Origin of the sequence: Shinella sp. (genome assembly GCF_052438155.1) — a bacterium.
GTDB lineage: Bacteria > Pseudomonadota > Alphaproteobacteria > Rhizobiales > Rhizobiaceae > Shinella.
The window spans coordinates 74,583-130,057 of the sequence record NZ_JBQVPI010000015.1; the positions used below are offsets into that span (position 1 = coordinate 74,583).

56 protein-coding genes, 2 tRNA genes, 5 pseudogenes and 1 other annotated feature are annotated in these 55,475 nt (G+C 60.2%); of the genes and pseudogenes, 29 read left to right on the forward strand and 34 right to left on the reverse strand.

Annotation, left to right across the window (positions count from 1 at the left end; translation table 11 throughout):
• Positions 1 to 318: 318 nt before the first annotated feature.
• Positions 319 to 1,638 (reverse strand): YcbK family protein, encoded by a 1,320-nt coding sequence (locus ACT6VE_RS23275; RefSeq protein WP_444800751.1) that lies wholly within the window; start codon positions 1,636 to 1,638, stop codon positions 319 to 321.
• Positions 1,639 to 1,970: 332 nt separating this feature from the next.
• Positions 1,971 to 2,411 carry a lactoylglutathione lyase gene (gene gloA, locus ACT6VE_RS23280; protein WP_444800752.1) on the reverse strand — a complete coding sequence of 147 codons (441 nt, stop codon included), beginning with the start codon at positions 2,409 to 2,411 and terminating at the stop codon, positions 1,971 to 1,973.
• A gap of 195 nt (positions 2,412 to 2,606) precedes the next feature.
• Between gloA and ACT6VE_RS23285 the strand changes: the two genes are divergently transcribed.
• From ACT6VE_RS23285 to ACT6VE_RS23305, 5 genes are all read left to right on the forward strand, one after another.
• Complete coding sequence (locus ACT6VE_RS23285; protein ID WP_444800753.1) at positions 2,607 to 3,185, forward strand: cold-shock protein; 579 nt, start codon at positions 2,607 to 2,609, stop codon at positions 3,183 to 3,185.
• Positions 3,185 to 3,682 carry a DUF192 domain-containing protein gene (locus tag ACT6VE_RS23290; protein ID WP_444800754.1) on the forward strand — a complete coding sequence of 166 codons (498 nt, stop codon included), beginning with the start codon at positions 3,185 to 3,187 and terminating at the stop codon, positions 3,680 to 3,682. The genes ACT6VE_RS23285 and ACT6VE_RS23290 overlap by 1 nt, the downstream gene beginning before the upstream one ends.
• A gap of 116 nt (positions 3,683 to 3,798) precedes the next feature.
• Positions 3,799 to 3,875: transfer RNA gene (locus ACT6VE_RS23295), tRNA-Pro, on the forward strand.
• A gap of 696 nt (positions 3,876 to 4,571) precedes the next feature.
• The gene (locus tag ACT6VE_RS23300; protein ID WP_444800755.1) at positions 4,572 to 5,459 is read left to right on the forward strand and encodes a RelA/SpoT domain-containing protein; all 888 of its coding nucleotides are present in this window, start codon (positions 4,572 to 4,574) and stop codon (positions 5,457 to 5,459) included.
• On the forward strand, positions 5,441 to 5,710 hold the full coding sequence (locus ACT6VE_RS23305) for a hypothetical protein (protein WP_444800756.1): 270 nt from the start codon (positions 5,441 to 5,443) through the stop codon (positions 5,708 to 5,710). The genes ACT6VE_RS23300 and ACT6VE_RS23305 overlap by 19 nt, the downstream gene beginning before the upstream one ends.
• Here the strand turns inward: ACT6VE_RS23305 and ACT6VE_RS23310 are convergent.
• From ACT6VE_RS23310 to ACT6VE_RS23320, 3 genes are read right to left on the reverse strand one after another with little or no spacing between them, the layout of a single operon-like run.
• The gene (locus ACT6VE_RS23310) at positions 5,668 to 6,066 is read right to left on the reverse strand and encodes an FAD:protein FMN transferase (protein WP_444800757.1); all 399 of its coding nucleotides are present in this window, start codon (positions 6,064 to 6,066) and stop codon (positions 5,668 to 5,670) included. The two genes, ACT6VE_RS23305 and ACT6VE_RS23310, sit on opposite strands and share 43 nt — an antisense overlap.
• Before the next feature lies 1 nt (position 6,067).
• Positions 6,068 to 7,057 (reverse strand): aldo/keto reductase, encoded by a 990-nt coding sequence (locus tag ACT6VE_RS23315; RefSeq protein WP_444800758.1) that lies wholly within the window; start codon positions 7,055 to 7,057, stop codon positions 6,068 to 6,070.
• Between the two features lie 16 nt (positions 7,058 to 7,073).
• On the reverse strand, positions 7,074 to 8,513 hold the full coding sequence (locus ACT6VE_RS23320; protein WP_444800759.1) for an MFS transporter: 1,440 nt from the start codon (positions 8,511 to 8,513) through the stop codon (positions 7,074 to 7,076).
• Positions 8,514 to 8,647: 134 nt separating this feature from the next.
• Between ACT6VE_RS23320 and ACT6VE_RS23325 the strand changes: the two genes are divergently transcribed.
• The 9 genes from ACT6VE_RS23325 to ACT6VE_RS23365 all read left to right on the forward strand — a co-directional run bounded on the left by ACT6VE_RS23325 (position 8,648) and on the right by ACT6VE_RS23365 (position 14,406).
• Positions 8,648 to 9,541, forward strand: coding sequence for a LysR family transcriptional regulator (locus ACT6VE_RS23325; RefSeq protein WP_444800760.1), 894 nt, complete (start codon positions 8,648 to 8,650; stop codon positions 9,539 to 9,541).
• A 120-nt stretch (positions 9,542 to 9,661) separates the two neighbouring features.
• Positions 9,662 to 10,741, forward strand: coding sequence for an alpha/beta hydrolase (locus tag ACT6VE_RS23330; protein WP_444800761.1), 1,080 nt, complete (start codon positions 9,662 to 9,664; stop codon positions 10,739 to 10,741).
• 154 nt (positions 10,742 to 10,895) lie between these two features.
• Positions 10,896 to 11,909 (forward strand): alpha/beta hydrolase, encoded by a 1,014-nt coding sequence (locus ACT6VE_RS23335; protein ID WP_444800762.1) that lies wholly within the window; start codon positions 10,896 to 10,898, stop codon positions 11,907 to 11,909.
• An 84-nt stretch (positions 11,910 to 11,993) separates the two neighbouring features.
• A complete protein-coding gene (locus ACT6VE_RS23340) occupies positions 11,994 to 12,404 on the forward strand; it encodes a carboxymuconolactone decarboxylase family protein (protein WP_444800763.1) in 411 nt (136 codons plus the stop codon).
• 3 nt (positions 12,405 to 12,407) lie between these two features.
• Complete coding sequence (locus ACT6VE_RS23345; RefSeq protein ID WP_444800764.1) at positions 12,408 to 12,899, forward strand: (R)-mandelonitrile lyase; 492 nt, start codon at positions 12,408 to 12,410, stop codon at positions 12,897 to 12,899.
• Positions 12,900 to 12,957: 58 nt separating this feature from the next.
• Positions 12,958 to 13,365: a cytochrome P460 family protein gene (locus ACT6VE_RS23350; RefSeq protein ID WP_444800823.1), complete on the forward strand. Its 408-nt coding sequence runs from the start codon at positions 12,958 to 12,960 to the stop codon at positions 13,363 to 13,365.
• A gap of 37 nt (positions 13,366 to 13,402) precedes the next feature.
• The gene (locus tag ACT6VE_RS23355) at positions 13,403 to 13,801 is read left to right on the forward strand and encodes a hypothetical protein (RefSeq protein ID WP_444800765.1); all 399 of its coding nucleotides are present in this window, start codon (positions 13,403 to 13,405) and stop codon (positions 13,799 to 13,801) included.
• Positions 13,798 to 14,115 carry a hypothetical protein gene (locus ACT6VE_RS23360; RefSeq protein WP_444800766.1) on the forward strand — a complete coding sequence of 106 codons (318 nt, stop codon included), beginning with the start codon at positions 13,798 to 13,800 and terminating at the stop codon, positions 14,113 to 14,115. The genes ACT6VE_RS23355 and ACT6VE_RS23360 overlap by 4 nt, the downstream gene beginning before the upstream one ends.
• Before the next feature lie 141 nt (positions 14,116 to 14,256).
• Positions 14,257 to 14,406 (forward strand): hypothetical protein, encoded by a 150-nt coding sequence (locus tag ACT6VE_RS23365; protein ID WP_444800767.1) that lies wholly within the window; start codon positions 14,257 to 14,259, stop codon positions 14,404 to 14,406.
• A gap of 581 nt (positions 14,407 to 14,987) precedes the next feature.
• On the opposite strand, the gene ACT6VE_RS23370 is transcribed toward ACT6VE_RS23365, so the two are convergent.
• From ACT6VE_RS23370 to ACT6VE_RS23405, 8 genes and pseudogenes are all read right to left on the reverse strand, one after another.
• On the reverse strand, positions 14,988 to 16,130 hold the full coding sequence (locus ACT6VE_RS23370; protein WP_444800768.1) for an aldo/keto reductase: 1,143 nt from the start codon (positions 16,128 to 16,130) through the stop codon (positions 14,988 to 14,990).
• Between the two features lie 37 nt (positions 16,131 to 16,167).
• Complete coding sequence (locus tag ACT6VE_RS23375) at positions 16,168 to 17,019, reverse strand: SDR family NAD(P)-dependent oxidoreductase (protein ID WP_444800769.1); 852 nt, start codon at positions 17,017 to 17,019, stop codon at positions 16,168 to 16,170.
• A 183-nt stretch (positions 17,020 to 17,202) separates the two neighbouring features.
• Positions 17,203 to 18,267 carry an alpha/beta hydrolase family protein gene (locus ACT6VE_RS23380; RefSeq protein WP_444800770.1) on the reverse strand — a complete coding sequence of 355 codons (1,065 nt, stop codon included), beginning with the start codon at positions 18,265 to 18,267 and terminating at the stop codon, positions 17,203 to 17,205.
• A gap of 80 nt (positions 18,268 to 18,347) precedes the next feature.
• A complete protein-coding gene (locus ACT6VE_RS23385) occupies positions 18,348 to 18,725 on the reverse strand; it encodes a DUF1330 domain-containing protein (RefSeq protein ID WP_444800771.1) in 378 nt (125 codons plus the stop codon).
• 271 nt (positions 18,726 to 18,996) lie between these two features.
• Positions 18,997 to 19,890 carry a LysR family transcriptional regulator gene (locus tag ACT6VE_RS23390; protein WP_444800772.1) on the reverse strand — a complete coding sequence of 298 codons (894 nt, stop codon included), beginning with the start codon at positions 19,888 to 19,890 and terminating at the stop codon, positions 18,997 to 18,999.
• A gap of 253 nt (positions 19,891 to 20,143) precedes the next feature.
• Positions 20,144 to 21,259: an alpha/beta hydrolase gene (locus tag ACT6VE_RS23395; RefSeq protein WP_444800773.1), complete on the reverse strand. Its 1,116-nt coding sequence runs from the start codon at positions 21,257 to 21,259 to the stop codon at positions 20,144 to 20,146.
• Positions 21,260 to 21,313: 54 nt separating this feature from the next.
• Entirely contained in the window at positions 21,314 to 21,787 is a 474-nt protein-coding gene (locus ACT6VE_RS23400; protein ID WP_444800774.1) for a cyclophilin-like fold protein, read from the reverse strand.
• Positions 21,690 to 22,939 (reverse strand): annotated as a pseudogene (locus ACT6VE_RS23405) (MFS transporter). The gene ACT6VE_RS23400 and the pseudogene ACT6VE_RS23405 overlap by 98 nt, the downstream one beginning before the upstream one ends.
• Before the next feature lie 188 nt (positions 22,940 to 23,127).
• On the opposite strand from ACT6VE_RS23405, the gene ACT6VE_RS23410 reads away from it, so the two are divergent.
• Positions 23,128 to 24,015: a LysR family transcriptional regulator gene (locus tag ACT6VE_RS23410; RefSeq protein ID WP_444800775.1), complete on the forward strand. Its 888-nt coding sequence runs from the start codon at positions 23,128 to 23,130 to the stop codon at positions 24,013 to 24,015.
• A 74-nt stretch (positions 24,016 to 24,089) separates the two neighbouring features.
• A pseudogene (locus ACT6VE_RS23415) lies at positions 24,090 to 24,394 on the forward strand (sulfite exporter TauE/SafE family protein); the annotation flags it as partial.
• A gap of 65 nt (positions 24,395 to 24,459) precedes the next feature.
• On the opposite strand, the gene ACT6VE_RS23420 reads toward ACT6VE_RS23415, so the two are convergent.
• Positions 24,460 to 25,650: a ZIP family metal transporter gene (locus ACT6VE_RS23420; protein WP_444800776.1), complete on the reverse strand. Its 1,191-nt coding sequence runs from the start codon at positions 25,648 to 25,650 to the stop codon at positions 24,460 to 24,462.
• A complete protein-coding gene (locus tag ACT6VE_RS23425) occupies positions 25,647 to 26,777 on the reverse strand; it encodes a multicopper oxidase domain-containing protein (RefSeq protein WP_444800777.1) in 1,131 nt (376 codons plus the stop codon). Before ACT6VE_RS23425 ends, ACT6VE_RS23420 begins: the two co-directional genes overlap by 4 nt.
• A gap of 195 nt (positions 26,778 to 26,972) precedes the next feature.
• Here ACT6VE_RS23425 and mntR point away from each other — a divergent pair, with 195 nt between their 5' ends.
• From mntR to ACT6VE_RS23455, 6 genes are all read left to right on the forward strand, one after another.
• A complete protein-coding gene (gene mntR, locus ACT6VE_RS23430) occupies positions 26,973 to 27,428 on the forward strand; it encodes a manganese-binding transcriptional regulator MntR (protein ID WP_444800778.1) in 456 nt (151 codons plus the stop codon).
• Between the two features lie 200 nt (positions 27,429 to 27,628).
• Positions 27,629 to 28,021, forward strand: a complete 393-nt coding sequence (locus ACT6VE_RS23435) for a hypothetical protein (RefSeq protein ID WP_444800779.1) — start codon at positions 27,629 to 27,631, stop codon at positions 28,019 to 28,021.
• A gap of 122 nt (positions 28,022 to 28,143) precedes the next feature.
• On the forward strand, positions 28,144 to 28,548 hold the full coding sequence (locus ACT6VE_RS23440) for a FixH family protein (RefSeq protein WP_444800780.1): 405 nt from the start codon (positions 28,144 to 28,146) through the stop codon (positions 28,546 to 28,548).
• Positions 28,545 to 29,975 carry an efflux RND transporter periplasmic adaptor subunit gene (locus ACT6VE_RS23445; protein ID WP_444800781.1) on the forward strand — a complete coding sequence of 477 codons (1,431 nt, stop codon included), beginning with the start codon at positions 28,545 to 28,547 and terminating at the stop codon, positions 29,973 to 29,975. Before ACT6VE_RS23440 ends, ACT6VE_RS23445 begins: the two co-directional genes overlap by 4 nt.
• Positions 29,972 to 33,133 carry an efflux RND transporter permease subunit gene (locus tag ACT6VE_RS23450; RefSeq protein WP_444800782.1) on the forward strand — a complete coding sequence of 1,054 codons (3,162 nt, stop codon included), beginning with the start codon at positions 29,972 to 29,974 and terminating at the stop codon, positions 33,131 to 33,133. Before ACT6VE_RS23445 ends, ACT6VE_RS23450 begins: the two co-directional genes overlap by 4 nt.
• 14 nt (positions 33,134 to 33,147) lie before the next feature.
• A complete protein-coding gene (locus ACT6VE_RS23455; RefSeq protein ID WP_444800783.1) occupies positions 33,148 to 33,591 on the forward strand; it encodes a DUF411 domain-containing protein in 444 nt (147 codons plus the stop codon).
• Between the two features lie 56 nt (positions 33,592 to 33,647).
• Here the strand turns inward: ACT6VE_RS23455 and ACT6VE_RS23460 are convergent.
• From ACT6VE_RS23460 to ACT6VE_RS23470, 3 genes and pseudogenes are all read right to left on the reverse strand, one after another.
• Positions 33,648 to 33,767 (reverse strand): annotated as a pseudogene (locus ACT6VE_RS23460) (arsenical resistance protein ArsH); the annotation flags it as partial.
• A 49-nt stretch (positions 33,768 to 33,816) separates the two neighbouring features.
• Positions 33,817 to 34,452: pseudogene (locus ACT6VE_RS23465) on the reverse strand (IS3 family transposase); the annotation flags it as partial.
• Positions 34,109 to 34,224, reverse strand: a sequence feature (AL1L pseudoknot). (Overlaps the previous pseudogene by 116 nt.)
• Positions 34,453 to 34,586: 134 nt before the next feature.
• The gene (locus tag ACT6VE_RS23470; RefSeq protein WP_444800784.1) at positions 34,587 to 34,748 is read right to left on the reverse strand and encodes a hypothetical protein; all 162 of its coding nucleotides are present in this window, start codon (positions 34,746 to 34,748) and stop codon (positions 34,587 to 34,589) included.
• A gap of 107 nt (positions 34,749 to 34,855) precedes the next feature.
• Here ACT6VE_RS23470 and ACT6VE_RS23475 point away from each other — a divergent pair.
• Positions 34,856 to 34,936 (forward strand) — tRNA-Met (locus ACT6VE_RS23475).
• Positions 34,937 to 35,197: 261 nt separating this feature from the next.
• On the opposite strand, the gene ACT6VE_RS23480 is transcribed toward ACT6VE_RS23475, so the two are convergent.
• From ACT6VE_RS23480 to ACT6VE_RS23490, 3 genes are all read right to left on the reverse strand, one after another.
• Positions 35,198 to 35,824, reverse strand: coding sequence for a hypothetical protein (locus ACT6VE_RS23480; protein ID WP_444800785.1), 627 nt, complete (start codon positions 35,822 to 35,824; stop codon positions 35,198 to 35,200).
• A 250-nt stretch (positions 35,825 to 36,074) separates the two neighbouring features.
• Entirely contained in the window at positions 36,075 to 36,305 is a 231-nt protein-coding gene (locus ACT6VE_RS23485; RefSeq protein ID WP_444800786.1) for a hypothetical protein, read from the reverse strand.
• A 169-nt stretch (positions 36,306 to 36,474) separates the two neighbouring features.
• Positions 36,475 to 36,726 carry a hypothetical protein gene (locus tag ACT6VE_RS23490; protein WP_444800787.1) on the reverse strand — a complete coding sequence of 84 codons (252 nt, stop codon included), beginning with the start codon at positions 36,724 to 36,726 and terminating at the stop codon, positions 36,475 to 36,477.
• A 666-nt stretch (positions 36,727 to 37,392) separates the two neighbouring features.
• Here ACT6VE_RS23490 and ACT6VE_RS23495 point away from each other — a divergent pair.
• Together ACT6VE_RS23495 and ACT6VE_RS23500 are read left to right on the forward strand one after the other, a co-directional pair.
• Complete coding sequence (locus ACT6VE_RS23495; protein WP_444800788.1) at positions 37,393 to 37,881, forward strand: eCIS core domain-containing protein; 489 nt, start codon at positions 37,393 to 37,395, stop codon at positions 37,879 to 37,881.
• 328 nt (positions 37,882 to 38,209) lie between these two features.
• Positions 38,210 to 38,629 (forward strand): hypothetical protein, encoded by a 420-nt coding sequence (locus ACT6VE_RS23500; protein ID WP_444800789.1) that lies wholly within the window; start codon positions 38,210 to 38,212, stop codon positions 38,627 to 38,629.
• A gap of 58 nt (positions 38,630 to 38,687) precedes the next feature.
• Here ACT6VE_RS23500 and ACT6VE_RS23505 read toward each other — a convergent pair.
• Positions 38,688 to 38,963, reverse strand: a pseudogene (locus ACT6VE_RS23505) (helix-turn-helix domain-containing protein); the annotation flags it as partial.
• 208 nt (positions 38,964 to 39,171) lie between these two features.
• On the opposite strand from ACT6VE_RS23505, the gene ACT6VE_RS23510 reads away from it, so the two are divergent.
• Positions 39,172 to 40,116, forward strand: coding sequence for a phosphoribosylaminoimidazolesuccinocarboxamide synthase (locus ACT6VE_RS23510; RefSeq protein WP_444800824.1), 945 nt, complete (start codon positions 39,172 to 39,174; stop codon positions 40,114 to 40,116).
• A 6-nt stretch (positions 40,117 to 40,122) separates the two neighbouring features.
• Here ACT6VE_RS23510 and ACT6VE_RS23515 read toward each other — a convergent pair whose 3' ends face one another.
• The 11 genes from ACT6VE_RS23515 to ACT6VE_RS23565 all read right to left on the reverse strand — a co-directional run bounded on the left by ACT6VE_RS23515 (position 40,123) and on the right by ACT6VE_RS23565 (position 49,833).
• On the reverse strand, positions 40,123 to 40,932 hold the full coding sequence (locus tag ACT6VE_RS23515) for an MBL fold metallo-hydrolase (RefSeq protein WP_444800790.1): 810 nt from the start codon (positions 40,930 to 40,932) through the stop codon (positions 40,123 to 40,125).
• Between the two features lie 2 nt (positions 40,933 to 40,934).
• A complete protein-coding gene (locus tag ACT6VE_RS23520) occupies positions 40,935 to 41,714 on the reverse strand; it encodes a TatD family hydrolase (RefSeq protein WP_444800791.1) in 780 nt (259 codons plus the stop codon).
• 7 nt (positions 41,715 to 41,721) lie between these two features.
• Positions 41,722 to 43,272, reverse strand: coding sequence for a methionine--tRNA ligase (metG, locus tag ACT6VE_RS23525; RefSeq protein ID WP_444800792.1), 1,551 nt, complete (start codon positions 43,270 to 43,272; stop codon positions 41,722 to 41,724).
• Positions 43,273 to 43,411: 139 nt separating this feature from the next.
• On the reverse strand, positions 43,412 to 43,876 hold the full coding sequence (locus ACT6VE_RS23530) for a hypothetical protein (protein WP_444800793.1): 465 nt from the start codon (positions 43,874 to 43,876) through the stop codon (positions 43,412 to 43,414).
• Positions 43,877 to 43,953: 77 nt separating this feature from the next.
• On the reverse strand, positions 43,954 to 44,985 hold the full coding sequence (locus tag ACT6VE_RS23535; RefSeq protein WP_444800794.1) for a DNA polymerase III subunit delta': 1,032 nt from the start codon (positions 44,983 to 44,985) through the stop codon (positions 43,954 to 43,956).
• The gene (tmk, locus tag ACT6VE_RS23540) at positions 44,982 to 45,665 is read right to left on the reverse strand and encodes a dTMP kinase (RefSeq protein WP_444800795.1); all 684 of its coding nucleotides are present in this window, start codon (positions 45,663 to 45,665) and stop codon (positions 44,982 to 44,984) included. The genes ACT6VE_RS23535 and tmk overlap by 4 nt, the downstream gene beginning before the upstream one ends.
• Before the next feature lie 120 nt (positions 45,666 to 45,785).
• Positions 45,786 to 46,949: a D-alanyl-D-alanine carboxypeptidase family protein gene (locus ACT6VE_RS23545; protein ID WP_444800796.1), complete on the reverse strand. Its 1,164-nt coding sequence runs from the start codon at positions 46,947 to 46,949 to the stop codon at positions 45,786 to 45,788.
• A 70-nt stretch (positions 46,950 to 47,019) separates the two neighbouring features.
• Positions 47,020 to 48,036, reverse strand: a complete 1,017-nt coding sequence (locus ACT6VE_RS23550; RefSeq protein ID WP_444800797.1) for a septal ring lytic transglycosylase RlpA family protein — start codon at positions 48,034 to 48,036, stop codon at positions 47,020 to 47,022.
• Between the two features lie 227 nt (positions 48,037 to 48,263).
• Complete coding sequence (locus ACT6VE_RS23555; protein ID WP_444800798.1) at positions 48,264 to 48,479, reverse strand: hypothetical protein; 216 nt, start codon at positions 48,477 to 48,479, stop codon at positions 48,264 to 48,266.
• 127 nt (positions 48,480 to 48,606) lie between these two features.
• Entirely contained in the window at positions 48,607 to 49,137 is a 531-nt protein-coding gene (locus ACT6VE_RS23560) for an RNA 2'-phosphotransferase (RefSeq protein WP_444800799.1), read from the reverse strand.
• A gap of 174 nt (positions 49,138 to 49,311) precedes the next feature.
• Positions 49,312 to 49,833 (reverse strand): single-stranded DNA-binding protein, encoded by a 522-nt coding sequence (locus ACT6VE_RS23565; RefSeq protein ID WP_444800800.1) that lies wholly within the window; start codon positions 49,831 to 49,833, stop codon positions 49,312 to 49,314.
• 288 nt (positions 49,834 to 50,121) lie between these two features.
• Between ACT6VE_RS23565 and uvrA the strand changes: the two genes are divergently transcribed.
• From uvrA to ACT6VE_RS23580, 3 genes are read left to right on the forward strand one after another with little or no spacing between them, the layout of a single operon-like run.
• A complete protein-coding gene (uvrA, locus tag ACT6VE_RS23570) occupies positions 50,122 to 53,040 on the forward strand; it encodes an excinuclease ABC subunit UvrA (protein WP_444800801.1) in 2,919 nt (972 codons plus the stop codon).
• A 6-nt stretch (positions 53,041 to 53,046) separates the two neighbouring features.
• Positions 53,047 to 53,670, forward strand: a complete 624-nt coding sequence (locus ACT6VE_RS23575; RefSeq protein WP_444800802.1) for a glutathione S-transferase family protein — start codon at positions 53,047 to 53,049, stop codon at positions 53,668 to 53,670.
• A gap of 37 nt (positions 53,671 to 53,707) precedes the next feature.
• The gene (locus tag ACT6VE_RS23580) at positions 53,708 to 54,520 is read left to right on the forward strand and encodes a DUF72 domain-containing protein (RefSeq protein WP_444800803.1); all 813 of its coding nucleotides are present in this window, start codon (positions 53,708 to 53,710) and stop codon (positions 54,518 to 54,520) included.
• Here the strand turns inward: ACT6VE_RS23580 and ACT6VE_RS23585 are convergent, their stop codons facing one another.
• Positions 54,521 to 55,420, reverse strand: a complete 900-nt coding sequence (locus ACT6VE_RS23585) for an EamA family transporter (protein ID WP_444800804.1) — start codon at positions 55,418 to 55,420, stop codon at positions 54,521 to 54,523.
• Positions 55,421 to 55,475: the final 55 nt, after the last annotated feature.

Below are 55,475 nucleotides of genomic sequence, written 5' to 3' on the forward strand. Positions count from 1 at the left end.
GGGAGTCGAACCCCTCTTTTCAGAATGAAAATCTGACGTCCTAACCGATAGACGAAGGGCGCGTGCGGTGGGCGTCTTATAGAAGGAGGTTTTGCCTTCCGCAAGCGGGAAAAAGCCGTTGTGACAAAAAAATGAAAAGCCGCCTCGAGTGTGATCTCGGGACGGCTTGGAATGCGTGAAAACACATGGATAGCAGGTGCTTAAAGCATGTCGCGTAAAAGTGTGCAGCGGTTTTGCGGCAACGACATGCGAAAAATCAAGGAGCTAAAGCGTCAGGAGCGAATCTGAAAGATCGCGATGCGTTTTAGGGTGCAAAATCTATTTGCGCCGACGGCAGCGCCAGTTCCAGTCACGTTCCGTACCGACGTCGATATGTACGGATTCGGTATGGCAATAGGTGCCGACGCCGCCGCGGCCGGGCATGGTGCGCAGATATTCCGCAAGTTCCCATTTGCTGACGCCGGCGATCTGGATATCCGCCGCCTCGCACCGTGTGTGCAGCGACTGCTTGGCACGGTTGCGCTTCAGGTCGCGCAGGCCGGAGGTGACGATGATCGGCTTGTCATAATGCTTCTCGATCGTCTTCAGCACCTGCAGCAGTTCCGGCTTGAAACAGCCGGTCTGTACCTTTTCGGTCTGCAGCCACAGGCCATTTGGCGCGAGGCGCGCAAGGCCGGCAAGCGAGGCCACTTCCTTGAACTGCGGTGCGTCATTCTCGACCTCTTCGGATTCCGAGTGATCCGTCGAGAACAGGGCATGGGCAGTGGTAACGCCCGGAAGCGTGCCGAGCGAGGCCTTCTGCGTGGCGTTCGCGCTGTCGCGGCTGATCACGCGGCGCGGCTGCACGGCAAAACGTTCGCCGTCGAACTGCTCCTTGGCTTCACGCTTGTTGGTGAAGAGGGAGGCGAGCGTCAAGGTTTTGCGCGGCTGAACCTTGGTCTGTGTCTCCGTTTCCGGCAGGGCGGCGACAGCGCCATCGTCCGCCGGTGTTGCAAGCGCGAGGTCTGCGGCATTGCCGGCCGCAGCTTCCGCGACGAGCGCCGTGCGTGCCGTCTTCGGGATCGGCACGGTTTCCGGCAGCACGACTTCGGCCTTTTCATCGCCAAGGGTGGCGACCGGCTGCTGTGTGGTCGAATCGACCGCCGGCATGTCTTCTACCGGCAATCGCCCGGACTGATCGGCAGTCTGCGCCGCACCCGAATTGGCATAGAGGCTGTTGACGGCGCCATTTGTGCCGGACGTTTGCGTCGCATAGGCGTTGCTTGTGGGGGTCGCCTGGTTGCCATTGGAATAGATGCTGACCTTGCCGGCGTTGAGCGACGTGGGCTGCATGACGAGGCCTGCCATGTCGCTGCCGGCTTCGCCCGTTGTCTGCTGCCCCGTCGTTCCGGCATCGGCCGTGACGGATGCATCCTGCGCTGCCCCGCCAGTTGCACCAGCGGTAACGACCGGCGTGGTGGTCTCTTCCGTGCTGCCTTCGGCGACGGAATCTTCGCTTTCCTGCGTGGCCTTGTTATCGGCGCGCATATCCGTGGAAGCCGCGGAAACGCAGCCCGAAAGCGTGGCAACCGAAACGGCCAGCAGCAATCCATACCGCAGCGCCTTCAGGCCTGGCCACTTTCCCTGCAAATCTTGCAAAGGCTTTCCCCCGCATTCGACGTTCGTGCCCTCGGTCTTGCCGCCGGTCGGGCCATGTCTTCAAACAGTCGCAACCGCAATCGAGAAAAGCCGGATGGCCAGGCTGCGGTTGCCGCGATGTTAGCGTTTCGGCCGAATGTGTAAAGGCCGACGCGCGTGAAGCCGTAAAACGCAGAACGGAATACATCCGGCTCGCAATCGGCCGAAGCACCCTCTCACTGGCGATTGACCGGAACGGCAAGAAAGTCCCGGTCAAATACGGCGAAACAATGGTCTCGTCATGCAGGTATATAGGACGCAAGCTTTGCCCGGAGCTTGCGTCCCGTTTTGGTTTACCAGGCGCCGGTATTGCCCATGGAGGCCCAGGGTTCTGCGGGCGCTAGATTTTCGCCCTTCTGCAGGATTTCGATGGAAACGCCATCCGGCGAGCGCACGAAGGCCATGTGACCGTCGCGCGGCGGGCGGTTGATGGTGACGCCGTTGTCCATCAGATTCTGGCAGATCGCATAGATATCGTCGACCTCGTAGGCGAGGTGGCCGAAATTGCGCCCGCCGGCATAGTCCTCGGTATCCCAGTTATAGGTGAGTTCGAGGCAGGGAGCGGCGTTTTCGCGCGCGGTATCGACATCCTCGGGAGCGGCCAGGAAGATCAGGGTAAACCGGCCCTTTTCATTCTCATAGCGGCGCACTTCCACGAGACCGAACAGGGTGCAGTAGAAATGCAGGGACTGATCGACGTCTTTCACGCGGACCATCGTATGGAGATAACGCATTGGAATATCCTTAGAATGTGGAATCGCTCGGAAGATTAGGGTTTTGTCAGCCTGAGGCAAGCCTCGCGGCCTACCAATACGACCGGCAAAACTTTCAAAGGGGCTTGCGCATTCGCATCGGGACAATGTTATTCTTGTTATCAAGAATCAGTTAACCGTAACTCATGTGACGCGTAAACGAGGGGCTGGTAGGTCATGGTGGACAGAATGTCTTCAAAGGAAATCACAGGCCGTGATGACCAGAGCAATGACGCTGTCGATCTGATCGAGATCACCGGTGTCATCAAGTGGTTCGACGTCGCCAAGGGGTTCGGTTTCATCGTTCCTGACAATGGCATGCAGGACGTGCTGGTGCACGTCACCTGCCTCCGTCGCGATGGCTATCAGACGGTTCTCGAAGGAACGCGCGTCGTGGCGCTGATCCATCAGCGTGATCGCGGCTATCAGGCCTTCCGCATCCTTTCCATGGACCAGTCGACAGCTGTGCATCCCTCGCAGATGCCGCCGGTAAGGACGCATGTGCAGGTCACGCCGTCGAGCGGACTGGAGCGCGTCCTGGTCAAGTGGTTCAACCGCACCAAAGGTTTTGGCTTTTTGACGCGCGGCGAGGGCACGGAAGACATTTTCATCCATATGGAGACGCTGCGCCGCTTCGGTCTTACCGAGCTACGCCCGGGGCAGGTCGTTCTCGTGCGCTTCGGCGATGGCGACAAGGGCCTGATGGCTGCCGAAATCCATCCAGACAATCCGGCTCCCGGTAACATGGCACACTGATGGCAGTTCCTGCGCGCGCTTCTGGTTTGGCGCGCCTGACGGGCGCCCTGCTGGCATTGTTTTTATGCCTACTTCCCGCGGCTTACGCGGCCGAGACCTTTGACAAGCAGCCCCTGGCGATTATCACCAAGGACGGCAAGAGCCATGCTTTTACGGTGGAACTTGCCGTGACGCCGCGCCAGCGCGAGCAGGGGTTGATGAATCGCCGGGACATGGCTGCGGACCACGGCATGCTCTTCGCTTTCGGCGAAACGCGGCAGGTCTTCATGTGGATGAAGAACACCTACCTGCCACTCGACATGCTGTTCCTCGCCAAGGACGGCAAGGTGCGCGCCATCAAGGAAAATGCCGAGCCGTTGTCCGAATCGATCATCGATTCGCAGGGACCGATCGATTACGTGCTGGAACTGAACGGCGGCACCGTGAAGCGCCTCGGAATTCACGCTGGCAGCCGCGTGCAGAGCGACCTCATCGAATCCCAGCGCAAGGCGAAGTAGGGCTTTCGCGAGACTCTTCCCCTGAGAAACAGTTTCCCTGTAATAACCGTGAGAAAGCTGCCTTTTGCTGTTGCGGCACAAGACAGATGCGTGTATCTCCCCATCGCCGGGACGGACGGAGTGTAGCGCAGTCTGGTAGCGCATCTGGTTTGGGACCAGAGGGTCGGGAGTTCGAATCTCTCCACTCCGACCATCGGCAAGCCCCGCGAGGCAAGGGTTAGAAGCAAACCCTAAAATAATCCAAAGAACTCACCGATACGGCAGACCGCCACCTGTTACGCGGTGATGGTATACGTGAAGACGCCCTCCATTGGGGGCCGTCAGTCAGATTGCGTCGCGCACTTCCACGGGTCATCGCGCCAGCCAGCAGGTAAGCGTTCATGGTATCGCCCCATGAACATGACGCCCTGACTATATCCGGGCCAGACGACGTGATCCGATTCCAGGTCGGCTCCGATACTGTGGCGGGTCTGCCGTCCACTCCGCTTTGATGATGCTGGACTGTTCCTTCACATCAGCCTCGTGAATGTAGCCGTCCCTGATTGGGATGCGGCGAAAAGCGTGACGGCGGATGCGTTGCGCTCGATCTACCTCCAAGGACAACGCCCCCTGCTTGTAGACCCTGCTCGGAAGAAGGTCAGCACGGGTCAGGAATGGCCTCGGCATCTCGATCATGGTCATGTCTCCCCAGTGCGCCCAATCGGCGCTCAAGGGATATTTTGACCTGGATATCTGGCGAGAAAATTTCGCCGGCAGAGAATGGCTTCAGTCAACGGGGGTGGGCGGAAGTCGAGTTATAAAGTGGTTGCGAATTCTACTATTGTCTGCGTGAACAAAATCCGATTCACGGTGACAGACGGTGTCAAGTTATCCGGTTTACGAATACAACATGCACGATGTCGCCAGGGCCGGACAACGTTTGAAAGACGTTATTCCTTGGGATGACTACGACGACGAGGTTCGTCGGGTCTTCTCCGTTGCGAATAGTTGGCGTGACAGTCATGTTCTGCCGATGAAGAGAATTCGTCTTTCTATTGCACACCGGATGCGCCACCTGAAACTTTCGGGTGACGTGGTCGCGCGGGCGAAGAGGATGTCTTCGATCCGTGGAAAGCTGAGAAGGCATCCAGGTAAGCTAGACCAGATGCAGGACCTCGGCGGATGTCGTGCGATTATGGACGACATTAACGGCGTCAACGCCTTGGTGGCCGAATGCCAGCGCATGCCGCACGAAGTCCGTACCCACAAGAACTACGTCGATAAGGCGAAACCTGACGGATACCGTAGCCACCACGTCATTTTCAGATTCGACGGCGATGCAGATCGGGCGATGTACCGTGGACGTCGGGTCGAGCTTCAAATCAGAACGAAGCTCCAGCATTCTTGGGCCACCGCCGTCGAGGTTGTGGGTCAGACCAGACTCGAGGAGTTGAAGTCGGGAAAGGGTAGCGCCGAGTGGCTCCGCTTCTTCCGCCTGATGTCAGACGAATTTTCGTTCGAGGAGGGCTGCGAGTTCGACCGTGTGGCGTCAGGGAGGCGACAGCGCCTCGACGAAATCCGGGACGGCAACAACACCATCAGGGCGATGGACGTACTGGAGAACCATCGCTCGACCACGCGATACATTGCCTCATACATCCTGTCGGGCGACGCAAGGGTATTTCTGATCCGCTACGACAACGTCAACCATACCGTTAGCGTTGAGGGTATTCCGATCCTTCAGTGGGCGCACTGGCATTGCAACACGAAGAGATGGCAATGGAGGAATCTGGATTAGGGGAGAACAGCGCCGTCCTTGTCGATGCGAAAGAGGCTGCATCGATCGTGTCTGCTTTCCCGAACTATTTCGGCGATGTTTCCCTCTTTCTAGGGAAACTGAAGGCGATATGCGGAAAGGCGCGTGAGAGCGAGTATCAGTTGCCTAAACAGGAGATCGTCCCTCCGAAGGCCTACGAAGTGCCGGACCTGAGCTGGTTCAAGCAACGTCATCGGCGGTGGACCGCGCCTGGAAAGCCAAAGACCAAGTAGAGAGGTCGTGTGGATGGGAAATGCTGAGTCAGCGAATAGTGTCGGTCGTATCCCAGGAGTTCGAGATCGCGGCCAACGAGCGGATCGACGACTCCATCGCTCGCCGCATGAAGTTGGTCGTAGAGGTCGAACATGGCGACCGCGTCAGGCGGAAAGCTGAAGGTTCCGCCGTCCACTGCCGCAGCGATCCTTGACACGATCGAGTCTTCGCGGAACCGCGAATAGACGCTGTCGAAGCATCCGACGAGATCGAGGATATGCCCCTCGGTCTCCGCGCTGAGCGGCGCAGGTGTGTCGATCTCCCAGGATGTGCCTATGGCATCGAACTCGAAACGGGATGTCAACACGCCGTCCATGTCAGAGGCCAGTCATCTTCAACGCCGCTTCAGGGAGCCGTTCGCCGACGACGTCGAATTTTGCGAGGATCGCGTCGATCTCCACGATGTCGCTCGGGGTCAGTTCGATGTCGGCGCTGCCGAGATTTTCCTCAAGGCGGTGCTGCTTCGTCGTGCCGGGAATCGGGACTATCCAGGGTTTCTGGGCCAGCAACCATGCCAGCGCGACCTGGGCGGGCGTCGACTGCTTGTTCTCGGCGATGACAGTGATCGCATCGACCAGCGCGAAGTTCGCCTTGCGTGCTTCCGGACTGAAGCGCGGAACTGCGTTGCGGAAATCCGTGGGGTCGAACGCGGTGTTCTCGTCGATCTTGCCCGTCAGAAAACCAGCGCCGAGCGGGCTGAACGGCACGAAGCCGATCCCGAGTTCTTCGAGCGCAGGCAGCAGTTCGATTTCAGGGCCGCGCCAGAACAGTGAATACTCGCTTTGGACCGCCGCAACGGGCTGGACAGCATGTGCCTTGCGGATCGTGCCGACACCCGCTTCGGAGAGGCCGAAATGCTTGACCTTACCCGCGGCGATCAGGTCCTTCACGGCACCCGCGACATCCTCGATCGGAACGGCCGGGTCGACGCGGTGCTGGTAGAAGAGGTCGATGCAGTCGGTTTTCAGCCGTTTGAGGGAGGCCTCCGCAACGGCTTTGATATGCTCCGGACGGCTGTTGGTGCCACCGCGGCGCTCGCCGGTTTCCAGGTCGATGTCGAAGCCGAACTTGGTGGCGATGACCACCTTGTCGCGGATCGGGGCCAGCGCCTCGCCGACAAGTTCCTCGTTGACGAAGGGGCCGTACGCTTCGGCGGTGTCGAACAGCGTGACGCCCCGGTCATGGGCGAAGCGCATCAGCTTGATCATATCGGCCTTGTCGGCCGCAGGCCCATAGGCCGAGCTCATGCCCATGCAGCCGAGGCCGAGGGCTGAGACTTCGAGCTTTCCGAGTTTTCTGGTTCTCATGGTCAGTTCTCCTTGATTACGCCGCGCCCTTCACAGGCACGGGTTCTTCGTGGTTTCTTTCCAGCCGCAGGGCGGCTGGCACGATGGTTACGAGGGCGATCATCAATGTCAGCAGCAGCATGACCGTTCCGGCGTCCAATGCATGGGAAACGCGATATGCGGTCAGGTCGGTTCCTGAGAGGCCGGCCGTGCCAACGGCTGCGACCGCAATCAGAACTCCGAGGCCGACCGAGCTTCCCATCTGGTGGGCCACGTTGACCGCACCGGAGGCGGCACCTGCGTCGCTCCGGGTGACCCGGACGACGCCGGACGACGTAAGAGGACTAAGGGTCAGTCCCTGGCTGATGCCGATCAAGAGCATGGGTAAAGCGACGGCGGTCCAGTAATCCGAGCCGACGCCCGCGCGGCTCAACCAGCCCATGGCGACGACGCCTGTGACCATTCCGACGATGAGGACCGTGTTGCGGCCGAAACGTCGGATGAGCCTGGGAACGAGGATCGCGATCGGGACATGCAACATCGTCGCGGGAACGAAGGCGAGGCCCGTCACGGCGGGACGGAAGCCCGCGACTTCCTGGAGGTACAGCGTCGTGAAGAAGAAGAAGCCGGCCATCGCGCCGAGGTAGAGAACTCTTGCCGCGTAGGCCCCGGACCGTTCGATGTCCGAGAACAAGCGTAGCGGAAGGATAGGTTGCTTCGCCCGACGTTCGATCTGCACGAAGGCAGCGAGGAGAATGACGGCGACGACCAGGGTGGCGATGGTGAGCTCGTCCCATCCGGCCTGCGCGGAGCGGATGAAGCCGTAGACCAGCGCACTCATGCCCAGCGTCGATGTGACTGCACCGGGAATGTCGAAGGTTCCGGGCTGTTTGTCCGTCTCGGGAATGTAGACCCGTGCTACAAGAGCCATCGCGATCCCGATGGGAAGGTTGATCAGAAAGCCGATGCGCCAGGAGAGCCAGTCCGCTAGAAGGCCGCCCACGATCAGGCCGAACGTGGCCGAGACGCCAGCCGCGGCGCTGTAGAGCGACACGGCGCGGACGCGTTCTTCGCCCTCGTCGAAGTTGGTCTGCAGCAGGGCCAGCGCCGATGGCGCGAGGATCGCTGAGCCTAGTCCTTGGATCGCACGCCAGGAAAGCATCCACGTGGAAGACTGCGAAGCCCCGATCGCAACGGAGGCAAACGTGAAGATCGCCATGCCGGCGATAAACATCCGGCGGCGGCCGAAGATATCGCCAGCGCGAGCGCCGAGAAGGAGGAAGCCCCCGAAGGTCAGCGTGTAGGCGCTCTGTACCCATGCCAGACCGGCATCCGTGAACCCGAGTTCGTGATGGATTTTTGGCAGTCCAGTCAACACGACCGAGATGTCGAGGACGATCATCACGTAGCTGATCAGAATGATCGCGAGGATCGCCGTCTTATGGACTGGAGCGGTCGTCTGGTGTTTTTCTGGCATTGCATCGTCCGATCTGCGCTTGGCGAGGCCGTCCTCCTCGGCATGGCCGCGGTTCCTATGTGGACAAGATATCCCTTGCCGACCATTTGGATTAGGGGCAGTAATCGAGATGAAGCTATAAGGGCGCCTAATGAATGAAGCAGGAGAATTTTAACGAGCTTGTCGCTTTCGTTATGGTGGCGCGTGAGGAAAGCTTTACGAAGGCGGCCGTTAAACTCGGCGTCTCGCAGTCAGCGCTCAGCCAGACTGTTCGCGGTCTTGAGGAGAGACTCGGACTTCGGCTTCTGACGAGGACGACGAGACGCGTCTCGCCGACGGCTGCGGGCGATCGTCTTCTGCAGACGGCCGGTCCAAGGTTCGAGGAAATCCAGGCGGAGTTGGCGGCACTCACCGAGATGCGGGACAAGCCAGCTGGGACAGTGCGTATCACGGCAGGCGAACACGCCGCGATCTCCGTTCTGGCCCCGGCGCTGGACAAGTTCCTTCCTGACAATCCCGACGTGAACGTGGAGATCACGGTCGACTACGGTCTGACGGATATCGTGGCGGAACGCTACGACGCGGGCGTGCGTCTAGGCGAGCAGGTCGCGAAGGATATGATCGCGGTCAAGATCGGCCCCGAGATGCGCATGGCTGTGGTGGGCGCACCGTCCTACTTTCGGCAGAACCTTTGGCCCGAGGTGCCCGAGGACCTCACCAGACACAACTGTATCCAGATTAGGATGCCTACTCACGGCAACATCTTTGCATGGGAGTTCGAGAAGGATGGTCATGAAATCAAGGTCAGGGTGGAGGGCCAGCTTGTGTTCAACAACATCGCCATGCGCCTTGATGCCGTCAAACGTGGTCTTGGCCTTGCTTACATGCCGGAGGACCAGGTCGCGGACTGCATCGCACGGGGGGAGTTGGTCCGGGTTCTCGAAGACTGGTGCGAGCCATTCCCTGGCTACCATCTTTACTACCCCAATCGCCGACACGCTTCGCCCGCGTTTGCGCTCGTACTCGATGCACTGCGATACCGCGGATGATGTTGTGATCAACTGAATGTGATTAATAAGGCACGCTAATATCTTCAATCAAGAATAGGTGGCTAATCAACTAGGTTGGGGCCGCGTACCCTTCTTCCAGCTTAACGTTGTGAGATTGATATGCACCGCGCCATCGTCAGAACTCTATCCGCCATCGCATTCTCGACAGTCATTGCAAGTGCGGCGTTCGCACAGACATCTTCGAAATCCGCGCCGCTCGTGATCCAGGAGCAAGGAAGCTTCGCCGTTGGCGGCGCTGTTTCCAAGACGGCGGGCACATACAACAACAACGCGCCGACGGCGGAAGGTCAATCGCTCCACGGGGACCACGCCTACGTCTCTTATCAGCTTCCTTCGAATCCGAAGCCCTTGCCGATCGTAATGCTTCACGGAGCCTACCAGTCGGCGCGGAGCTGGGAGACGACACCCGACGGCCGCGAGGGTTTCCAGAACATCTTCCTGCGCCGGGGGTTCTCCACATATCTCGTCGACCAGCCCCGCCGCGGCCGTGCGGGCAACAGCACCGTGGCGACGACGATCGAACCGACGCCATACGACCAGCTGTTCTTCGACCAGTTCCGTCTTGGCAAGTGGCCAGACTATTACGACAACGTCCAGTTCTCGCGTGACCCGGAGGCACTCGACCAGTTCTTCCGTTCCGTAACGCCCAATACGGGTCCCTACGACGCGACGGTTATCTCCGATGCCATGTCGGCGTTGTTCGATAAGACCGGGCCTAGCATTCTGTTCACCCATTCGCAGGCAGGCGGTCCAGGATGGCTGACGGCGATCAAGAACCCGAACGTCAAAGCCATCGTGGCGCTTGAACCGGGAAGCGGCTTCATCTTCCCTGAAGGCGAAGTCCCCGCCGACATGCCGAGCGCCGCCGGCACGCTCAAGGGCGAGGCGGTGCCGGTCGCCGATTTCGAGAAGCTGACTCGCCTGCCGATCGTGATCTATTACGGCGACAACTTCCCGGTTGAGCCGACGACGGAGCGCGGGCAGGACAACTGGCGGGTTCGTCTCGCGATGGCGAAGCTCTGGGTCGATGCCGTCAACAAGCACGGTGGCGACGCCACGCTCGTCCATCTCCCAGACGTCGGCATCAAGGGTGGCACTCACTTCCTGATGTCAGACCTGAACAATGTCGAGATCGCCGACCAGGTCTCCAAATTCCTTGCGGAAAAGAAGCTCGACTGACCCACCCGCGTGCTCGACGGGAAGACCGCTGTGCGCGGAATTCTAAAGATTGAGGAGCCTCAAAATGGCGAACGAAGTCATCAACAGGAGCCGACGCGAGTTCCTGGGAGCGTCCGCACTCGTCATCTCCGGTGCAATATTAGGAGTGCCAACCATGACGACCAAAGCCGTCGCCGCCGACTACAAGCAGAACCCGTTCACCCTCGTCTATGACGGTGCGATCACCAGGAACGAGCCGGGCAAGGTGAACATCCATTCGGTGAAATACAAGCTCAACGCCCTCGACATCGTTGCCAACGTCTATACCCCTGCCGACTACGATCCCGCGAGGAAATATCCCACGATCGTGCTGGCGCATCCGAACGGCGGCGTGAAGGAGCAGACAACGGGACTTTATGCCCAGCGTCTGGCAGAACGCGGCTTCATCACGATCACGGCTGACGCTGCCTATCAGGGCGGAAGTGGCGGCGAGCCGCGCAGCACCGACAAGCCGCAGTACCGTATCGAGGACATCCACGGAATGGCGGATTTCATCAGCGGTTTCCCGGGTGTCGACACAGCGCGTCTCGGTCTCTTTGGCATCTGCGGCGGCGGTGGCTATTCGCTGGCGACGGCCAAGACCGACAAACGCTTCAAGGCGGTAGCGACGCTCAGCCTGTTCAACTCCGGACGAGTCCGTCGCAACGGCTTCCAGGATAGCCAAGTGGACACGATCCAGCAGCGCCTGCAGCAGGCCTCCGCGGCCCGCGCCCAGGAAGCGTCCGGCGGCGAGGTCCTCTATTCCGGAGATGCCAATCTGACGGATGCACAGATCGATGCCCTTCCGTTCGATCTCTATCGGCAGGGTTACCGCTATTACTGGCGCACCCATGCGCATCCCGGATCGACCTTCAGATACACGACGAGCAGCCTGATGGACCTGATGCGCTGGGACGCGACGGACGAGCTCGCCTTGATCGATGTGCCGCTCCTGATGATCGCGGGCAGCGAAGCCGACACCCTCTACATGACCAAGGATGCCTTCCCCAAGGCCACCGGCACCAAGGACAAGGAACTCTTCAAGATCGAGGGTGCGAAGCACATCGAGACCTACTGGGTTCCCGAATATGTCGAGGCGGCTTTGTCCAGACTGAAGCCGTTCTTCGATCGTCACCTCGCTACCGCGTAACGCCCATATCCAAAGGGTGCGCATTGCGCCGCCAGTCAAAACCGTCGGCAGATCGCCACGGCCGAACACCAAGAGGAAACAAACTTGAAGAATCGCATGTCGGGAATGCTTTGCGCCGCCATCGTCTTTGGAGCCGGAGTGGAGGCCACCATGGCACAGGAACCAGCCTCAAATCTTGAATCCGCGAAGTCGCGGACCCAGCAACTGATGGGTGATATCGCGCCCAAGCTCGCGGAACTGACAGACGACGTCCTCTATACCGACGTCTGGGAACGGCCACAACTCTCCCAGCGCGACCGTAGCCTGGTAACCGTCAGCGCGCTCATCGCACTCAATCGACCCGATCAGCTCAGGTCGCATCTCGTCCGCGCCAAGAGCAATGGGCTGACCGAAGAACAGCTCGTGGAGACGATCACCCACATGGCCTTTTATTCGGGCTGGCCGAGCGCGGTGTCGGCGATTGCAATCGCCAAGGACGTTTTCGCGGAGAAGTAGGCCATGAAAATGAAGTCTCTCATCACCGCCGCCGTGGCTCTCGGTGCCACAACAGCTTTTGCCGAACCGGAGCGCGAAGTCTCCGTAACGCGGGCGAGTTCGCAGGTGGCAACAGCCGGCGCGCCGGAACACTTCACCGGTTCCGTCAAAGTGCAATCCCGTTTCCAGGCCTCATCGCCAGCCCGAGTAGGGGGAGGACTCGTGTCATTCGAGGCCGCCGCCCGCACGGCGTGGCATACCCACCCGCTGGGCCAGACGCTCATCGTCACGGAGGGATCGGGACTGGTCCAGCATTGGGAGGGCGACATTCAGGAGATCGGACCTAGCGACGTCGTCTGGATACCGCCGGGCGTCAAGCACTGGCATGGGGCTACGTCTGAAGACGGCATGTCGCACATCGCAGTCGCCGAATCCCTGGACGGCAAGACCGTTGAGTGGATGGAGCACGTGACCGACGAACAATACGGCCAGAATAGCGGAGGCGACGGTGAGTAATGTCCTGAGAACGCTCGGCGCTGCCGCCTTCGTCGCTGGCAGCGTCTTTCTGATAGGCATGCAGGTGCATGCGGAGCCGACACGAGCGACGATGCCCGACATCGACAAGCTCGTCCACTACACGACAGTCACGCGTGGAGACGTCACCGAACATATCATGACGACCCGCGAGGCTATCGAGGCGGTGAAAAGGGGCGATCCGATCCCGAACGGCACCCATGTCGCGCTCGTCGATTACCGCGACGGCAAGGTCTTCCGCTACTTCATCATGGAGAAGGGGGAAGGCTGGGGGCAGGACTACGACGAGACCCGTCGTACTGCCGACTGGCAGTTCCAATGGTTCAAGCCGGATGGAACTATAAACATGGACGAGAACACCGCGCGCTGTCAGCGGTGTCACACATCACGCGCAGACAGGGACTTCCTGTATACATTTAACGAAATGCGCCGGTTCGAATTCGAATGATGAGTTCGCTCGTGCTTAGTTCGGGAGTGTCGGAGTGATGGCCGTATTCCGACTTCGCATCGTTCTTGATTTCTTGGCAGTCGCGCTGATCATCGCGTGCCTGGCCTATTGGTGGCTCGACAATCTGTTCCATGAAGTTTTCGGCACGGCGCTGTTTGCTCTGGTGATCGGCCACAACGTCTTCAACAGGCGATGGTACGGCAACGTTCCAAAAGGCAGACGCGACGCTGTCCGGGTGTTCAACATCGTCACGATCATCTGCCTGGCGATTGCGATGCTCGTCATGCTCGCAACGAGTTTGCTGATCTCCCGAGACTGTTCGAATTCATGGCATTGGATGGCGCGTTTGCGGTCCGCGAAATCCACATGTTCGCTGGATTCTGGACGTTGTTCATCGTCGCGATCCATCTGGGGACACGCTGGGCCGTTGTTATGAACACGATCCGGTCAGCCTTGGGCCTTGCCTCGCCGAGTGCCCCGCGCACCATAGCCCTCAGGGCGGTAGCGTTTGCCATCGCGATCTGGGGTATGAAAAGCTCCTTGGAGATGGCCTTCTGGGCCAAACTGATGCTGGCCTACTCGCTCGATATGTGGGATTTCAACGAGAACACGCTTGGCTTTTTCATAAACTACGCGTCGATCGTCGGGTTGTACGCCACGCTCACGCATTACACTCTGAGTTTATTCGGCACGGTCAGAGCAAGAGGGATGGAAGACCGCCAGCGTCTGACGGAACGCTATGACCGCTAATGGCGTATTGCTGTCGTCTCCATCACGGCGGTACTCTTCGAAACGGCACAAAGCATCGTGGTCAAGGTGCGAGGGGAATACCTGAGAAGATCGCAGAGGCCGCTGCTCGCCTGACAGGCGCGCTCGCAGTTCGGGCAAATGATGGACGAGCTGGACATTGTCGTAGATGCCGAACCGGGACTGGATTTTCACCGTGAACTGGTTGGTCATGCCGACACCCTTTCCCTGATGTCCGCGAGGTCGCTCAGCACGCTGGCGGCGACGGACTGGCTGACTGCCAGGACGGCCTGAGCCTCGGCCCATGCCTTCATGCGCTCTTCGCGGGTGGCCAGGAGAACCTCCTGCCGACGGGCGGCCTTCACCCGATCGATAGTCTGCTGACCATCTTCGCGCGGACGGATGGAGACCTCCCGAATTTGTCTTTCTTTCCAGACATCAATCTCTTCCTCTGTTGGTGTCTCCTGTCATGTTGGGAGCGGATTCCGACCGGCACAAATCGGCCGACGAGAATCTTGCACTGAACCCTCCGGTTGTGTTCACAGCGCTCAGGGACAACGGGGGATGGAATGGCTGGGAATTCGACGAAGAACATCAGGGCCGCGGCATACGAAGAGCGACGGAGGTGGCAGAAGGAGTCCGACGAGTTCGTGAGCCCGGGGAAGCGCATCATTGTGGCGTGATTGGTGTCCGCCCTCGCTCCGAGCCCAAGCAGAAGAAGGATCGCGACGGTGACCGCGATGAGGGAGATTATGCGCGGAAAGAGCATGAGGAGCCATTCTCGGTGCATTGGTTTTCGGCCAAGCCCCGGCTAGAGGCCGGCAAGGTTCGGCTGGGCACCGCGTGGGGTGCCCATCATGACAAACGTCCTGCGGCTAGGCAGAGACGTCGACCAGTTCCATCTGCATCTTGTTCATGCGACCGCCATGTACCGTGATCTTGGAAAGGACCGCGTCGATCTCGATGAGGTCCGCAGGCGTTAGTTCCACGCGGAGCGCGCCAAGGTTCTCGTTGAGGTGATCGACGTTGCGCGTGCCCGGGATCGGAACGATGAATGGCTTCCGGGCAAGCAGCCATGCAAGTGCGATCTGCGACGGCGTCGCGCCCCTTGTCCCGGCGTACTCCTTCAGGAAGTCGATGATCGGCATGTTCGCTGCGAGGTTTTCGCGGCTGAACCGCTCGAAGGTCGTGCGGAGGTCGGTCTTCGGGTCCAGCTTCGTGGTGCCGTCCATCTTCCCGGTGAGGTATCCCATTCCCACGGGACCCCACGGAACGAAGCCGATGCCAAGTTCCTCGCAGGCAGCGAGCACGCCATTGGTTTCCGGGCTTCTTTCCAACATGGAATATTCGGTCTGCACGGCGGTGATTGCCTGAACAGCGTGCGCGAGCCGGATCGTCTTCGCGCTCGGTTCGGAGAGGCCGAAATGCAGGACCTTGCCTTCCTGGATCAGGTCCTTGACCGCACCTGCAACGTCTTCGATCGGCACGTTCGGATCGACGCGATGCTGGTAGAATAGATCGATACGATCCGTCTTGAGGCGCTGCAATGAGGCCTCGGCGACCCGCTTGATGCGTTCCGGCCGGCTGTTCAGCCCGATTGTGCCGTCGATGGCAAAACCGAATTTGGTCGCGATCCTCACCTGGTCGCGGATGGGCGCAAGTGCTTCGCCGACAAGTTCTTCACTGGTGTACGGACCGTAGACTTCGGCGGTGTCGAAGAAGGTTACTCCGCTGTCATGCGCCGTGCGCAGCGTCTTGACGCCTTGGGCGATGTCCGCCGGAGGGCCATAATTGGTGCTGATGCTCATGGCACCCGCGCCGATTTCCGAGACTTCAAGCGTTCCGAGGTTGCGGGTTTTCATATGGGTTTCCTTGGCCTGCTCCGATGTTGCAGCCCAGCCCATTGACCCAAGGGGCAATGCTGCGCCCACGAGCGCGGCAGTTGTCAGGAAGTCTCGGCGGTTCAGTATCGAACGGCTTTCTGCGTTCGATCGGGTTGGTTCATCTGTCGCGGACATGGTCTTCTCCTGTTCAAACGGTCTGACGTAAGGGCAATCAGTTGGCTGCGGCCGCAACTTCGTCGAAATCCAGAGAGGTCGAGAGTTGCCGATGGGCGTCGATCTGTTTCTGGAGGGTCGCGATCTTCTGTTCTGCGGTGCCAATGGCATCCGCGCCTGCGATGAAGCGGGCTGGCAGTTCGTTCAAATTGGTGAGCGTCAGCAAAGCCTGGGCAAGCTTGGCGGGGTCGCCGGATTGCTTGCCATTGTAGGACTTCCAGAAGTCCAACTGTTGTGCCCGCCGCTCGGCGTAGTCCTCGATCGAGGGGACCGCGTAATTGGTCGACTCCTCTGTCAGAAGCTCGGTGCGGAAGAAGCCCGGATTGACGATCATGGTCTGAATGCCGAATGGTGCGACCTCGGCCTGTACCGACTCCATCCATCCTTCAAGAGCGAACTTGGAAGCGGCATAGGCGCTGCCGAACTCGAAACCGCCGAAACCCGCGCTCGACGATATCGAGATGATTTTACCAGAACGCTGTTTGCGCATGACGGGAAGGACGGCGCGTGTGACGTTCATCGGACCGATGAGGCTCGTCATCAGTTGCATGTCCATCTGGGCGGATGTCAGTTCCTCGAAATATCCGGCGAAGAAGCTCGCGGCGTTGTTCACAAGCACATCGATGTGGCCAAAGCGTTCGACCGCCGACTCCACCGCCTGCTCGGCATCCACGGACTTGTTCACGTCGAGTTTGACGACAAGCAAGTCTGCTGACTGCCCGATGGCCTTGGCCACCTTCTCGGGATCACGACCAGTCGCAACCACCTTGTGACCCGCCGCTAGCGCGGCCTTTGTGAAATCCAATCCCATGCCGCGCCCGGCACCTGTGATCATCCATACGTTGCTCATAGCCACATTCCTTCGTTGTCTGAAGGCAAGATAGGTCACGCGGAGAGTGCTGATTAGGTGGTATTATCTGCATGTACTTAGAAAGCAGGTTTCTAAATAGGTGAGTCTACGACAACGCCCGGCGGCGATTTCTCGGCTGCCGGGCGGCTTTCTGATGTGTCTCCTATGGGAGTCGAAGAACCGTCAGACGGCGCTGATGTGCGTGCCAAACCAATCGAGAACGAGTTGTGGGTTCTGGCCGAAGTGGTTGTATCCTTGGAAGCGTTGGTCCGTGCCTTCGATCCAGAACAGCTTCTTATCCTTCGACGAGATAGTGTCGTAGATTTCCTGGACATTGGATGGCTTGGTCAGGAAGTCGTCGCGGACCTGGGCGACGAGGGTCGGCACGGTGACCGCCTTGGCATATTCCATCGGCCAGACGTCGGCGAGATGAAATCCGGTCCGCTTGTGGAACGCGGTGTCGAACAGCGCCAGCCCATTTTCGATCTTCTGGTTTTCCACCGCTGTCTGGACGAAGACGCTCGGTGAGACGGGCTGCAGTGCGATTAATGCCTTGATATGCTCGAACTCTTCAGGGTGCTTCTGCATGCCGACGATGGTCGCATTGGCTCCGAGGCACCGGCTGTAGAGAGCCGTTTTCATGTTCTTGGTGTCGGGTCTGGATTTGGCGTAGCGCATCGAGCCGACGACGTCGCGGTATTCCAGGACGCCGTGGCCGTTGACGCCGCCACTGCCCGTGCCGCTGCGGCCGTGGTTGCGCATGTCGTAGGCGATGATGTTGTAGCCTGCATCATGCAGGAGCTTGTATTCCGGCAGGAAATTCACCTCGAAGCCGCCAAAATTGGTCCACGGGTCAAGATGGCCTGGATATCCGTAGCGATTGCAGGGCATCGGATGGTTAAAAATGATCAGGCGATCTGAATCGGCGGGAATGAACCAGCCCTCTATGGTGACGCCGTCCATGGCTGGAAAGAAGATTTCCTCGAACGCCATGCCATATTCATGCGGCCAGCGCAGAATGGGCGTGCGGGTCGAGTGCGCCATCAGGTCGGCCATACCATTGATGAACTCTTCTGATTTCGTGTCGGTCATCGTCGTTGTCACTTTTACGTCGTCGGCCTGCGCACTGGCAGTGGAGGCGGCCATTATGGGAAGGGTGGCGAGTGCTGCGCCGGCTTTCAAAAGCTGCCGACGGCTGCTCGACGTGGCACCGTCGTGTTGCAGGGGGCTGTCATTCGGGTTGCCCATTTCAGGCTCCTTCTTGATGAGATTGATGTTCGACGGGAAACCGAGGCGGTTCTCGGGATCAGCGACCACCCCGTTTGCCGTCACTGCTTGGGGGGCACAAAGCCTTCGGTGATCACGACTGAACCTTCGGTCGACGCGACCCGGAACTTCCTTGCGGCGGTATATTCCGGCGAGTCGTAGAACCGATGGGCGTCCGCAACGCTCGGGAATTCGGCGATGGCCATGACGGACTGTGGCTTGCCTTCGACTGCCGTCGCATTCAGGTTGAAGACGATGATCTTGCCGCCGAATTTCGGAGCAAGCGGGCCTGCTTCTTCCATATACTTCTGGAAGCCGGCCTGATCCTTGATCGTGTAGTTGGCGATCATGTAGCCGGGTGCCTGCGCATCTTGTGCATGGCCAGTCGAGCCGAAAGCCATGGCCATGGCGATGGCTGTGCCGGAGACAAGTTTCTTCATGTGAGATATCCCTTTTTCGATCGGCCAAGGTTCTCCGTCGGCACGATCGGGCGGATCGTGTCTCTTGGGGAAACGGATGGCGTGAGGAGAAACCCGGCGGCGTTTCCGTCCGGCTTTCATGAAGAGGACTGTAACGAGGATCGGTTCGTGCGATTAGACGGCATGATCTGCATGAAGTCAGAAAGCCCAGAGATAAATCCGTCTCGCCGTTCGAGGTGCTCCGCAGGATAGCGAATGGCGCTGAGACGGGCAGCGCACTGGTCTGGCGCTGCTATCCTTTGTAACGGAGCGCTTCGAGCAGGAGTGCGAAGGCCGGGGTGTGCTGGCGTCTGCTCGGATAGTAGAGGTGATAACCAGAGAAGGGCTGACACCAATCCTCCAGTACGCGCACCAGCCGTCCTTCCGCGATGTGGTGGACAACCTGGCTTTCGAACGTGTAGGCCAACGCCAGGCCCTCGAGGGCGGCGGCTTCCAGCATTTCGCCGTCGTTGAGAATAAGAGGTCCATTGACCCGGACCTCGAGTTCGACACCGTCCCGCTCGAACTCCCATGCAAAGAGGCCGCCGCCGGTGGTCTGGCGATAACTGGCGCAACGATGGTCGCCGAGGTCGCGGGGCGTTTCCGGTGCCTTTTGTTTGGCAAAGTAGGATGGCGAGCCGACGACAGCCATGCGCAAATCCGGGCTGACCTTGACTGCCACCATGTCTTTCTGGACTTGCTCACCCAGGCGGATGCCCGCATCGAAGCGCCCCGCGACGATATCGGTCAGTCCTTCCTCCAAACTGATTTCCACGGAGATGTCGGGATAGTCCGGAAGAAGCTTCGACAGAACGGGCCATAGTACAGTTTTTGCAGCATGCCGGAATGTGGTGATGCGGATCGATCCAGCAGGCTTGTCGTGAAGCGCCGTGAGCGCCGCGAGTTCACTGTCGATGTGGTCGAAGGCAGGCCTGAGGCCATTGAGCAACTTTTCTCCGGCATCGGTCAGCGACAGGCTTCGGGTCGTTCGTGACAGTAACCGCACTTTAAGGCGTTCCTCCAGCGTGCGGACGGCATAGCTCAATGCGGACTGGGACAACCCCAGCTTGGGGGCGGCTCGGGTAAAACTACCCTCTTCGGCGACTGCTATGAATACGGCCAGGTCGCTGAAGTCGCCTTTTCTCATTTATCAGCTCCATTTCTAACTCCATGCGGATTATAGGAGTTGCGGAGTAAAGCAGCAAATTCTGCTATGGCAAGCGGGCTCCAGGGAAATGATATCGGGGGCTTCCTTCTGGCGCGATTCCGGGCGAGGCGTTCGTCCACCTTCGGCCTGAAATGAGTATGCGGCGTTGAGATCGAAAAGTCCTGAAGCTCAGATCGAGGCCCAGACTGTGCAGGTCCGGGCCTTCTCATCTTGTCGAGGGAGACGTGCTGGATCACGCCTCGAGGTGTTGATCGAAGAATGCCGTTAGCCTGTCGAACGGGATGAGGTCCACGCGATCGTAGAGATCGACGTGCCCGGCACCCTTGACCCAGACGAGCTCTTTCGGCTCAGCCGCACGTTTGTATGCATCTTCGCTGAACTCGCGTGAATGGGCCTGGTCTCCAGTGATAAACATCATCGGCCGGGGCGAGATCGTCTCGATATCATTGAACGGATAGAAATTCATGAACTTGACGTTGCTGGTCAGTGTCGGATGCGTAGTCGTGTGTCGTGTCGCGGTCGCCGGGGTGAATTCGCCTCTCGGCGTGCGGTAGAAGTCGTAGAACTCGCGTTGGATCGGATGGGTGTTCGCCTCCAGATCGTGTACCGTCCCGCCGGTCAGTTCGACTTCGCCACCGGCGAATTCCACATGCCGTTGGTCCGCGGCCGCGGCGATGATTTCCTTCCGCTGCTCGACGGTCAGCGAGTGGTTGAGTGCGTCGCGGTTGGCTGCGCCCATGTCATACATGCTGACTGTCGCGATGGCCTTCATGCGCGGATCGATCTTGGCGGCGCTGATGACGAAGCTGCCGCTCCCACAAATCCCGATCGCGCCGATGCGCGCCCTATCGACGAAAGGCTGCGTTCCGAGGAAGTCGACGCCGGCACTGAAACCTTCGGCGTAGACGTCAGGAGAAACGAGATTGCGGGGCTGGCCATCGCTTTCGCCCCAAAACGGCAAGTCGATGGACATCGCGACGAAGCCTTGTTCGGCCATTTTCGTGGCATAAAGGTTGGCGCTCTGCTCCTTCACGGCACCCATAGGATGCCCGACGATGATTGCCGGCGTCTTTGCATTTCGGTCGAGGTCGTTGGGAAGGTAGAGATTGCCAGCGACGTTCATCTGGTACTGGGTCTTGAAGGTGACTTTCTCGAGCGTCACCCGATTGCTGGTGTAGAAGTTGTTTGCGCCGTTGGACATGTCTTGGGCCTTTGCGAATGGAAGGTTGAGAACGGACATCGCGCCAAATGCTGCGATGCTGGCACCGCTCATTTTCAGCAGATGACGACGGTCGATACCTGTGCCGGATATTTCGAGCTTGGCTTTGGATTCATTCTTCTCGTTCATCGTCGTATCTCCGCGGGTGAGGGTTGAGGGAGTGCAAACTCAGAGGGGGCATCGTCAGACCCTCTCGATACGAAGCGGAAATTCGCCGCGCATGCGCAGGGGTTCGAAGCCGTCGTCGAAACGGCCAAGACGGATCAGGCCAGACGAGTATCGATAGCCGCTGTGGAATAGAGCCAGGTTGCCCCACGGGGAAAAATAGCAAAGGTCACCAGGGCGCTCGTTGTCGAAAGGCCCGCTTTCCGCCTCGGTCAGCTTGCGAGGCAGGTAGGTGATCTTCTCGTTGGTCGAGTAGTCTTCGATCTCGAGGTCGAGCGGCAACATCGACGCGAAGTCGCGGGCCGAAGCGTTGTCGTAGAGGGTCGCGGTCATCGTCTGACCGTTGAACGTCATCCTGATCTTCACCTTGCTCGGCTCCTGGCTCGCTGGGTCGCTACCTTGCTGGCCTCGGGCCAACGGCGGGAAAACTGCTGCCGCAATCATCGATCCGAGAACTGAACGGCGGCTGAGTGTCTTCGAATTCGAAACCATGTCGGATGCTCCGGGTGTAGCGCCACGCCACAGTGGCAAGAACGGACGAGCCAGTCAGAAGTCCGGCGCAAGGGCGAACGTGGTCCACCAGCCCGCCGCGTCGAACAGAACGCCGCCCAGGGACGCACCCAACGTGATTGCAAGCTGGATGGTGGCAACCTGCAGACCGCCTCCTGCCTCCGCATCGTCGGGGATGGTCCGGCTCAGCCATGTTCCCCAACCAACCGGGGCGGCCGTTCCGAACAGGCCCCATGCGGTCAGGAGGATCGCGGTGATGACGGAGGATGTGCCGAACGCAATCAACAACAGTGCGATGGCCGCCATCACCAGCGGGATCGACCCCAGGACGCTGAACAACCGTGTTTGAAGAAGGCCGCTGACGCAGTAGGTGCCGATGATGCCTGCCAGCCCCATCAGGAGGAGCAGCAGGGAAAGGGTCGAGATCGAGACCTGGGTCACGGTTTCGAGGAACGGGCGCAGATAGGTGAACAGCGCGAACTGCCCCATGAACAACAGCATGACGGAAGCCATGCCGATCGCCACCTGCGGACGGGCCAGCAGTCGCAGGACGTTTGGCGAGCCTTTGTTACGGTGTGGCGGAAGAGATGGCAGGCTGATCCACTGCCAGACGAGTGCCAGCAAGGCGAGCGGCACCACGGCGAAGAACGCACTGCGCCAGCCGATATAGGAACCGAGCAGGCTGCCCAGCGGTGCGGAAATCGTCGCCGCGATGGCATTGCCCGCGTTCAGAATCGCCAGCCCTTTCGGGACCGCATCTTCGGGCACCAAGCGCATGACGATGGCGGTCGACATCGACCAGAAGCCACCGATGGCGACGCCGAGCAGGGCGCGGCCGGCCATCAGCACCACGTAATTCGGCGCAAACGTGACGATGGTTCCGGAGACGATCAGAAGAAGCGTGAGAGACGTCACGACCAGACGGCGGTCCAGTCGACGCGTGACCGACGATACAAACAGGCTTGTGACGACCGCTAGAATACCCGAGATCGAGATCGCCTGGCCCATATGGCCTTCGGTGACGCCAAGGTCCGTCGCGATTGGTGACAACAAACTGACCGGCATGAATTCGGATGCGATCAGGACGGCGACGCAAAGCGCCATGGAGAACACCGCTCCCCAGGCTGCGGTCATGGGGACATGTCCGCCTCCGGACACGCGCCGCGAGGGGGTGTCGTTGACCAGGGCGGTGCTGATGTCGGTATCGAGTGCGAGTGTTCGCTGTGTCATGAGGGTAATCTACAGCAGGCCAACTTCCCTGATTAGTCATTGCAATTTGGATGGGCTTATCGGACTGTGATATAAATCCTTCGGAGGCGTGCGTGAAAAGAGAAGACCTGAACGACATGCTGTGGTTCCTGGTGGTCGCCGAAGAGCGCAGCTTCACCAAGGCTGCGGCGAAGCTCGGCACGTCACAGTCGACACTCAGCCATACGATCAAACATCTCGAAGCGCGCATGGGCCTGCGGCTTCTCACCCGCACGACGCGGAGCGTCTCGCCGACAGAAGCTGGCGAGAGGCTCATTCGCACGCTCTCGTCTCGGATTGAAGAGATCGAGACCGAGATCGACGCGCTAATGGAAATCCGGGACACGCCATCCGGAACGGTCAGGATAACCTTGTCCGACCACGCGCTGGAAAGCGTCGTGTGGCCAAAGCTGTGTCCCGTCCTGAAGGACTATCCAGACATCAAGGTCGAGCTCAACACGGACAACGGTTTCCGCAACATCGTCGAAGACCGGTTCGATGCCGGGGTGCGACTTGGCGAGAGCGTGGACAAGGACATGATCGCCGTCCGGGTCGGGCCGGACTGGCGTCTCGTGGCCGTGGGGTCTCCCTCGTACTTTGCAACGCGGTCGTTTCCCCGTTCACCGCAAGAGCTTGTCGCGCATAACTGCATCAACCATCGCCAGTCCCGGTCAGGTGGTCTCTATACGTGGGAGTTTGAAAACGGAGAGAAGGAACTTCGTGTCCGCGTCGATGGGCAGCTCACGTTCAGTACCTCCTACGCGATGATCGATGCCGCTGTGAATGGCTATGGGATTGCCTATCTTCCAGAGAATCTCGTGGAGAGCGCGGTCGCTTCTGGGCGATTGATTCAAGTCCTCGACGACTGGTCGCCGATGTTTCCCGGCTACTATCTCTACTACCCGAGCAAACGTCAGCATTCCCCTGCGTTCAAAGTCGTTGTCGATGCGCTGCGAGTTTGAAGCGGAGAGTGTCATCACTCGAGGGTCGCCTGCGTCCGACCGGCGTCGCTTTTCGGAGCAAACCGGCTGACGCGGTCGTCGTCAATCTGTTGGCCGGAAGTCTTTTGGGAGCCTGGGTCGGCGCGGGTTGGGCAACACGGCTGAAGTCCGAGACCCTGTACAAGGTCATTGCCGCGCTTCTCGTCGTGATCGCCGTCGTGCTGATCTTCGGTCATGACGGCGACGTAGGTCGATCCTTGTTGACCGGGACGGCCCAGATGTGGCTGGAGTCGTCGCCGGGGGAGAACTTCTTATCCCCACTCTCGTCCTGCCGTACGGTGCGGACATCAAGCTGGCGGGAAGTCTTTCGCCCGCCGTCAGCCTGCCGACCATGATTGTTTGACAATCTCCCCATGCCGAGGCGCGTCCCAAAACTGATAGCCTGCTGAGGCCTGTGGCGGGACGTCAGATTTTGACGAGCATGGCAGTCGCGTACATGAAGGCGACACCTGTTGCCAAGCCGCCGAAGGACGCAGGTGTCAGCAATGCCCTGATGCCCTGGCCGTTCGAGCGGCTCATGAGGCCGCAGACCTCGACAATCACCTGAGCGATTGCGCCAGCGCCAATGGCAAGGGCGATCGCGGTCCACTGTGGTGCGTAGGCGAGGCTGCCCGTCCAGATTCCCAGCACCGCCGGGCCGCCCGCAAGCAGGGCAAGTCCCACAAAGGAAAGCAAGCTCGGCTTTTCCTTGAGAACGGGTGCGGCGATCCCGATGCCCTCGGTGATGTTGTGCAGGGTGAAGCCGAGGACGAGAAAGGTACCCAGTCCCGCGCTACCCGCTGCGAACGCCGCGCCGATCGCCAGGCCTTCGCCGAAATTATGCAGTCCGATGCCAAGTGCGATGAAGGTCGCCAGCGCCAGTCCCGTCGGGGTGCCGCGTCGGCGGCCGATCGCCATCAGGATGAGGAAGCTGGCCGCGGCCGTCAGAACGACCATGACGCTCCCCTGGAAGATCGGTGCTGACGTACCGGCGAACTCCAGCGCTTCGACGACCGTGTCGACCAGCAGGAACGCAAGCAGCCCCACGGTCAGGGCAAGGAGAAACGCCATCGTTCCCTGGCCTGCGCCACGAAGGGCTGGATAGCACATCAGGCCGATTGCAACGGGCAGGATGCCGACAAAGGCTCCGAGAATGGCCTGTGACCAGAGACTGCCGGAGGTGGCGACGGGGGTCGGCACGGCGACGGCGATCTCGTGGTCGAACGTCGCGCCCGTGTTGGTGACGAAGGTTACGTGGTGGGTTTCGCCCAAAACCCAGGGGAAGGGGAGGCTGATCCAGGCCGTATCACCGCGGGCGATCGTGCCTTGCGGCTCCTGTTTGAATTCCCAGTAGGCGGCATCCACCTGAACCTGGGCGACCTTCATAGGGTCCGACCCGCCAGCACGGACAAGCAGTCGCAGGCCGTCGTGATCGAGGATCGTGCGCTCGATCGTCAGGTTCTCGACGGGCGGTGCGCCGTTGCTGAAGCCTTGCAGTGGGTTTGTCTGGAGCAGCCAGACGATCGCCGCCGCGAGAACCGCGACAGGCAACAGCAGCCAGAGATAGCGGGACAAGCCGGAGGTTGGAGCAGCAGCGTTGATCTTTTCGTGGATCATGACAGGGCCTCCACAACGTCGAACATACCCATCCAGCCAAGTTCGGTGAATTCCGACTGATGCGCGTGGAACATGTAAAGCCCCGGCTCGTGTTCCTCGAAGGTGAACTCGAGGATGCCGCGTTGTGCCTGGCACTGCACGATGAGATCGACCGTCTTGAGTGTCGGCGTCAGCGTTGTTCCCTGATCGTAGTAGTCGAAGAAGTTGGCATGCAGGTGGAACGAGTTGATTGGGTCAAATTCGACGATGTTGACGAGATAGATGCGGACCGGCCGTCCCTTGACGACCTTGATCGGTTCCTTCGCGTAGCAATGGGCAATCGTGTTGCAGGCATAGAACTCGTTCTCGCCATCAAAATTCGTGTCGAAGGCGTTCATGACCATTGCCATTTCCTGCCATCGTGCATTTTCCGGAGACCCGAGGAGCCTCGACTTAGCGACCTCGAGATGATCGGGGTGACGAGCCGGATCGGGATCGATCACGAAGAGGCCGTACATGCCTTTGTGGATGTGGCGGGCAAGCGGCAGGGCATGGCAGTGGTAGAGATGGCAGCCAAAGGGCTTGGCGGTGAACTCGTAGACGAACTCTTCACCGGGGCCGATGACGCCCGCGCCGGGCACGCCGTCCATTCGGGCGGAATGAATGCCGTGGAAATGCAGTGAATGAGGGTGCGAGCCGTTGTTGATGAGCTTGATACTCAGGCGCTCGCCCTCGGTCGCCCGAAGGGCGGGGCCGGGGACACGGCCGTTATAGGTCCAGGCTGGAAACATGACGCCCGGCGCGATCTCGATTTCCTTTTCCTCGACGGTGATTTCGAAGCTGCGCAGCTTGCGTCCGTCCGGCAGATCGCTCAACTCGCCCGTATGCCAGTCGGTGAGCATGCTCGTCGGATCGAAGCCGTTGCGGGCATTGTCCACGTTCCCGACGGTGATCATCGCGCCATGTGCTGATTTGTGAGCCGGCGCGACACCCCCGTTTTTCACAGCGGATGCGGCAGCGCCGTGCTCGCCCGAATGGGCGTCCTGGGCCGTCGTGGTGCTGGTGCAGATGCTCGTCGCGCCGAGCGCGGCCACCCCGCCACCGAGCAGGCTTCGTCTACTCAAGGCCGTCTGTGCCCACTTCAGCATTTTAGAGCTCACTCCAATTAGCAATCTCAATAAAGAAGAGCACTATAGCATGTTTATAGCAAGTGCTATATTGCGGCGGGCGAATGAAAACGACAAGGTCCGCACATATGTCCCTGGATGCAAATGACGAGTGGGAACATAGCTTTTGCTATGATATCGTAATGGCGGTTGTAGTTTTGAGCAGGCGGAATTGAATTGAACGAGAAGAATAGCCCGGCGATAGAGATCGAGAGCTCGCTTATCGCTCCCGATGCCCAAATGGAGAGCTTCAAACAAGCAAGGAGCAACCGCCGCAGCGAACTCGTAGAGGACTACGTCGAACTCATCGCCGACCTCCTTGCCGACGGGGGCGAAGCCAGGCAGGTTGATATCGCTCAGCGCCTGGGGGTCGCGCAGCCGACAGTTGCCAAAATGCTGAAGCGACTGATTGCGGAGGGCTATATCCAGCAGCGGCCTTACCGGGGAGTGTTCCTGACCGATGTCGGCAAGAAGCTGGCGGCCGCAAGCCGCGAGCGGCATCAGATCGTCGAGTCTTTCCTTTGCTCGATTGGTGTCAGCGTCGAAACGGCGAGGATGGATGCGGAGGGCATCGAGCATCATGTAAGTCCCGAGACCTTGGAGGCGCTGAAAAAGTTCACTGTGGAGAGATAAGGTCGAACTACGAAACTGAAGTCACCTTTGCATACAAACACGTCTGCCTACTATGCCGCTGACCGGAGAAGGCGTAGTGCGTTTACCATCACAAGCACCACGTCACCGTGTCCGCCGGATGACGGGTTCCGGATACACATCTGTGTGAGCCCTACTTCACAGCTCGCTTTCGGCGTGCCAGTGTATTTGTCATGAGGCTTATGAAGACGTTGCACAGGCTGCTCTTCGCTGCTGCCCTGCTCGGGATCGTTGTCGGTCCTGTTGGCATCGGGGTAGCCGATGGCGCTATGGCCTCTTCGATCTCATCCGCATCGACCCCGATGGCCGATATGGATATGACAGGCAAGGACGTGGCGGATATGGGGATGGCGGACGACATGCCGTGCTGCCCCGACGAGACGCCCGTCCCACCCGATTGCGGAAAGGCCTGTCCGTTGGCCGTGCTCTGCACGTCAGCGATCGTCTGTCAGTTGGCGAACTCGCATTTCTGGTCGTTGAATGTCGGCTGGACAGTCCATCGGTTCCTTATTCCCCCACATGCGGAGCTTGCTTCCTTACTGGTCGATCCGCCAGTGCGTCCTCCAAGAGTCTGATCCCACGTCATAGAACACGTTGCTGGTTCGGTGCGGTCGCAGGGGTGCGTCCGTGCGCCATCGATGGCGATCATATTGACTGTAGACGAGGTCGCAGACCCGTCCGGATGAGACATTGAATCATGAGCAAGACTTTCTTCAACGCGAGGACCGCGCTCCTCTCTGGCGCAATGCTGTTCAGCACCGCCACCGCTTCCTTCGCCGGGGCGCAGGACTACGAATTCCAGGCCGTCCAGACCGAGATCAAACAGGGGCCCGGCTCGATCGTGTCGGTACGGCTCATCGACAAGCGGACGGGCAGAACCGTTCCTGACGCCATCATCTTCACGACCCGGATGGACATGGCTCCCGACGGCATGGAGATGATGACCACGACGGTGGACCCGTCAACTTTCACCGAACCGGGCGTCTACATCTTCACAACGAACCTTTCGATGGAAGGCGGATGGCGCTTCCAGGTCGCCGCCAAGGTTCAGGGCGAGCCTGAAACGGTCAAAGGCGAAGTCATCCTCAAGGCAGTCCCGTGAGTACGTCGCGCATCGTTGCCACGCTCTTCCTCGCCGCGATCGTCGGCGGGGGAGGCTATTGGGCCGGAAAGAACGATATCGGTGCATTCTTGCAGCGGTACGTTGAAGGCACCGGGACGGCCCCTGAGGCGGAACCGCGACGCGAAGGAACGGGAGCGGTGATCTACTACCGCCACCCGGACGGGTTGGCCGAATACTCCGTCGGGCCGACGAACACCGATGACGGGCGGCCGTTCAAGCCCGTCCGGGCAAGCGAGGACGTCAGCCTCGGCGCGACCGGGGCGGTCGACCCCGCCGCCGACACGGCAGCCGTTACACCCGAACGGAAGGTCCTGTACTACCGCAACCCCATGGGGCTTCCCGACACGTCCAAGGTGCCGAAGAAGGATTCGATGGGGATGGACTATCTCGCTGTCTATGACGGCGAGGTTAGCGACAGTTCCACCGTCAAGGTCACGCTCGGCAAACTCCAGCGGACGGGGGTGAAGACCGCGTTCGCCGAAAAAACTACCGTCAGCCGGAAAATTCGCGTGCCTGGAACCGTCACACTCGACGAGCGCTTGGTCAGCATCGTTTCCATGCGGGCTGACGCTTTTGTCGAGGACGTCGCGGACGTCACGACGGGAGACAGGATCACAAAGGGGGAGAACCTCTTTCACTTCTATTCAAAAGAGATCGCCACCGCCGGAGCCGAGTACGCAACCGAAATGCGCAACGGCGGGAAGCCGGGGCCGGATTCCGGCTCGGCGCTCCGCCTGAAGAACCTTGGGGTGCCCTCCGCGACGATCACCAGCATTGCGACTGAGCGAAAGGTGCCACAAAGCATTGCCTACACCTCGCCTCGAGACGGCGTCGTGCTGGAGCGCATGGCCGTGAGCGGCATGATGGCCGAGGCTGGAGATATTCTTTTCCGCATCGCAGACCTGTCGAAGGTCTGGGTAATCGCCGACGTTCCTGAGTACGAACTGGCCGCCGTCCGCAAGGGCGCGGTCGTCTCCGTGGTCGTCCGCAATGTGCCAGACACGACGTTCAAGGGAACGGTCGACCTCATTTATCCGGAGGTTCAAATACAGACCCGGACGACAAAGGTCAGGATCGAGCTTCCGAATCCGGACGGGCAACTGAGGTCCAACATGTACGCCGAGGTCGAGATCGAAGCCGGGGCCGGAAATGCGGTCGTCGCCGTTCCCAACAGTTCGGTCATCGATACGGGCGACCGGCAGATCGTCTTCCTCGACAAGGGCGAGGGCAGGTTCGAGCCGATGGATGTCGGCCTAGGAGTGCGTGGCGAAGACATGACGGAGATCACCAAAGGGATCGCTACGGGCGACCGCGTCGTCGTTTCCGCCAACTTTCTCCTCGATGCCGAAAGCAACCTTAATGCAGCGCTCAGTGCTCTGGCGACGGAAGACGAGGTGAAGCCATGATTGCGAACATCATTTCATGGTCGGCCCGCAACCTCGTTCTGATCTTCGTGGGCGCGGTGCTATCAATCGCAGGCGGGGTTTATGCCCTGCGCACGCTGCCCCTCGATGCGATCCCCGATCTCTCAGATGTACAGGTCATCGTCTTCACCGACTATCCCGGACAGGCTCCGCAGGTCGTTGAGGACCAGGTCACCTATCCCCTGACGACCTCCATGCTGACCGTGCCGAAATCGAAGGTCGTCCGCGGCTTCTCGTTCTTCGGTGTTTCCTTCGTCTACGTGATATTCGAGGACGGGACCGATCCCTACTGGGCGCGCAGTCGCGTGCTCGAATATCTGAACGCGGCCGCAAGCCGTCTCCCCGACGGCGTGTCTCCGAGCCTCGGCCCGGATGCTACCGGGGTTGGCTGGGTCTACCAGTACGCGGTCGTCGCCAAGGAACTGTCGCTCGCCGAACTTCGCTCGCTTCAGGACTGGGTGGTGCGCTTCGCCGTCTCCAAGTCCGAGGGCGTTGCCGAGGTGGCCAGCGTCGGCGGCTTCGTCAAGCAATATTCAATTATCGTCGATCCGGCCCGCCTGAAGGCACAGAATGTCTCGCTGTCTGACATCGCTGACGCCGTGCGCTCCAGTAACCGGGATGTCGGCGGTCGGACCGTGGAAATCTCCGAGTTCGAGTTCATGGTGCGCGGCAAGGGATACCTGCAGGGCATCAAGGACATCGAGAACATCGTCCTCAAGACGAACGCTGGCGTCCCGCTGCGTCTGTCCGACGTCGCGCGAGTGGAACTGGTTCCGGACGAGCGCCGCGGTATCACCGAACTGAACGGCGAAGGCGAGGTCGCCAGCGGTATCGTCCTCCAGCGAGACGGTGCCAACGCGCTTACCGTCATCGAGAACGCCAAGGAGAGTCTTGCGGCGGTTCAAAACAGTCTCCCGGCTGGCACCGAAATCCTGCCCGTCTATGATCGTTCGAAACTCATCGAAGCTGCGATCGAAACACTCAAGACCACGCTGATCGAGGAATCGATCGTCGTCGCGCTGGTGACGATTGCTTTCCTCCTGCACGTGCGCAGCGCGCTCGTCGCGATCATTATGCTGCCGATCGGCATCCTGATCGCCTTCATGGCGATGCGGGCGCTAGGCCTGGGATCGAACATCATGAGCCTCGGCGGTATCGCCATCGCCATCGGCGCGATGATCGACGCCGCCATCGTCATGATCGAGAACGCCCACAAGCATCTGGAGCGCGCTCCACCGGGCAAACCGCGGACCGAAGTCTTGATCGAGGCGGCAAGCGAAGTCGGCCCGCCACTGTTCTTCAGCTTGCTGATCATCACGGTGTCGTTCCTGCCGATCTTCACGCTGGAATCGCAGGAGGGCCGCCTGTTCGGGCCGCTGGCATTCACCAAGACGTTCGCGATGGCGGCCGCCGCGCTGCTGTCGATCACGCTTGTTCCGGCACTGATGATCCTGCTCGTCCGGGGCCGGATCGTCCCAGAACAGAGGAACCCGCTCAACCGACTGCTGATCTGGATATACCGTCCGGTCATCGCCGGCGTCCTGAAGGCCAAAAGCCTGACGATCCTGGCAGCCATCGTGATCCTCGGCGTGACCGCATGGCCCGTGCAGCATATCGGCAGCGAGTTCATGCCCAATCTCGACGAGGGCACGCTGATGTACATGCCGACGACGCTTCCGGGCCTGTCGGTTACGAAAGCCGCGGAACTGATGCAGACGCAGGACCGCATCATCAAATCGTTCCCGGAGGTCGAGACGGTGTTCGGCAAGGCGGGCAGGGCGCTGACGGCGACCGATCCGGCTCCGACCGAGATGTTCGAGACGATCATCTCCCTGAAGCCGAAGTCCGAATGGCGGCCGGGCGTCACCTCCGACAGCCTGAAGCAGGAGATGGATGCCGCCCTTCAGTTCCCCGGCGTCTCCAATGCCTGGACAATGCCCATCCGTGCCCGCATCGACATGCTGTCGACGGGGATCAGGACGCCCGTCGGCGTGAAGGTCTACGGCACGGACCTCAAGGAGATGGAGAAGGTCGCCCGCGACATTGAGACCGTCCTCAAGACCGTGCCCGGAACGTCGAGCGCCTATGCCGAGCGTATTATTGGTGGATACTATCTCGACATCATCCCTGACCGTATGACTTTGGGGCGCTATGGTCTTTCCATCGACGATGTCCAGGATGTGATCGGGATGGCTCTCGGGTCCGAAGTGGTGACATCGACGGTCGAGGGCCGGGAGCGGTATGGGGTAGCAATCCGGTATCCGCGGGCGTTCCGAAGCGCTCCGCAATCCATCGCCCGTGACGTCCAGGTCTCTCTGCCGGGAGGTGGCACGGTCCCGCTCGGGGAAGTCGCTGAAGTAAAGCTCACCCGCGGTGCTACGACTATTCGGACGGAGAACGGCCAGCTTGCCGTCTATATCTTCGTCGACATCGCCAACCGGGACCTCGGGGGGTACGTAGCGGAAGCCCAAGCGGCCGTTGCGGCAAGCGTCCAGATGCCCGCGGGTTACTCCGTCGCATGGAGTGGCCAGTTCGAATATCTCGAACGGGCGAAGGCCCGGCTGATGATCGTCGTCCCGCTGACGCTCGCGCTGATCTTCCTGCTGCTCTACCTGAACTTCAAGGCGTTGACCGAGACGATTATCGTCATGCTGTCCTTGCCGTTCGCGCTGGTCGGCGGCATCTGGATGATGTGGTGGCTGGGCTTCAACGCGTCGGTGGCCGTTGCGGTAGGCTTTATCGCATTGGCAGGTGTCGCTGCGGAGACCGGGGTGATCATGCTGATCTATCTCGACCAAGCGCTGAGGGGAGAGAAGGCGAAATGCGCGACCGAAGGCAGGGCATTCGAAAAAGAAGACCTCGATAGGGCGATCATGGTTGGGGCGGTCGAACGTGTTCGGCCCAAGATGATGACCGTCGTCGCTATCATGGCGGGATTGGTGCCGATCCTCTGGAGCACGGGTGCCGGCTCGGAAATTATGCAGCGGATCGCCGTGCCGATGATTGGTGGCATGGTATCATCGACGCTGCTGACGCTGGTCGTGATCCCCGCCGTCTACGGGCTGGTTAAGGGCTACGGATTGAAGAGAGTGCGCGCGGAAAACCAAGTCCTCGCATCCTTGGCCGTAAATCAGAATTGAGAAGGAGAACTGCGATGAACAGAAGAGAACTCCTCTGCACCCTGGCCGCCGTCGGAGCGTTGCCCGTCGCCGGAGCGGCGCTGGCAGCAGGCGAAAGCATGGTCGTGTACAAGGACCCCAACTGCGGTTGTTGCCATGCTTGGGCCGACGCTATGGAGAATGCTGGGTTTTCCGTGAAGGCCGAAGACGTGGCCGACATCAAAGTGGTGAAGGACCGCTACAAAGTCCCTGGCGATCTGCAGGGTTGCCACACCGCTGTCGTCGCAGGCTACCACGTTCCGCTGGAGACGGTGACCAGGCTGTTGGCCGAGAAGCCGTATTTGGCGGGCCTGTCTGTTCCGGGCATGCCAGTCGGTTCGTTGGGCATGGGAGACGACCGGGGCGCATCCTATGATGTGATCGCTATCGGGAAGGACGGAACGAGCAAGCTCTACCAGGCGGTCAGACCAAAAGCCTAGTTTTCCGCTTTTTCATCCGGAGCCATATACTGCTCCGGGTGAAAAACGGCCTCGCGTCAGATAGATTTCAACGCGACAAGCTTTTCCAAATTCGCCGCGTCTTCTTTACGCTCGCTGTAACGGTCGGTTAGATAGTTAGATGCGTCGCGAGTCAGGAACGTGAACTTCACCAGTTTGAACCGCCCCGAGTTTGCCGGAGACCGTTTGGTTTAAGTTATGCAGCTTCACGCGGTCGAGCGGGCATCGAGCGGCCTTGTCGCTGATCGTCGTTCGGATCGGTTTGCCACGAATGATGTCCTGAAGCCCCATGGCCCTCATAAGCCGAGCGACAGTGCAGCGGGCGATATCGTAACCCTCTCGCTGCAACTGCCGCCAGACCTTGCGCACGCCATAGACCTGGACGTTCTCATTGAACACCCGGCGTATCTCGACCTTCATGGCAAGGTGGAGATGCGCCGGGCACGGACCGACAGCCGGTCCACGTCCGGCGCTTGGCGATGACCTCATAATAGGTGGACGGGCAATCGGCAGCAGTCTGCAGATCGGCTCGACGCCGAGTACCGAGCGGTGTGCGTCGATGAAGGAAATCATCGCCTCCGTGGGCGGTCGAACTCCGCTTGGGCAAAATATGCAGAGGCTTTGCGCAAAATCTCGTTGGCCTGACGAAGCTCGCGGTTCTCCCGTTCCAGAGCCTTCATCTTCTCCGCGAGGTCACTCGGCAAACCCGCCCGTTTGCCGCTGTCCACCTCGGCCTTCTTCACCCACTCATTGAGCGTATGTCCCGAGCCGCCGATCTTGGCAGGCTATTGAGGAAACGGCAGCCCACCGCGACGGATGTTCGGCTTCATGCCCCGTCACCATTCGAACGGCACAGGCACGGACTTCAGGGGAGAACTTGTTCGTCGTCTTGCCCTCCCACCTTTGATAGATAACGCCAAATTTCCAAGACGGCTCAGCGGCGCGCTTCCGTAATGTCGAAGCCCGCCGCTCTTGACTTACACCGCCACGCGACGGGCCGCTTTGTCTGCCGCTTTACGATCCGAGCCATGCAAGGCAACGATCTTCGTGGCGTCGTCAACCGAGATGCGATGCTTCTTCGCCAGTGTCTTGGCGTCATAGGGTTGGTCGGGCGCGGAGGCGCCGTTCGTCTGTGTCATTGATTTTCTCCTTGGAATCGCGGCGAGATATGGGCGCCACAAGGCGCGCCTGAGCCGGTGACACCTATGTAGGCGTTCGTGCACCACATAACAACCTTCTTGTTCTCGTCGGAGTAGAGCAGCCCGGTAGCTCGCCAGCCTCATAAGCTGGAGGGCTGAGGTCGGAGGTTGGAATCCTCCCTTCGAAACGCGTTGCATAGTGCCTGAGAGCTCGCCCCGGTCTGTCACCCGGAGACGGGGTTTCGCATTCGGGAGAGAGCGATGAGCAAGACCGTCACCTTCGATGAGGCAGTCCGCGATTGCCGCCATCGTTTGATGCTTTTGCCCACGGATGTACTGGCAATGGCAAGCAGGCGATGACGGGGAAGGCCGGTGCGGTTTCGTCCCGACCTTTTGTTGCCCAAGAAGCCGGGACAGCAGATTCCCCGCTGCATGTCATCCGCTTTGTCTCAGCCCCAATATACATTCCAGGCTTCGTTCCTCCCACCGAGCCACTGCTGGCACTTCGCGCACGGTGCCAGGCTGACGTACAGGTGATTGTTGCCGTTCCTGTCAGCGAAGGTAAGGCCCGCGTCGTGGGCTGCCAAGATCGCCATCTGCTCGGCATGTTCCTCCCGACTTGAGAGAGAAATTGGAGCTTTATCGCGGTTCTTGAAGAAATGATTGGTGGTGGGATCCAGTCCGGTAAATAGTCTTGAGTGCCCATAAGCTACACCAAATGAAAAATCAGGCGTGGCCGCGGAATCAAACCGGTAGCGTTTCGACAGGGCTACACTTGCGCTGTAGGCGGCGGTCCCGGCAGCCAAAATTCCGCTGGGGACTGTATAGCCCAGGTAGTATGCCAGCCCTGAGCCGAGAGACCCTGCCGCGATTATGGTGCTTTGAACGATAGTGGGGGCAACGAGCGCAGGTTGGTCGATCGCCACGGCCGAGTAACAGGATTGGTCCTTTACCCCGGATCCCGGCGTTTTGGAGTAATATGCTACATGCCGTTTCGCGGCCACCTTTAGAGCGGAGGCTATTCTTGCGTCTTTTGCGTCCTGTACCGTCCCCATTTTCATAATTGTTGCCGGCATGAAGCCTTCCTCCCTGGTTCACTCGCCCGATCTCGCACGTCAACCATAGTGATCGCTTGCCGTGCCGGAGTGAGTTGTTGCTAGAAGATCAAATCCAATGCTAGGCGACAATATAGGTCATCGTTCATCTGGCTTTCTCTAAAGCCTCGACCATCTTTGTGCGGGGCTTAACCGCGCGGTTCTTAAATGCCCAGATCTGTATCCTCGGAGGAGGGGAGAGCCACATCAGCCACCACCCGTAAACGGCACATCAGGGCGAGGGAAGAAATCCATTGCCCACGAAGACGAACCCTGCCGGATGTTTGCCTCGTGTCGCCTCGCCTCGAAGCACGGCGCGGGCTTGTTCGAATGGGTCGTCCGTCAGGCCGAAGTGCTGGACGATTTCGTCGAGGTGTCGTTCAGCGCGAGCAACGTCGTTTACTCGATCACTGCGGAACTGTTCGGCAAACGAGTTCAGAGCTGCCTGGTAGGCAACTAGCATTCTGTTATCCATTACGTCCCCCAAGGTTGGCTTATGCTCATCAGAACCATGTCCTTGCCGCACCACTAAACGCTGGTCAGCCGCGCCCTTCTCGCCGACCTCCGACGACCGTACAAAGCCAGCATGCCGGAAACTGAGGGCAGGGCCTAGGTCCAGTTCGCGTCATCAGTCAATCGCCACAATAGATCTTTTTAGAGATTGACCGTTTGCCAATCTCAATCGATCGAGCGACTAGGGCCGGCTTTTGTTTGGCGAGCTTGCCGCCGCTGAGTTGCTCAAATTCGGCAACAGCGTTTTGCCAATCGGCTCCAAATGGGGCCTTCTTTTGCGTAAGAAACCACTCGGATGTCCGCTTTCTGATCAACTTTCGAAAGGCTGATTCCGCCAAAGGTTTTGTCGCCAGTGGCGTGACTATCAGCATCCGTGCGGGCTTGCTGTCTGACGGCAGCCTTAAACGAAAATACCATTGGCTGCGATCGCAGGTGACGCCGCGAAAAAAGCGGTCAGCAACGCGATTTCAATGCACCTCAACTTGCACCTCCCAAGGTTGCCCCCTTCCAGTCTTACGAAATGCCCGGCATGAGAAGTTCGCGCAGGCGAGTACCAAAGGCAATAGCCCACTATGACGAGTAGAGACGATAAGCCTGCGGCGTCGGACAGCTTTCCATCCGCGCAATCGCCGCTGCCCATGGGAGGTATGTTGTGAAGCTCATCTATTCTTCCCCCCGATCTATTGAACCCGACCTTGATCCATGGCTGGCCTCGCGAGTTGATCAAGATGCGTCGGCCGATTGGGCGTTCGTCTGCAAAAGGCGACCCCGGCAAACCGGAAGCTGACTCGCAAGGAGGCGAGGGAGCTTTTTTCGAAGAAACGCCGCGAGACCGTGACCGGTCACGACTGTCTCGCCAGTCTGCAACGGAGGATGCGTCACCTTGCAGCATGGCTTCATTTTGCGAAAATTCAGGCAGCTTCGGTCGCTCTTTGTTGCTCTTCCACCAGCGATCGCAACGGAAGTTTTTACAACCTTATTTCCATTTTTCTAATCTTTGTGTGGTGATCTGACGCCCTGGTTTAGGGGATGTGAGCATGATTGAAATCGTCGTTGACAGTAAAACTACCGACCATCAGATCAAAAATCAGTTTGAAAACCAGCGGTCATTGACGTCAAGCTCGGGTCCCGTTGCAATCTACTCCACAGACAGGGAGGCCGCGGGCAGGGCTGGCGGCTGCCTCAAGGCATACGGTCATCTTGGCATGTCGAGTTATTATGCCGGAGCGCCGGATAGTGAAACGACAGAAAGAGCTAAAAAACATAGTCTCCATTCTGCAACGCCGACCAACAATACTGGTCTCCCTGACAATCTAAAGTCGGGGGTTGAAAGCCTGAGCGGAATGTCGCTGGACAACGTCCGGGTCCACTACAATTCGTCCAAGCCTGCCCAACTCAATGCACACGCTTATGCTCAAGGCTCCGAGATACATCTCGCGCCTGGCCAGGAACGTCACGTTCCTCATGAGGCCTGGCACGTCGTCCAGCAGAGACAAGGCAGAGTGAAGCCGACGCTTCCGATGTGAGTGACAACTAAAACGTCCGCCGCTACTACGGCCAAAATTCGGCCTCCGCCAACGTGGATCCGTCGTCAGCCCCGAGCCCGGAATTGTCAAGGCTGGATAGGACTGCGAGGTCATCAGCCATTTAGAAACGCGACACTGGCAGCCCGCTTGCTCTGCCGATCAGCTTCCGATTCGACCGGCTGGGCCTGGTTGCAAGGGAGGAGTGGGGGCGGGTGATAAGAACCCCTTTTGGCATTACTTTCCTCAACGACGAAGAATAGTAAAGCTCTTTGTCTTTACACCAAAGGCGTGCATTTTGTTCGTTTCCGTTTAGAGAAAAGGAGGCCCCGTGAATTACAAACTGGACGAACTTGGCTTCCTTCAAGATCCATGGCTTCATGATGGCTATCTAACCGGCATTTCAACGGCTGACGATGTAGTCACCCTTACATTGAAAACGTTGGGTGGACAGCAGTTCGGGATAAGGCTTTTGGGCACGGTGGAAATGCGCGCAACTGATTTTAAGTTGGGCAACATCATCCTCGGCATACGCCTCACAACGTGCACACATATCGATCGTGATCGGTTTAGTCTCTTGGATAGCGGACCCCATAAATCAGCCGCACAGGAATTCCATGATATATACTTCAACCAGCTTGATGAAAAACGCAGCGCAATCCTTCTCGGCGAGTTGGCGCTCTTCGAGTTATCAAGCAGTTACGGCTGCGTAGTAGATGTTCTCTGCAAGGAAATGGTGGTATTTAGCTAATTTTCCCGTTCGCAAACGGCCTGTTCGGCTTCAAGCATATCATTCCGCCGCCCGCATTGCGCTCGATCACCGATTGGCGCAGGTGCGAGAACCGGGCAAGTTTGCGCAGTTTGGCACGCCGTTCTCACGCCATGTCGTTGGCCATCACGCAGTAGTAACCGTTGAGGTCCGGCATCTCACCATCTTCGAACGTATTGCGGCGCAGCTCACGGAAAATGGTCGAGCGATGTCGATGCAGTTTCTCGGCGATGACGTCAACGCTGGTTCCAGCCGCACGCCAGCGAGCAATCTTGTGGCGTTCATCCAGATCAATCTGGGAGTAGGTGCGATTCATGTCTCGTTCCTTGCAGAGATAAACCGTTGTTATCTATTGCTAGTCGCACTTCATCTATTAATCGCATAAGATAGATTATGGAACAATGCGATTGGTCAGCAAGCTGAAAACGCTGGAAATCCAGTTTCTTCCTTGACCCTGAGCCGCTGGCGGCTTTAAGCGAAACTGCAGACGGAACCAACAGCGAAAGCCAGTGACGATGAGCGAGTTGCGCATTCTCTCCGACGCCCATATCCCGGAACTGCCGAACCGCTACAACGGCAAGGTTCGTGAGAACTACGATCTGCCGGATGGCAGCCGCATCATCGTCGCGACGGACCGGCTCAGCGCCTTCGATGTCATTCTGACCGCGATTCCCTTCAAGGGCCAGATACTGACGCAGACGGCGCGCTACTGGTTCGAGGAAACCGCCGATATCTGCCCGAACCATGTGCTGTCCTATCCGGACCCGAACGTCGTCATCGGCACGCGCCTTGATATCCTGCCGGTCGAGATCGTCGTGCGCGGCTATCTCGCCGGCACGACCAGCACGTCGATCCTGACGAAGTACCGCAAGGGCGAGCGCCAGATGTATGGCATCACGCTGCCGGATGGCCTCAAGGACAACGAAAAGCTGCCCGAGCCGATCATCACGCCCACCAGCAAGGCGTTCGACGGTGGCCATGACGAACCGCTCTCCGGCGAGGAAATCCTTGCCCAGGGCCTGCTGACGGCCGAGCAATGGGAAACCGTGTCGCGTTATGCCTTGTCGCTCTTTGCGCGCGGACAGGCTCGGGCGGCCGAACGCGGGCTGATTCTCGTCGATACCAAATACGAATTCGGCACGGACAAGGACGGCCGTATCGTGCTCGCCGACGAGATCCACACGCCGGATTCCAGCCGTTACTGGATCGCCGACAGCTATGAGGAAAGCTTCGCCAAGGGCGGCCGCCCGGCGAGCTTTGACAAGGATTTCGTGCGCGCCTGGGTTACCGAGCGCTGCGATCCCTACAAGGATCCGATCCCGGAAATCCCGCGCGATCTCGTCGAGCAGACGTCGAAGGTCTACATCCAGGCCTTTGAAAAAATTACTGGAAAGACCTTTGTGCCGGACCTTTCCGGCGCGACCGTGCTGGATCGTATTCGCAACAATCTCAAGCCCTACTTCGCCTGATTGGCCTTACAGCGTAATCTCGAAGCTCAGACCATCATACGCCGGCTCCACATGGGCTGGCGTTTCCTTTTGCACGGTGTCGTAGTCGAGCGGTACGTGCATATGCGTCAGGATGGCGCGCGCCGGCTTCAACCGGTCGATCCATTCCAGCGCCTGGCTGAGCGACAGATGGCTCGAATGGTAACGGTATTGCAGCGCGTCGATGATCAGCATGTCGAGGCCCGCGAGGCGCGGGACCGTCTCGTCCGGGAAGTCGCTGATATCGCTGCAATAGGCCACGTTGCCGATGCGGAAGCCGAGCGAATGGATCGAGCCGTGCACCTGGAGGAGGGGCTGGAAGGTAATGGATCCCCCTGCCCCTTCGATCGTCACCGGCGCATCCATCGGCTCGATCAGGTTCTCCGTCACGATCGGCGGATACATGCTGCCGGGCGGCGTCTTCAGGCAGTAGCCGAAGCCTTCGCGGATGCGCTCCATGGTCGCCACATCGGCCCAGATCGGGATCTGCTTGTGATTGTGCAGCACGAAACCGCGGATATCGTCGATACCGTGAATATGATCGGCATGAGGATGGGAAAACAGCACCGCGTCGATGTTCTGCACGCCCGCGGCGATCATCTGAACGCGGAAATCCGGGCCGGTATCGATGACGACCGTCGTCGTGCCGTCCGGTCCGAACTGCTCGATGAGAAAGGCTGCGCGGGTGCGGCGGTTTTTCGGGTTGGCCGGATCGCAGGCGCCCCAGTCACCGGTGATACGCGGCACGCCGGGTGACGAGCCGCAGCCGAGAATGGTGAAGCGCCGCACCGTCGCCACGCCTACACCCGCGGCATCTTCGAGAAAATGCGGAAGGCGTTTTCCGTGGTGATGCGGGCGATCTCGTCCACGCTGACGCCGACGGTCTCGGCGAGCACCGCGGCCGTGTGTGCCACATAGGCCGGCTCGTTACGCTTGCCACGGAACGGTTTTGGCGCAAGGTAGGGCGCGTCGGTCTCGACCAGCATGCGCTCCAGCGGCACGGTTTTCGCAATCTCGCGCAGCTCTTCCGACTTCGGGAAGGTGAGGATTCCGGAGAAGGAGACATAGCCGCCGAGTGCTACGCCTATGCGCGCAAGCTCCGGACCGGAGGAGAAGCAGTGCAGCAGGAAGGGGAAGGCCCCCTTCCCCGTTTCCTCGGTCAGGATCGCCGCCATGTCCTCATCCGCCGAGCGGCTGTGAATGACCAGCGGCAGGCCGGTTTCGCGCGCGGCCGCTATGTGGTTGGTGAGGCCGAACCGCTGGGCGTCGCGCGGCGCATTGTCGTAAAAATAGTCGAGGCCCGCCTCGCCGATCGCCACGACGCGCGGATGCTTCGATAGCTCGATCAGTTCCGAGACGGCAATATCCAGTTCCTCATCCGCATTGTGCGGATGCGTGCCGACCGAACAGAACACCGACGGGTATTTTTCGGCAATCGCCAGGATCGTCTGAAGCTTTTTCACCCGCGTCGAAATGGTGATCATCTGCTTCACCCCGGCCGCGTGCGCGCGCGCGACAATATCGTCGCGCTCCGCTTCGAAGTCGGGAAAATCCAGATGGCAGTGGGTGTCGATCAGCATTGCCGCGTCACGCCTCGGGTGCGACGTAGCGCGGGAAGACCGGCGTCGGCGCTTCCAGCGGCGTGCCGCTGACAAGACGACCAGCCTCGCCAAGTGCCGCAAAATCTCGCTTGTCGACGGGCGACGCGACGAGGTCGAGCAGCTTGCGGCCGGATTTCGGCATGAACGGCTGAAGCAGGATCGCGATCTGGCGCACGACTTCAGCCGTCACGTAGAGCACGGTGCCCATGCGGACCGGGTCGGTCTTCTTCAGCGCCCAGGGCGCCTCGCCGGCGAAGTAGCGGTCGGCCTCCGACACGACGGCGATGATCGCCGCCAGCGCCTTGTGGATCTGCTGCTTGCCCATCTCCTCGCGCGTCAGCGCATGCAGCGCATCGACGGACTCGAGCATCGCGCTGTCGGCATCGGAAAGCTCGCCGCACTCCGGCACCTTACCGTCGCAGTTCTTGACGATCATCGACAGCGAGCGGCTGGCAAGGTTGCCGATGCCGTTGGCGAGGTCGGAGTTGATGCGGGTCGCGATCCCCTCCTCGCTGTAGCTGCCGTCCTGGCCGAAGGAGACTTCGCGCAGGAAGAAGTAGCGGATCGGATCGAGGCCGAAATGGTTCACGAGGTTGACCGGGTCCACGACGTTGCCGAGCGACTTCGACATCTTCTCGCCCTTGTTGAGCAGGAAGCCATGGGCGAAGACGCGTCCCGGCAACGGCAGACCGGCCGACATCAGGAAGGCCGGCCAGTAGACGGCGTGGAAGCGGATGATGTCCTTGCCGATGATGTGAATATTCGCCGGCCAGTATTTTGCCCGCGGACCTTCGGGATCGGTCAGATAGCCCGTCGCGGTGATGTAATTGGTGAGCGCATCGACCCAGACATACATGACATGCGCAGGATCATCCGGAACCGGAATGCCCCAATCGAAGGTGGTGCGCGAGACCGAAAGATCCTTCAGGCCGGACTTGACGAAGGAGATCACCTCATTGCGGCGCTCGGCCGGGCCGATGAAGTCCGGATTGTCCTCGTAGTGCTTGAGCAGCTTGTCCTGATAGTCCGACAGGCGGAAGAAGTAGCTCTCTTCCTCGACCCATTCGACAGGCGTACCCTGCGGCCCGTAGCGCACGTCGTCGGCGCGCTTCTCGGTCTCGTTTTCCTGGTAATAGGCCTCGTCACGCACCGAGTACCAGCCCGCGTAACCGCCCTTGTAGATATCGCCATTGGCGACCATGCGGCGCCAGATTTCGGCGCAGGCCTCGTAGTGCCGCTCTTCGGTCGTGCGGATAAAGTCATCGTTCGATGCATTAAGAAGAACGGCCATATCTCTGAATTCTTTCGAATTCCGGTCGGCAAGCTCGCGCGGAGAAATGCCTTCCTTGCGCGCCGTCTGCTGCATCTTCTGGCCGTGCTCGTCCGTGCCCGTCAGGAAGAAGACGTCGCGCCCGTCGAGCCGCTGGTAGCGCGCCATGGCATCCGTCGCGATCAGCTCGTAGGCATGGCCGATATGCGGCTTGCCGTTCGGGTAGGAAATGGCGGTCGTGATGTAGAAGCGGGATGTGTCGGTCATGGGGCGTATCTGTCTTCGGTTGTGCAATGCCGCAAGGTATTAGACCATGCGGGCGTGGAGGGAAACAGCAAGTTTCCTTCCACGCCGCTTTCCAATCCGGCTTTCATGCCGTCTCGTTGTTTGACCCTACAATGCAATTCTATCCCTTTATCGGGGATTCGATCGCGCGGCAGTCCCGGTCGAAATTGGGAACAATCAAGAAAATGCGCCCGATTTTCACTCTCGCCCGCAACACCAGCTGCGTCTCGACGGCATCACGTCCTTCAAAGAAATCAAACCGGCGCTCGCTATCGAATTTCAAAAATGAACGACCGTTGTGAAACGAGCAGTCTCCATCCTCGCACCGGAGAGTCAGCTCCTTGAAAGGACAGCCAAGACTACTCCTCGACACCTTTAGAGAAAGGTCGATCTTCTGCTGTTCCTTTGCAAAAATCCTACAAGCTTCTCCGACCGTGCACGTAGCCGCACCGGCAACCGGCTCACCGTTTTCCAGCAGGATGGCGGCCTGGACGGGAAACGAAGCGCCATTCGTGCTGTCAGCAGCGGCAACCGTAGCAGAAAGCGCCAATGCAAAAACGGCGCAAGATAACAATGTTGTCGGCATGACTATCCCCACCCCGGAATCATCGAGAAAGGTTGCAGCCGACTGAGCCGGAACTGTGGCGCTGGAATTGATCGTCTCTAAAGCGAAGCCCGGATATCGTCGAGCACGCTGATGATCGTCTGCTTGCGATCGAGATTGTAGGCCTGTGCGATGGTGATGCGCTCACCAAGCTGCGAGGACAATTGCGCAAGACGGTCGGCGCGGGCGATGTCGCCGGAAAGCGCGGCGGTGCGGGCGCTGTCGGTCACGAAATCCGTGACGTGCTGGCAGAAGAACGAAAAGACCGTGTCGCTGTCCTTGGCCGAAAGCACGTCGGCGAGCTTGTGCACGTCGCGGCGCGGCGGCTCCGTTGCGGCTTCAACGATGGTGCGGAAGGCCTCGACGATGTCGAAGCCGCCGTAGTTCACCAGCTTCAGCGCTTCCGAGACGCTGCCATGGGCCGCCGAGAGAACGTCTGCCGCACGCGGGCCAGACGGTGCTGCGCCGAGGCTGTCGAGGGCGGCGGCAAGATCGGCTTGCGACAGCGGCGACAGCGCCAGCGGCAGGCAGCGCGAGCGAATGGTCGGCAGCAGCTTTCCCGGAGCATGGGTCAGGACGAGGAAGAGCGAGCGCTTCGGCGGCTCTTCGAGGATTTTCAGGATGGCGTTGGCAGCATTGCGGTTGAGGTCGTCGGCGGGATCGATGATGACGATACGCCAATTGCCCGTGCCAGAGGTCTGCGCCAGGAATTTTCCGGCTTTGCGCACCTCGTCGACGGTGATCGCCGATTTCACCTTGCCGGTCTTCTCGTCGACCGGTCGGGTGAGGTGCAGCAGATTGTGCGAGGCGCCGGCCACGAGCTGGCGGGTGATCGGTGAACCGGGTGACGGGTCGGCCATCGTTTCCGGCGCGTCGGCCGGTTCCGGATGGTGCAGCACATGGTTGGCGAAGCGGAAGGCGAGCGTCGCCTTGCCGATGCCTTCCGGCCCTTCGATCAGGATAGCGTGGTGGCCCTTGCCGGACCTGTAGGAGCGCGCCAGGAAATGTTCTGCTGCGGCATGGCCGAAAAGCCTTGTCTGCTCGGCAGGATGCACCGCGCCGTCGAGGATGCCGGGACGATCGTCGCTCACGAGACATGCTCCGGATCGTGCCGGTCATGCGCGTTGATCGGCAGCAGCGGCTCGGCGATGGCGAGGACCTGGATAGCGATCGCCTCCTGCGCCTGTGTCGCGTCGACCACGCGGCAGCGCAGCGGTTCGCGTTCGGCAATATCGAGAAAGGCCTCGCGACGCTTCTCGTGCGTTTCCAGCTCTTCCTTCTCGAAGCGGTCCGGCTGCTCGTCGGGTCCGGCGCTGCGCTTGCGGGCGCGCTCCAGGCCGATGGCCGCCGGCAGGTCGAAGATGATGGTGCAGTCCGGCATGACACCGTTGACCGCCACGCGCTCCAGCGCCGCGATGAACGGCTGCTCCAGGTTGCCGGTAATGCCCTGATAGACGCGGGACGAATCCATGAAACGATCACAGAGCACGACGGTGCCCGCAGACAGCGCCGGGCGGATGACCTGCTCGACATGATCGTTGCGCGCGGCGGCAAAGAGGATCGCTTCCATGCGGATACCGTAGGGCTCGGCGGCGCCAGACAGGAGAACGTGTCGCACGGCTTCCGCGCCCTTCGAGCCGCCGGGCTCGCGCGTCATCAGCACGGTCAGGCCGCGCGCGCGCAATGCCTCGGCCAGAAGCCGGATCTGCGTCGACTTTCCGGCGCCCTCGCCGCCTTCGAACGTGACAAACAAACCGGGTGCGGCCGACAAATCCTGTTTCCGTTACCAATGGCCGCGAGAGCGGCGTTACCCGGCGGGGCCGGGACGAGTCGGACCACTACTAACCGATGTTTCCGGCCGGCGAAACGCTTTTCGCCCTCGCCCGCCCCGTCAAATCCAGAAGAAGAACAACTCGATCAGCGCATCCAGCGCCCGGGAGCGCAGAGCACCGACGCCGACCGAGCCCGCCGTTTCCACCGGTACTTCGCGCAACAATTGTTTGTCGTTCCAGATCTTCAGGGTGCCGATCGCCTGGCCCGGCTCGACCGGCGCCCGCACCGGCCATGTATAGACCACGCGCGCGACGAGCTTTTGCGAATTGTCCTTCGGCAGGAAGACATCCACCTGTTCGCCGGCCACCAGCGGGACACTGGACGCGTCGCCGCCATAGACGCTGGCGTCCGCGATCGCCTCACCCTCCTTGAAGAGCGTGCGACGCTCGAAGGAGGAGAGCGCCCATTCGATGATCCGGCGCGTTTCCTCGATGCGGACCTTGTCGTTTTCCATGCCGCCCATGGCGAGCACCAGGTGCTTGCCGTCGCGGTTGACCGCCGCGACGATGGAATAGCCGCCCTCCTCCGAAAAGCCGGTCACGAAGCCCGTCACGCCGATATTGAGGGTCAGAAGCGGATTGCGGTTGCGCTGCTTGATCTTGTTCCACTCGAATTCCGGCTCGAGATAGTAGCGCATGTAATCGGGATAGGTCGTCTGCAGGTGCCGGGCGAGCTGCACCATCTCGCGCATCGTCACCTTGTTTGCCGGGTCCGGCAGGCCGGTGGCATTGGCGAACGCGGATTTCTGCAGCCCCAGCGCCCTCGCCTCCTGCGTCATCCTTTCGGCGAAGGCGGTCTCCGAACCGGCGATGCCCTCGCCGAGGATGATGCAGGCGTCATTGGCGAACTGAACGATGACGCCGCGGACCAGGTCCTCGACGCGCACGTTCGATTTCAGGGCGGCGAACATGGTGGAGGTGCGCGATGGCGCGCCGCCCGTGCGCCAGGCATGTTCGGTGACGGGAAATTGCGTGTCGAGCGTGATTTCGCCGCCGGCCAGCGCCTTGAAGACCGTCGCCATGGTCATCAGCTTGGCAAGCGAGGCGGCGGGAACGGTCTCGTCCTCGGCCCGGGCAAACAGCACAGTGCCGGTCTCCGCCTCGATGAGGTAGACCTGCTTGGCCTTGACGTCGAAGCCCGCCTGCGGCGCGGCAGACTGCGCGTGCGCAATGCTGGAAAAGGACAGAAGGACAATGAGGGCGGCGAAAAGACGGCGATGCATGGCGACTCCGAGTGTCGTCACACTCCCACAGCCGACCGCATTGCGCAAACGGCTTTGGGAACGCGGGCGATCAGCCCGCGTTGCCGGCAAATGCGGAAAGCGGCGTCAACTGGCCGTCCATCGTCAGGATGGCATCGAAGGCGCCGGCAGCGTCGCGCACGCGCTCATCCGCATAGGCGGCCGCATAGCTCGGCTCGGCGGAAAGCTGGGGCACGAAATTCGGCCGTTCGATCGGCAGCGGGCCGATCTCCGGCAGCATGACGAACTGTTCCATCACCTGGAAGGCCTCGGTTGCCGGGGCCGTCTTGGCGAGCGCCGTCATCGTGCTCTTGTCGGGAACGGTCAGCACGTTCTCTTCCGCGCCGACGCCAGGCAGCGAACGGTTGTCGGCGGACGCCACCATGACGCCCGTCGCGATCAGGCCGCCCGGATCGACCGCCGGCACGCGCGATCCCTTCGGAATGTAGGAAGCCATGAGATACGGCATGTCGTGACCGTCCAGACGGGCCTTGCCGACATATTGCACACGCACCTTGGCTGTGCCGGTGCGCTTCATGTCGAGCAGATCCGCCGTCTTCGACGAAACGTCGATCACCCGGCCCTCATGGTAAGGGCCGCGGTCGTTGACGCGTACGATAACGGAGGTTCCGTTTTCCATGTTGGTGACCCGCGCATAGCTCGGCAACGGGAACGTCGGGTGCGCGGCGGAGAGATGGTACTTGTCGTAGACTTCGCCATTCGCCGTCTTGCGGCCGTGGAAGGCAGAACCGTACCACGATGCGAGACCTGTCTTGTTGTAACCAGGCTCTTCCTTCGGCTGGTACCACTTGCCGCGGACCTGATAGGCCTTGCCAACCTGATAGCGGCCGCCACCCTTTGGCACAGCCTGGCCTTCTTCCACGACGCGCGGGCTTGCCTTCACGCCATATTCGGATTCAGAAAAGAATTCCTTGCTGCGCACCTTCTTCTTCGGCGCGGACGTCGTCGTCGCGCATGCAGCAAGGCTCGCGCAGACCAGAGGAATAGCCAGCAATCTCAAGCTCTTGCCGAACCGGATCGCATTTTTCTCGAAAGTTTTATGTCCCACGCCGCTATTGTCCCCGACGGTGTGCCAGCCAACCTGTCTTGCCCCTGCAAGCCGGCCGTCAATGCCACTCAGTAAATAACAGTACGTTAATCATGCCAATAAGATGGCAAAATTGCGAATGGATGCAAAGCTGGGAAAGAGCTTGTTTGATTTATGGTTTCCATATGGTTAAGCGCCCGCCGTGGCCGGGCGAGCGCTTATTGGAAATTGGGATAGCGATTGCGGCGTCAGGACGACGGCACTTGCAGCACGTCGAAAATCTGCTCGGGGTCACGCACGCCATGCCGATACAGCGTGATGATCGACCGCGCGAGCGAACGGGCCCGGGCCTCGTCAAAGGCAGGGCTCTTGGTTGCCGTCAATCGTGTGAAAACGCCCTGCAGAACATCCAGATCCTGCGGTTCGAACATGCCGATATGCGTGGGGTCTCGAAGCACGTCCATTGCGACCTCCCCTTTTCACATCCAGCCGGCGATATTGCTTCCGGGTGCATTTGAATTTTAGGCCTGGAATGCGTCAGCAACAAGTCGGGAAAAGTTGTAGGGCTGCCCCTCGTAGCCGGCTTTGCATTTAGTGCGAAAGATAGGCTGACGGGACGGCATCCGTCAGCCAGACTCCGTTGTCGGCCTGCCAGAACGTAAGGCCATCAGCCTGCATGCGGCCTGCCGCAACGGCTAGAACCATCGGCTTCCCATGCCGCTGGCCAACCTTGACCGCGGTCTCCATGTCCGCCGAAAGATGGACTTTCTGGCGTCCTTGCGGCGTGAGTCCTTCGCGTAAGATGGCCTCGAGCGAAGCGATTGCCGTCCCATGAAACAGAATCTCCGGTGGCACGGCCGGTACCAGGTCCAAATCGACCGCCACCGAATGCCCTTGGGCTGCGCGTATTCGGGCCCCGTCGGCAGAAAGCGTAAACCGCTTCTTGTCGCTTTCGGCCACAACTGTGCGCAGTGCATCGTCATCGATGTCGACACCGGCGCGGCGTGCCTGGACGATCAGATCGTCCACAGAGACCCAACCGCCGGCATCCAGCTCAATGCCGATTGATTGAGGCTCGTGCCGCAGAACCAGACTGAGAAACTTGCTGATATTCTTGCTCATGAACATTCATCCGACGAATATGTCCGGTTGCCATCAGGATTGCCGAAGCAACAACGATCAGGCTTGTCCGTCTATTCGCAACATGAGACGAAAAAAGCTCCGGCGCCGCTTAACAAAGGAAAAAGGCGCCAATCCGGGCGCCTTTAAACAGGATCGTGGATGCCCATTACATCCTCAGAACGGGATGTCGTCATCCATATCGCGCGAGAGCGGCGAACCGCCAGAACGGCTGCCGCCACCGCTGCTGCTTCCGCCACCCGAAGACGGGCGCGAACCGTAATCGTCGTAGCTTGGCGCGCCGCCAGCGATATCACCACCGCCACGACGTTCGCCGCCGCCTTCACCGCGACCGTCGAGCATGGTCAGCGTTGAGTTGAAGCCCTGCAGCACGATTTCCGTCGAATAGCGGTCGTTGCCGGTTTGGTCCTGCCACTTACGGGTCTGCAGCGCGCCTTCGATGTAGAGCTTGGCGCCCTTCTTCACATATTGTTCGACGACCTTGCACAGGCCTTCGTTGAAGACGACGACATTGTGCCATTCCGTCTTTTCTTTGCGTTCGCCGCTGTTGCGGTCGCGCCAGGTCTCAGAGGTCGCGATCCGCAGGTTGGCGATCGGCCGACCGTCCTGCGTCCGACGGATTTCCGGGTCCGCACCGACATTCCCGACCAAGATCACCTTGTTGACGCTTCCAGCCATACCCATACATCCCGTTGTCGCGCCGGGCTCTCGCGCCCGACATCATTTCACACCATGAATGCGGCATCTTATCGGCTGCCATGCGCCAGCGCCGCCCCATGGGACTATAATCCACAGATCAATTGCAAAAATTCGTTCTTTTTTTGTTCTAATAATTCCCTACACTCTTGTCAAGCGAATCGGAAACGGGCACGGATTCCTTCGACCGCGCATGGACACCGCCCAACCAGTTCCTACATAGGGGCAACCCCTAAATCGAATGCGCAAGAACTTCTGACGCTGGATATCATGAGCGAACTCAAGACAATTTCCATTCGCGGCGCCCGCGAACACAATCTCAAGGGCATCGATCTCGACCTGCCCCGCAACAAGCTGATCGTCATGACCGGGCTGTCAGGCTCCGGCAAATCGTCGCTTGCCTTCGACACGATCTATGCCGAGGGTCAGCGCCGCTATGTCGAGAGCCTCTCGGCCTATGCGCGCCAGTTCCTCGAAATGATGCAGAAACCGGATGTCGACCAGATCGACGGCTTGTCGCCGGCCATCTCCATCGAGCAGAAGACGACCTCGAAGAACCCGCGCTCGACCGTCGGCACGGTCACCGAAATCTACGACTACATGCGCCTGCTTTTTGCGCGCGTCGGCGTCCCCTATTCGCCGGCGACGGGCCTGCCGATCGAGAGCCAGACGGTCAGCCAGATGGTCGATCGCGTCATTGATTTCGGCGAAGGCACACGCCTCTACATCCTCGCGCCCATCGTGCGCGGCCGCAAGGGCGAGTACAAAAAAGAACTCGCCGAGCTGATGAAGAAGGGTTTTCAGCGCGTCAAGGTCGACGGTCAGTTCTACGAGATCGCCGATGTGCCGGCGCTCGACAAGAAATACAAACACGACATCGACGTGGTGGTCGACCGCGTCGTCGTGCGCTCGGATCTCGCCTCGCGCCTGGCGGACAGCCTTGAAACGTGCCTCAAGCTCGCCGAGGGCCTGGCCATCGCGGAGTTCGCCGACAAGCCACTCCCGGTCGAGGAAACCTCCGCCGGCGGCTCGGCCAACAAGTCGCTGAACGAGACGCACGAGCGCGTGCTGTTTTCCGAAAAATTCGCCTGCCCGGTCTCCGGCTTCACCATCTCGGAAATCGAGCCGCGGTTGTTCTCGTTCAACAACCCGTTTGGCGCCTGCCCGACCTGCGATGGTCTTGGCAGCCAGCAGAAGATCGACCCGGACCTCATCGTGCCGGAAACCGAACGCACATTGCGCGACGGCGCCATCGCGCCCTGGGCAAAGTCCTCCTCGCCCTACTACAACCAGACTCTGGAGGCGCTCGGCGCCGCCTACGGCTTCAAGCTTTCCAACCGCTGGTCGGAACTGTCGGAAGCGGCGCAGGGCGCCATCCTGAACGGCACGAAGGAAAAGATCGAGTTCAACTACAAGGACGGCGCACGCTCCTACAAGACGGTAAAAACCTTCGAAGGCATCGTGCCGAACCTCGAGCGCCGCTGGAAAGAGACGGATTCCGCATGGTCGCGCGAAGAGATCGAGCGCTACATGTCCGCCGCGCCCTGCCCGGCCTGCAACGGCTTTCGCCTGAAACCCGAAGCTCTGGCGGTGAAGATCAACAAGCTGCATATCGGCGAAGTGACGGCCATGTCGATCCGCGTCGCACGCGACTGGTTCGACGTTCTGCCGGAGAGCCTCAATAGCAAGCAGAACGAGATCGCCGTCCGCATCCTCAAGGAAATCCGCGAGCGCCTGCGCTTCCTGAACGATGTCGGCCTCGAATATCTCTCGCTGTCGCGCAATTCCGGCACGTTGTCGGGCGGCGAAAGCCAGCGCATCCGTCTTGCCTCGCAGATCGGCTCGGGCCTCACTGGCGTGCTCTATGTGCTCGACGAGCCCTCCATCGGCCTGCACCAGCGCGACAATGCCCGCCTTCTCGACACGCTGCGGCACCTGCGCGACATCGGCAATACGGTGATCGTCGTCGAGCATGATGAGGACGCCATCCTGACGGCGGACTATGTCGTCGACATCGGCCCCGCCGCCGGCATTCATGGTGGCGAAGTGATCGCGCAGGGCTCACCGGCGCAGGTCATTGCGAATCCGGCCTCGCTCACCGGCAAGTATCTGTCCGGCGAGCTTGCCGTCGCCGTGCCAGCGGAACGTCGCAAGCCGAAAAAGAAAAAGGAAATCAAGGTCGTCGGCGCGAAGGCCAACAACCTGAAGAACGTCACGGCGGCCATCCCGCTCGGCGTCTTTACGGCCGTCACCGGGGTTTCCGGCGGCGGCAAGTCGACCTTCCTGATCGAGACGCTCTACAAGTCGGCGGCGCGGCGCATCATGGGCGCGCGCGAAATTCCCGCCGAGCACGAGCGCATCGACGGTTTCGAATATATCGACAAGGTCATCGACATCGACCAGTCGCCGATCGGCCGCACGCCGCGTTCCAACCCCGCCACCTATACCGGCGCCTTCACACCGATGCGCGACTGGTTTTCCGGCCTGCCGGAGGCGAAGGCGCGCGGCTACCAGCCGGGCCGCTTCTCCTTCAACGTCAAGGGCGGGCGCTGCGAAGCCTGCCAGGGCGACGGCGTCATCAAGATCGAGATGCACTTCCTGCCCGACGTCTACGTCACCTGCGACGTCTGCCACGGCAAGCGCTACAACCGCGAGACGCTCGACGTCACCTTCAAGGGCAAGTCGATCGCCGACGTGCTGGACATGACGGTGGAGGAAGGCGTCGAGTTCTTCGCCGCCGTGCCTGCGGTGCGCGACAAGCTGGTGACGCTGAACCAGGTCGGCCTCGGCTATATCAAGGTCGGCCAGCAGGCGAACACGCTGTCCGGCGGCGAGGCGCAGCGCGTCAAGCTTGCCAAGGAGCTTTCCAAGCGCTCGACCGGCCGCACGCTCTATATCCTCGACGAGCCGACAACCGGCCTGCACTTCCATGACGTGGCAAAGCTGCTGGAAGTGCTGCACGAACTTGTCAACCAGGGCAATTCCGTCGTGGTCATCGAGCACAATCTCGAGGTCATCAAGACGGCCGACTGGGTCATCGACTTCGGGCCCGAAGGCGGCGATGGCGGTGGCGAGGTGATCGCGGAGGGCACGCCGGAGGATATCGTGAAGGTGGAGCGCTCCTATACCGGCCATTTCCTGAAGGAACTGCTGGAGCGCCGCCCGATGAAACGGGTAGCGGCGGAGTAGGTTTTGATGATCCTGATCGGCCAGTACGACTCGTCCTATGTGCGCCGTGTGGGCATTGCGCTCAGGCTTTATGGCCTGCCGTTCGAGCACCGGCCCTGGTCGGTGTTCAGCGACGGTGAGAAGGTGCAGGCGCTCAATCCGCTGATGCGGGTGCCGACGCTGGTGCTGGATGACGGTGACGTCGTGGCCGACAGCAATTCGATCCTCGACTACGTGGACGGTCTTGTTCCTGCGGAAACACGTCTGCTGCCGCAGGCCGAACCGGAACGGCGGCAGGCGCTGAAGGTCATGACCTTTGCCACCGGCTTCGCCGACAAGGGCGTCAGCCTGTTCTACGAATTGCATCTGCATCAATCGCCATCGGACTATTTCGTCGAACGCTGCCGTTCGCAGATCGGCACGGTGCTGACCGCGCTCGATGCGGAGCGTGCCGTGCGGCCCGGACAGTTCTGGTTCGGCCGGATCACCCATGCGGACATCGCGGTTGCCTGCGCCTGGCGGCATGTCAGCGAGGCCCATCCGGGCCTTATCGATCCAGCGGCCTATCCGGCGCTCGCCGCGCACTGCACCGGCATGGAGGCCCTGCCGGTGTTTCAGGAGATTTCGCAACCTTTCATCGCGCCGGCGTGAACCGCGCCGCCATCCTGTCTGTCGAGGAGAACAAGACATGAGCACATCCGGCACCATTCGCACCGGCATCGGCGGCTGGACCTTCGATCCCTGGGAAGGCACCTTCTATCCGGAAAAGCTGACGAAGAAGCGGCAGCTCGAGTTCGCCAGCCGCGAGCTGACGGCAATCGAGGTCAACGGCACCTATTACGGCTCGCAGAAGCCGGAGACCTTCGCCAAATGGGCCTCCGAAGTGCCGGACGGTTTTATCTTCTCGCTGAAGGCCAGCCGTTTCACGACCAACCGAAAGGTTCTGGCCGATGGCGGTGAGTCGGTCGAAAAATTCCTGACGCAGGGTTTGACCGAACTCGGCGATCACCTCGGCCCGATCCTCTGGCAGTTCCCGCCGACCAAGAAGTTCGAGCCGGAGGATTTCGAGGGCTTTCTGAAACTCCTGCCGGAAAAGCTGGATGGCCTGACGCTGAAACATGCGCTGGAAGTGCGCAACGACACGTTCCTCGTGCCGGAATTCGCGGCCCTTGCCCGCAAGCACAACGCCGCGATCGTCTACGCGCAGCATGAGGACTATCCCGAGATAGCCGACGTAACCGCGGATTTCGTCTATGCGCGCTTGCAGAAGGGATCCGACGACATCGAGACCTGCTATCCGCCAAAGGCGCTGGACGAATGGGCGGCACGGCTGAAGGACTGGGCGGGCGGTGGCGAACCATCCGACCTGCCGAAGATCGATCCGGAGACCAAACCGGCCCAGAAAGCGCGCGACGTTTTTGCGTTCTTCATCACCTCCGGCAAGGTGAATGCGCCGAACGGTGCGCGCGAGTTGCAGAAGCGCACCCAGCCGCGGGCCTGACTATCCGGCCTTGTGCGGCGACGGCGACGCGCGCAAGCGGTCGAGCAGGCGCGGGCCGAGCACCGTCAGGATGAGGCCGCAGACGACGAGGACCGCGCCGGCGAGACGTTGAGGCCCAAAACTCTCGCCGAGCGCCAGGGCCGAAAAGCTCATGCCGAACACCGGCACGAGCAGGGAAAACGGGGCAACCGTTGCAACGCCGTGTTTGCGGATCATCAGACCCCACACGCCGAAGCCGAAGATCGTGGCGATGTAGGCGATATAGGCCACTGCGCCGACGCCCTGCCAGGTGAGCGCCTGGAGGGCGGCGATGTCCCTGTCCAGCCCTTCCGTTGCCAGCGAGATGATCGCCAGCGGGATCGGCGGCACGAGGCTCACCCAGACCATCAACGCCAGCATGTCGACATTGCCGGCCTTGCGCGTCAGCATATTGGAAAAGGCCCAGGCTAGGCCTGCGGCAATCACCAGGGCAAGACCGAGATAGGTAAAGCTTCCGTCCACCGTCGTGGCGATCACGGCCATGCCGGCAAAGGCGATGAGGATGCCGGTGATCTGCGCCGGGCGTGGGCGGGTGCCGTAGAACACGGCTGCGAGCGCGACGGTGAAGAAGGCCTGCGACTGCAGGAGAAGCGAGGCAAGGCCGGCCGACACGCCGACATCCATGCCGATGAACAGCAGGCTGAATTTCACCACGCCCAGCACAAGGCCGATGCCGAGGATGATCCGCCAGGAGACCGCCGGGCGTGGCAGGAGGAACACCAGCGGCACGGCGGCGAAGAGGAAACGCAGCGCGGAAAACAGGATCGGCGGGAAATTTTCGATGCCGACCTTGATGACGACGAAATTGAAGCCCCAGACGATGGCGACGAGCACGAGCAGCGCGATATCGATCAGGGTCATGGAACATGGTCTTCCGCTTTGGAGCTGTGGGGCAAGAGCGTTTCGGATTACAGCT

Coding starts and splice junctions, on each gene's coding strand:
- ACT6VE_RS23435 (WP_444800779.1), top strand. CDS start 27,629: ATGAAGACGTTGCACAGGCTGCTCTTCGCTGCTGCCCTGCTCGGGATC.
- ACT6VE_RS23545 (WP_444800796.1), bottom strand. CDS start 46,949: ATGCATCGCCGTCTTTTCGCCGCCCTCATTGTCCTTCTGTCCTTTTCC.
- ACT6VE_RS23305 (WP_444800756.1), top strand. CDS start 5,441: ATGGAGGAATCTGGATTAGGGGAGAACAGCGCCGTCCTTGTCGATGCG.
- ACT6VE_RS23565 (WP_444800800.1), bottom strand. CDS start 49,833: ATGGCTGGAAGCGTCAACAAGGTGATCTTGGTCGGGAATGTCGGTGCG.
- ACT6VE_RS23375 (WP_444800769.1), bottom strand. CDS start 17,019: ATGAGCAACGTATGGATGATCACAGGTGCCGGGCGCGGCATGGGATTG.
- ACT6VE_RS23360 (WP_444800766.1), top strand. CDS start 13,798: ATGAACACGATCCGGTCAGCCTTGGGCCTTGCCTCGCCGAGTGCCCCG.
- ACT6VE_RS23485 (WP_444800786.1), bottom strand. CDS start 36,305: ATGCTAGTTGCCTACCAGGCAGCTCTGAACTCGTTTGCCGAACAGTTC.
- ACT6VE_RS23520 (WP_444800791.1), bottom strand. CDS start 41,714: ATGCTGATCGACACCCACTGCCATCTGGATTTTCCCGACTTCGAAGCG.
- ACT6VE_RS23585 (WP_444800804.1), bottom strand. CDS start 55,420: ATGACCCTGATCGATATCGCGCTGCTCGTGCTCGTCGCCATCGTCTGG.
- ACT6VE_RS23315 (WP_444800758.1), bottom strand. CDS start 7,057: ATGAGAACCAGAAAACTCGGAAAGCTCGAAGTCTCAGCCCTCGGCCTC.
- metG (WP_444800792.1), bottom strand. CDS start 43,272: ATGACCGACACATCCCGCTTCTACATCACGACCGCCATTTCCTACCCG.
- ACT6VE_RS23390 (WP_444800772.1), bottom strand. CDS start 19,890: ATGAGAAAAGGCGACTTCAGCGACCTGGCCGTATTCATAGCAGTCGCC.
- ACT6VE_RS23450 (WP_444800782.1), top strand. CDS start 29,972: ATGATTGCGAACATCATTTCATGGTCGGCCCGCAACCTCGTTCTGATC.
- ACT6VE_RS23495 (WP_444800788.1), top strand. CDS start 37,393: ATGATTGAAATCGTCGTTGACAGTAAAACTACCGACCATCAGATCAAA.
- ACT6VE_RS23580 (WP_444800803.1), top strand. CDS start 53,708: ATGAGCACATCCGGCACCATTCGCACCGGCATCGGCGGCTGGACCTTC.
- ACT6VE_RS23395 (WP_444800773.1), bottom strand. CDS start 21,259: ATGAACGAGAAGAATGAATCCAAAGCCAAGCTCGAAATATCCGGCACA.
- ACT6VE_RS23440 (WP_444800780.1), top strand. CDS start 28,144: ATGAGCAAGACTTTCTTCAACGCGAGGACCGCGCTCCTCTCTGGCGCA.
- ACT6VE_RS23370 (WP_444800768.1), bottom strand. CDS start 16,130: ATGTCCGCGACAGATGAACCAACCCGATCGAACGCAGAAAGCCGTTCG.
- ACT6VE_RS23490 (WP_444800787.1), bottom strand. CDS start 36,726: ATGCTGATAGTCACGCCACTGGCGACAAAACCTTTGGCGGAATCAGCC.
- ACT6VE_RS23310 (WP_444800757.1), bottom strand. CDS start 6,066: ATGGACGGCGTGTTGACATCCCGTTTCGAGTTCGATGCCATAGGCACA.
- ACT6VE_RS23365 (WP_444800767.1), top strand. CDS start 14,257: ATGGACGAGCTGGACATTGTCGTAGATGCCGAACCGGGACTGGATTTT.
- ACT6VE_RS23400 (WP_444800774.1), bottom strand. CDS start 21,787: ATGGTTTCGAATTCGAAGACACTCAGCCGCCGTTCAGTTCTCGGATCG.
- ACT6VE_RS23470 (WP_444800784.1), bottom strand. CDS start 34,748: ATGACACAGACGAACGGCGCCTCCGCGCCCGACCAACCCTATGACGCC.
- ACT6VE_RS23300 (WP_444800755.1), top strand. CDS start 4,572: ATGCACGATGTCGCCAGGGCCGGACAACGTTTGAAAGACGTTATTCCT.
- ACT6VE_RS23350 (WP_444800823.1), top strand. CDS start 12,958: ATGCAGGTGCATGCGGAGCCGACACGAGCGACGATGCCCGACATCGAC.
- ACT6VE_RS23335 (WP_444800762.1), top strand. CDS start 10,896: ATGACGACCAAAGCCGTCGCCGCCGACTACAAGCAGAACCCGTTCACC.
- ACT6VE_RS23345 (WP_444800764.1), top strand. CDS start 12,408: ATGAAAATGAAGTCTCTCATCACCGCCGCCGTGGCTCTCGGTGCCACA.
- ACT6VE_RS23455 (WP_444800783.1), top strand. CDS start 33,148: ATGAACAGAAGAGAACTCCTCTGCACCCTGGCCGCCGTCGGAGCGTTG.
- ACT6VE_RS23530 (WP_444800793.1), bottom strand. CDS start 43,876: ATGCCGACAACATTGTTATCTTGCGCCGTTTTTGCATTGGCGCTTTCT.
- ACT6VE_RS23555 (WP_444800798.1), bottom strand. CDS start 48,479: ATGGACGTGCTTCGAGACCCCACGCATATCGGCATGTTCGAACCGCAG.
- ACT6VE_RS23480 (WP_444800785.1), bottom strand. CDS start 35,824: ATGCCGGCAACAATTATGAAAATGGGGACGGTACAGGACGCAAAAGAC.
- ACT6VE_RS23385 (WP_444800771.1), bottom strand. CDS start 18,725: ATGAAGAAACTTGTCTCCGGCACAGCCATCGCCATGGCCATGGCTTTC.
- ACT6VE_RS23285 (WP_444800753.1), top strand. CDS start 2,607: ATGGTGGACAGAATGTCTTCAAAGGAAATCACAGGCCGTGATGACCAG.
- ACT6VE_RS23325 (WP_444800760.1), top strand. CDS start 8,648: ATGAAGCAGGAGAATTTTAACGAGCTTGTCGCTTTCGTTATGGTGGCG.
- ACT6VE_RS23575 (WP_444800802.1), top strand. CDS start 53,047: ATGATCCTGATCGGCCAGTACGACTCGTCCTATGTGCGCCGTGTGGGC.
- ACT6VE_RS23355 (WP_444800765.1), top strand. CDS start 13,403: ATGGCCGTATTCCGACTTCGCATCGTTCTTGATTTCTTGGCAGTCGCG.
- ACT6VE_RS23420 (WP_444800776.1), bottom strand. CDS start 25,650: ATGATCCACGAAAAGATCAACGCTGCTGCTCCAACCTCCGGCTTGTCC.
- ACT6VE_RS23290 (WP_444800754.1), top strand. CDS start 3,185: ATGGCAGTTCCTGCGCGCGCTTCTGGTTTGGCGCGCCTGACGGGCGCC.
- ACT6VE_RS23320 (WP_444800759.1), bottom strand. CDS start 8,513: ATGCCAGAAAAACACCAGACGACCGCTCCAGTCCATAAGACGGCGATC.
- ACT6VE_RS23560 (WP_444800799.1), bottom strand. CDS start 49,137: ATGAGCAAGAATATCAGCAAGTTTCTCAGTCTGGTTCTGCGGCACGAG.
- uvrA (WP_444800801.1), top strand. CDS start 50,122: ATGAGCGAACTCAAGACAATTTCCATTCGCGGCGCCCGCGAACACAAT.
- gloA (WP_444800752.1), bottom strand. CDS start 2,411: ATGCGTTATCTCCATACGATGGTCCGCGTGAAAGACGTCGATCAGTCC.
- ACT6VE_RS23380 (WP_444800770.1), bottom strand. CDS start 18,267: ATGGGCAACCCGAATGACAGCCCCCTGCAACACGACGGTGCCACGTCG.
- ACT6VE_RS23330 (WP_444800761.1), top strand. CDS start 9,662: ATGCACCGCGCCATCGTCAGAACTCTATCCGCCATCGCATTCTCGACA.
- ACT6VE_RS23425 (WP_444800777.1), bottom strand. CDS start 26,777: ATGCTGAAGTGGGCACAGACGGCCTTGAGTAGACGAAGCCTGCTCGGT.